53 protein-coding genes and 1 tRNA gene (2 of these 54 running past the window's edge) are annotated in these 57,040 nt (G+C 53.0%); 24 read left to right on the top strand and 30 right to left on the bottom strand.

The window, feature by feature from the left end; all coding sequences use genetic code 11:
- The 3 genes from Abor_RS04235 to Abor_RS04225 all read left to right on the top strand — a co-directional run.
- Positions 1-672, top strand: partial view of a carbohydrate porin gene (locus tag Abor_RS04235; RefSeq protein WP_371861230.1) — the 3' end only. Its footprint begins 939 nt before the window's first position; only the last 672 of its 1,611 coding nucleotides appear in the window; its start codon lies beyond the left edge, outside the window; it ends in the stop codon at positions 670-672.
- Between the two features lie 13 nt (positions 673-685).
- Complete coding sequence (locus Abor_RS04230; RefSeq protein ID WP_048840588.1) at positions 686-1,015, top strand: DMT family transporter; 330 nt, start codon at positions 686-688, stop codon at positions 1,013-1,015.
- A 260-nt stretch (positions 1,016-1,275) separates the two neighbouring features.
- A complete protein-coding gene (locus tag Abor_RS04225) occupies positions 1,276-2,118 on the top strand; it encodes an acid phosphatase (protein WP_244877864.1) in 843 nt (280 codons plus the stop codon).
- A 79-nt stretch (positions 2,119-2,197) separates the two neighbouring features.
- On the opposite strand, the gene Abor_RS04220 is transcribed toward Abor_RS04225, so the two are convergent.
- Positions 2,198-3,292 carry a branched-chain amino acid aminotransferase gene (locus Abor_RS04220; RefSeq protein ID WP_048840587.1) on the bottom strand — a complete coding sequence of 365 codons (1,095 nt, stop codon included), beginning with the start codon at positions 3,290-3,292 and terminating at the stop codon, positions 2,198-2,200.
- A gap of 317 nt (positions 3,293-3,609) precedes the next feature.
- On the opposite strand from Abor_RS04220, the gene Abor_RS04215 reads away from it, so the two are divergent.
- On the top strand, positions 3,610-5,118 hold the full coding sequence (locus Abor_RS04215) for a protein adenylyltransferase SelO (RefSeq protein ID WP_048840586.1): 1,509 nt from the start codon (positions 3,610-3,612) through the stop codon (positions 5,116-5,118).
- Between the two features lie 91 nt (positions 5,119-5,209).
- Here Abor_RS04215 and Abor_RS04210 read toward each other — a convergent pair whose 3' ends face one another.
- Complete coding sequence (locus Abor_RS04210) at positions 5,210-6,025, bottom strand: ABC transporter ATP-binding protein (protein ID WP_048840682.1); 816 nt, start codon at positions 6,023-6,025, stop codon at positions 5,210-5,212.
- 9 nt (positions 6,026-6,034) lie between these two features.
- Positions 6,035-7,144: a FecCD family ABC transporter permease gene (locus Abor_RS04205; RefSeq protein ID WP_048840585.1), complete on the bottom strand. Its 1,110-nt coding sequence runs from the start codon at positions 7,142-7,144 to the stop codon at positions 6,035-6,037.
- Positions 7,145-7,476: 332 nt separating this feature from the next.
- Here Abor_RS04205 and Abor_RS04200 point away from each other — a divergent pair, with 332 nt between their 5' ends.
- Positions 7,477-8,421, top strand: coding sequence for an RluA family pseudouridine synthase (locus Abor_RS04200; protein ID WP_232015215.1), 945 nt, complete (start codon positions 7,477-7,479; stop codon positions 8,419-8,421).
- Positions 8,422-8,481: 60 nt separating this feature from the next.
- Here Abor_RS04200 and Abor_RS04195 read toward each other — a convergent pair whose 3' ends face one another.
- The 6 genes from Abor_RS04195 to Abor_RS13285 form a co-directional block, all read right to left on the bottom strand.
- Complete coding sequence (locus Abor_RS04195) at positions 8,482-9,765, bottom strand: DEAD/DEAH box helicase (protein ID WP_048840584.1); 1,284 nt, start codon at positions 9,763-9,765, stop codon at positions 8,482-8,484.
- Positions 9,766-10,020: 255 nt separating this feature from the next.
- Positions 10,021-12,426 (bottom strand): glucose/quinate/shikimate family membrane-bound PQQ-dependent dehydrogenase, encoded by a 2,406-nt coding sequence (locus Abor_RS04190; RefSeq protein WP_048840582.1) that lies wholly within the window; start codon positions 12,424-12,426, stop codon positions 10,021-10,023.
- Between the two features lie 1,145 nt (positions 12,427-13,571).
- A complete protein-coding gene (locus Abor_RS04185; RefSeq protein WP_052946351.1) occupies positions 13,572-14,318 on the bottom strand; it encodes an HNH endonuclease signature motif containing protein in 747 nt (248 codons plus the stop codon).
- Between the two features lie 39 nt (positions 14,319-14,357).
- On the bottom strand, positions 14,358-14,537 hold the full coding sequence (locus Abor_RS04180; RefSeq protein ID WP_048840580.1) for a hypothetical protein: 180 nt from the start codon (positions 14,535-14,537) through the stop codon (positions 14,358-14,360).
- Between the two features lie 222 nt (positions 14,538-14,759).
- Positions 14,760-15,977 carry a hypothetical protein gene (locus tag Abor_RS04175; protein ID WP_048840579.1) on the bottom strand — a complete coding sequence of 406 codons (1,218 nt, stop codon included), beginning with the start codon at positions 15,975-15,977 and terminating at the stop codon, positions 14,760-14,762.
- A gap of 202 nt (positions 15,978-16,179) precedes the next feature.
- On the bottom strand, positions 16,180-16,374 hold the full coding sequence (locus Abor_RS13285) for a KTSC domain-containing protein (RefSeq protein WP_371861229.1): 195 nt from the start codon (positions 16,372-16,374) through the stop codon (positions 16,180-16,182).
- A gap of 634 nt (positions 16,375-17,008) precedes the next feature.
- Between Abor_RS13285 and Abor_RS04165 the strand changes: the two genes are divergently transcribed.
- Positions 17,009-17,674 (top strand): recombinase family protein, encoded by a 666-nt coding sequence (locus tag Abor_RS04165; protein ID WP_048840578.1) that lies wholly within the window; start codon positions 17,009-17,011, stop codon positions 17,672-17,674.
- Positions 17,675-17,735: 61 nt separating this feature from the next.
- Here Abor_RS04165 and Abor_RS04160 read toward each other — a convergent pair whose 3' ends face one another.
- From Abor_RS04160 to Abor_RS04150, 3 genes are all read right to left on the bottom strand, one after another.
- Positions 17,736-19,346 (bottom strand): tyrosine-type recombinase/integrase, encoded by a 1,611-nt coding sequence (locus Abor_RS04160; protein ID WP_084594360.1) that lies wholly within the window; start codon positions 19,344-19,346, stop codon positions 17,736-17,738.
- Between the two features lie 115 nt (positions 19,347-19,461).
- Positions 19,462-19,537: transfer RNA gene (locus tag Abor_RS04155), tRNA-His, on the bottom strand.
- A 73-nt stretch (positions 19,538-19,610) separates the two neighbouring features.
- Entirely contained in the window at positions 19,611-20,783 is a 1,173-nt protein-coding gene (locus tag Abor_RS04150; protein WP_048840576.1) for an aminotransferase, read from the bottom strand.
- 237 nt (positions 20,784-21,020) lie between these two features.
- On the opposite strand from Abor_RS04150, the gene Abor_RS04145 reads away from it, so the two are divergent.
- Together Abor_RS04145 and glnA are read left to right on the top strand one after the other, a co-directional pair.
- Positions 21,021-21,359, top strand: coding sequence for a P-II family nitrogen regulator (locus Abor_RS04145; RefSeq protein ID WP_043551886.1), 339 nt, complete (start codon positions 21,021-21,023; stop codon positions 21,357-21,359).
- Between the two features lie 119 nt (positions 21,360-21,478).
- Positions 21,479-22,924, top strand: coding sequence for a type I glutamate--ammonia ligase (gene glnA / locus Abor_RS04140; RefSeq protein ID WP_048840575.1), 1,446 nt, complete (start codon positions 21,479-21,481; stop codon positions 22,922-22,924).
- A gap of 71 nt (positions 22,925-22,995) precedes the next feature.
- On the opposite strand, the gene Abor_RS04135 is transcribed toward glnA, so the two are convergent.
- Positions 22,996-24,219 (bottom strand): aldose epimerase family protein, encoded by a 1,224-nt coding sequence (locus tag Abor_RS04135; RefSeq protein ID WP_244877863.1) that lies wholly within the window; start codon positions 24,217-24,219, stop codon positions 22,996-22,998.
- A 308-nt stretch (positions 24,220-24,527) separates the two neighbouring features.
- On the opposite strand from Abor_RS04135, the gene Abor_RS04130 reads away from it, so the two are divergent.
- The 3 genes from Abor_RS04130 (at position 24,528) to Abor_RS04120 (ending at position 27,837) form a co-directional block, all read left to right on the top strand.
- Positions 24,528-25,883, top strand: coding sequence for an amino acid permease (locus tag Abor_RS04130; protein WP_126621159.1), 1,356 nt, complete (start codon positions 24,528-24,530; stop codon positions 25,881-25,883).
- Between the two features lie 384 nt (positions 25,884-26,267).
- On the top strand, positions 26,268-27,158 hold the full coding sequence (rpoH, locus tag Abor_RS04125; RefSeq protein ID WP_048840573.1) for an RNA polymerase sigma factor RpoH: 891 nt from the start codon (positions 26,268-26,270) through the stop codon (positions 27,156-27,158).
- 88 nt (positions 27,159-27,246) lie between these two features.
- A complete protein-coding gene (locus tag Abor_RS04120) occupies positions 27,247-27,837 on the top strand; it encodes a GNAT family N-acetyltransferase (RefSeq protein WP_048840572.1) in 591 nt (196 codons plus the stop codon).
- 365 nt (positions 27,838-28,202) lie between these two features.
- Here the strand turns inward: Abor_RS04120 and Abor_RS04115 are convergent, their stop codons facing one another.
- From Abor_RS04115 to Abor_RS04090, 6 genes are all read right to left on the bottom strand, one after another.
- A complete protein-coding gene (locus Abor_RS04115; RefSeq protein WP_126621158.1) occupies positions 28,203-29,336 on the bottom strand; it encodes an MFS transporter in 1,134 nt (377 codons plus the stop codon).
- Positions 29,333-31,156 carry a single-stranded-DNA-specific exonuclease RecJ gene (gene recJ / locus Abor_RS04110; RefSeq protein ID WP_048840571.1) on the bottom strand — a complete coding sequence of 608 codons (1,824 nt, stop codon included), beginning with the start codon at positions 31,154-31,156 and terminating at the stop codon, positions 29,333-29,335. Before recJ ends, Abor_RS04115 begins: the two co-directional genes overlap by 4 nt.
- A 30-nt stretch (positions 31,157-31,186) precedes the next feature.
- Entirely contained in the window at positions 31,187-32,185 is a 999-nt protein-coding gene (gene glpX / locus Abor_RS04105; RefSeq protein WP_048840570.1) for a class II fructose-bisphosphatase, read from the bottom strand.
- 50 nt (positions 32,186-32,235) lie between these two features.
- Positions 32,236-33,549 (bottom strand): homoserine dehydrogenase, encoded by a 1,314-nt coding sequence (locus tag Abor_RS04100; protein ID WP_048840569.1) that lies wholly within the window; start codon positions 33,547-33,549, stop codon positions 32,236-32,238.
- Between the two features lie 2 nt (positions 33,550-33,551).
- A complete protein-coding gene (locus tag Abor_RS04095) occupies positions 33,552-34,781 on the bottom strand; it encodes an LL-diaminopimelate aminotransferase (RefSeq protein ID WP_048840568.1) in 1,230 nt (409 codons plus the stop codon).
- A gap of 179 nt (positions 34,782-34,960) precedes the next feature.
- The gene (locus tag Abor_RS04090; protein ID WP_244877862.1) at positions 34,961-36,001 is read right to left on the bottom strand and encodes an OmpA family protein; all 1,041 of its coding nucleotides are present in this window, start codon (positions 35,999-36,001) and stop codon (positions 34,961-34,963) included.
- Positions 36,002-36,151: 150 nt separating this feature from the next.
- On the opposite strand from Abor_RS04090, the gene Abor_RS04085 reads away from it, so the two are divergent.
- Entirely contained in the window at positions 36,152-36,835 is a 684-nt protein-coding gene (locus tag Abor_RS04085; RefSeq protein ID WP_179193290.1) for an ATP-dependent Clp protease proteolytic subunit, read from the top strand.
- A 133-nt stretch (positions 36,836-36,968) separates the two neighbouring features.
- Positions 36,969-37,976 (top strand): hypothetical protein, encoded by a 1,008-nt coding sequence (locus tag Abor_RS04080; RefSeq protein WP_048840566.1) that lies wholly within the window; start codon positions 36,969-36,971, stop codon positions 37,974-37,976.
- A gap of 161 nt (positions 37,977-38,137) precedes the next feature.
- Here the strand turns inward: Abor_RS04080 and Abor_RS04075 are convergent, their stop codons facing one another.
- From Abor_RS04075 to Abor_RS04045, 7 genes are all read right to left on the bottom strand, one after another.
- Positions 38,138-38,902 (bottom strand): DUF2987 domain-containing protein, encoded by a 765-nt coding sequence (locus Abor_RS04075; protein WP_048840565.1) that lies wholly within the window; start codon positions 38,900-38,902, stop codon positions 38,138-38,140.
- 86 nt (positions 38,903-38,988) lie between these two features.
- Positions 38,989-40,089: a pyrroloquinoline quinone biosynthesis protein PqqE gene (pqqE, locus tag Abor_RS04070; RefSeq protein WP_048840564.1), complete on the bottom strand. Its 1,101-nt coding sequence runs from the start codon at positions 40,087-40,089 to the stop codon at positions 38,989-38,991.
- Positions 40,086-40,385, bottom strand: coding sequence for a pyrroloquinoline quinone biosynthesis peptide chaperone PqqD (pqqD, locus tag Abor_RS04065; protein ID WP_048840563.1), 300 nt, complete (start codon positions 40,383-40,385; stop codon positions 40,086-40,088). The genes pqqE and pqqD overlap by 4 nt, the downstream gene beginning before the upstream one ends.
- Positions 40,382-41,122 carry a pyrroloquinoline-quinone synthase PqqC gene (pqqC, locus tag Abor_RS04060; RefSeq protein WP_048840562.1) on the bottom strand — a complete coding sequence of 247 codons (741 nt, stop codon included), beginning with the start codon at positions 41,120-41,122 and terminating at the stop codon, positions 40,382-40,384. The genes pqqD and pqqC overlap by 4 nt, the downstream gene beginning before the upstream one ends.
- The gene (gene pqqB / locus Abor_RS04055) at positions 41,119-42,030 is read right to left on the bottom strand and encodes a pyrroloquinoline quinone biosynthesis protein PqqB (RefSeq protein ID WP_048840561.1); all 912 of its coding nucleotides are present in this window, start codon (positions 42,028-42,030) and stop codon (positions 41,119-41,121) included. The genes pqqC and pqqB overlap by 4 nt, the downstream gene beginning before the upstream one ends.
- 76 nt (positions 42,031-42,106) lie before the next feature.
- Positions 42,107-42,187: a pyrroloquinoline quinone precursor peptide PqqA gene (pqqA, locus tag Abor_RS04050; RefSeq protein WP_048838458.1), complete on the bottom strand. Its 81-nt coding sequence runs from the start codon at positions 42,185-42,187 to the stop codon at positions 42,107-42,109.
- Between the two features lie 222 nt (positions 42,188-42,409).
- A complete protein-coding gene (locus Abor_RS04045) occupies positions 42,410-42,931 on the bottom strand; it encodes a Spy/CpxP family protein refolding chaperone (protein WP_048840675.1) in 522 nt (173 codons plus the stop codon).
- A 251-nt stretch (positions 42,932-43,182) separates the two neighbouring features.
- Between Abor_RS04045 and Abor_RS04040 the strand changes: the two genes are divergently transcribed.
- Positions 43,183-43,482, top strand: a complete 300-nt coding sequence (locus Abor_RS04040) for a hypothetical protein (protein WP_048840560.1) — start codon at positions 43,183-43,185, stop codon at positions 43,480-43,482.
- 110 nt (positions 43,483-43,592) lie between these two features.
- Here Abor_RS04040 and Abor_RS04035 read toward each other — a convergent pair whose 3' ends face one another.
- On the bottom strand, positions 43,593-44,018 hold the full coding sequence (locus Abor_RS04035) for an NUDIX domain-containing protein (protein WP_048840559.1): 426 nt from the start codon (positions 44,016-44,018) through the stop codon (positions 43,593-43,595).
- A gap of 436 nt (positions 44,019-44,454) precedes the next feature.
- Between Abor_RS04035 and Abor_RS04030 the strand changes: the two genes are divergently transcribed.
- From Abor_RS04030 to Abor_RS03990, 9 genes are all read left to right on the top strand, one after another.
- Positions 44,455-44,625, top strand: a complete 171-nt coding sequence (locus Abor_RS04030) for a hypothetical protein (protein ID WP_158319716.1) — start codon at positions 44,455-44,457, stop codon at positions 44,623-44,625.
- Positions 44,626-44,768: 143 nt separating this feature from the next.
- Positions 44,769-45,638 carry an NmrA family NAD(P)-binding protein gene (locus Abor_RS04025; RefSeq protein WP_048840558.1) on the top strand — a complete coding sequence of 290 codons (870 nt, stop codon included), beginning with the start codon at positions 44,769-44,771 and terminating at the stop codon, positions 45,636-45,638.
- 120 nt (positions 45,639-45,758) lie between these two features.
- The gene (locus Abor_RS04020; protein ID WP_048840557.1) at positions 45,759-47,378 is read left to right on the top strand and encodes an ABC-F family ATP-binding cassette domain-containing protein; all 1,620 of its coding nucleotides are present in this window, start codon (positions 45,759-45,761) and stop codon (positions 47,376-47,378) included.
- A 32-nt stretch (positions 47,379-47,410) separates the two neighbouring features.
- On the top strand, positions 47,411-47,662 hold the full coding sequence (locus Abor_RS04015) for a hypothetical protein (protein WP_048840674.1): 252 nt from the start codon (positions 47,411-47,413) through the stop codon (positions 47,660-47,662).
- Positions 47,663-47,695: 33 nt separating this feature from the next.
- Entirely contained in the window at positions 47,696-48,355 is a 660-nt protein-coding gene (locus tag Abor_RS04010) for a helix-turn-helix transcriptional regulator (protein WP_084594376.1), read from the top strand.
- A gap of 112 nt (positions 48,356-48,467) precedes the next feature.
- A complete protein-coding gene (lepA, locus tag Abor_RS04005; RefSeq protein ID WP_048840555.1) occupies positions 48,468-50,273 on the top strand; it encodes a translation elongation factor 4 in 1,806 nt (601 codons plus the stop codon).
- A gap of 144 nt (positions 50,274-50,417) precedes the next feature.
- The gene (gene metX, locus Abor_RS04000) at positions 50,418-51,593 is read left to right on the top strand and encodes a homoserine O-acetyltransferase MetX (protein WP_048840554.1); all 1,176 of its coding nucleotides are present in this window, start codon (positions 50,418-50,420) and stop codon (positions 51,591-51,593) included.
- Entirely contained in the window at positions 51,593-52,216 is a 624-nt protein-coding gene (gene metW / locus Abor_RS03995) for a methionine biosynthesis protein MetW (protein ID WP_048840553.1), read from the top strand. Before metX ends, metW begins: the two co-directional genes overlap by 1 nt.
- A gap of 498 nt (positions 52,217-52,714) precedes the next feature.
- Positions 52,715-54,037 carry a DEAD/DEAH box helicase gene (locus Abor_RS03990; protein ID WP_048840552.1) on the top strand — a complete coding sequence of 441 codons (1,323 nt, stop codon included), beginning with the start codon at positions 52,715-52,717 and terminating at the stop codon, positions 54,035-54,037.
- A gap of 60 nt (positions 54,038-54,097) precedes the next feature.
- Here the strand turns inward: Abor_RS03990 and Abor_RS03985 are convergent, their stop codons facing one another.
- From Abor_RS03985 to Abor_RS03975, 3 genes are all read right to left on the bottom strand, one after another.
- On the bottom strand, positions 54,098-54,940 hold the full coding sequence (locus Abor_RS03985) for an endonuclease/exonuclease/phosphatase family protein (RefSeq protein WP_232015158.1): 843 nt from the start codon (positions 54,938-54,940) through the stop codon (positions 54,098-54,100).
- Between the two features lie 85 nt (positions 54,941-55,025).
- Positions 55,026-55,718 (bottom strand): carbonic anhydrase, encoded by a 693-nt coding sequence (locus Abor_RS03980; protein WP_048840550.1) that lies wholly within the window; start codon positions 55,716-55,718, stop codon positions 55,026-55,028.
- Positions 55,719-55,976: 258 nt separating this feature from the next.
- Positions 55,977-56,600: a LabA-like NYN domain-containing protein gene (locus tag Abor_RS03975; protein WP_048840549.1), complete on the bottom strand. Its 624-nt coding sequence runs from the start codon at positions 56,598-56,600 to the stop codon at positions 55,977-55,979.
- A gap of 158 nt (positions 56,601-56,758) precedes the next feature.
- Here Abor_RS03975 and folK point away from each other — a divergent pair, with 158 nt between their 5' ends.
- A protein-coding gene (gene folK / locus Abor_RS03970; protein WP_084594375.1) for a 2-amino-4-hydroxy-6-hydroxymethyldihydropteridine diphosphokinase crosses the window boundary here: on the top strand, positions 56,759-57,040 show its 5' portion. It continues 207 nt past the right edge of the window; 282 of the gene's 489 nt are visible here — the first part of the coding sequence; the start codon lies at positions 56,759-56,761; its stop codon lies beyond the right edge, outside the window.

Here is a 57,040-nt window from a genome sequence, read left to right as displayed (position 1 = left end):
TTTAATATGGGCACAGGGGCTTTGCTTATGGGTGAAATACAATACGCCCTGAATGCAGAAGGCCATGATGCGCCAGAGGGCAGGAGTGCCAAAGCACATGGCCTGCCCGGTGTGTATAAGCTGGGTGGGTATTATGACACGGCCCGCTTTCCAGACTGGCGCTATACCAGCACAGGGCAAGTGTTGGGTGCTGCCTATGCACAGGGGCAAAACGTACAGCCCCGCATGGTGCGGGGTAATTGGCTGCTTTATGGCATTATAGACCAAATGGTGTGGCGGCCTTACCGAAAATCTCCAACATCGTTGGGTGTTTTTGCGCGGGCTACCGGTAATGAGGGCGACCGTAACTTAATAAGCTACGGTGTAGATGCCGGGGTAAACCTGAAAGCCCCTTTCCCCAACCGCGAGAACGACACGCTGGGTTTAGGCTGGGGGCTTGGGCGTGGTAGCTATGGTGCACGTATGTATTACCGCACGCAGGGTTTGCGGCCACCGGGTACGGAAAACCACCTAGAAGTTACGTACCAAGCAGAGGTAAAGCCGTGGTTTGTTTTGCAGCCAGATTTTCAGTATATTTTTAACCCATCTGGCGGGTTGGAAAATAGTAACTGGCCGGGCCATAAAGTGGCTGATGAGCTGATATTTGGCCTACACTCACGCCTGTCTTTTTAAGGAAAGCCCTGTTTTGGATAAAACCTACCTGTGCCTGGCCGGAGCCATAGTGAGCGAGGTGTTTGCTACGTCGTGCCTTAAAGCCAGTAACGGGTTTAGCCGCCTATGGCCTACAGTGCTGAGTGTGATTGGGTATTGCTGCGCGTTTTATTTGTTGTCTCTAACCATGAAAACAATTCCAACAGGTATTGTGTATGCCATTTGGTCGGGTGTTGGCATTGTTCTTATTTCTCTCATTGGTTTTTTTGTGTTTAAGCAATCTCTGGATTGGGCGGCTATAATAGGAATAGCACTTATTATGGCGGGTGTTTTGGTGATTAATTTGTTTTCGCGTACGCACTAAAGGAGGAGTTATTTATGTGTTTTATTAGAGTTTTTTTATAGTTAAAGAAATTTTTATAAATAAAGGTCATGTGACAGTTTTATGAAAAGGCCTTTTCTGAGGTATTTTCATGCTTAAGTTTTTGAGTGCTGTATGCGTAAACACTTGCGTGGCCCATAACCGCTGCAGCCAGTAGGGTCATTGGGTGGTATGTTGTGCGTTTGCTAGGCTAACTGGCACAGCAATAAAAGATTACAGAGTAAAGGGTGAAAAAGAGCAGCATGCACGCTAAACGATTGATGCTTTTGTGTGTTGTAGCCGGTGCGGCTTTAAGCGGCGGCTTGTATGCTGCGCGTGCACAAAACCAGACAGTATTAGAGCCAACACAGGTGCGTCATACTGCGCCCTACCATGTTGCTGATACGGCACCTGATGCTACGGCTTATTTGCCCCCACCCCCTGTTGCCGGTACCGCCCGCCAACAAGAAGATGATACCGTATTTGCCCAGACCCGTGCCCTACAAGGCAGTGCGCGCTGGGCTTTAGCGCAAGCCGATGCTGTTGAGCATATTCCGGCTATGCTTAAAGGGTTTTCTTGCGCGGCAGGTTTTGTGCTGGATGCAGACAAAGCCCCCCATCTTGTAGCGCTACTGCATAAAGTGCGCCAATCAGAAAAGGCAGATGTTAAGCTGGCCAAAGACCATTGGCAGCGCCCGCGCCCATTTGTGGGTACGCATGAAGCCGTTTGCACGGAAGGTGATAGGTGGCGGCTTTCAAGTTCTGGGGCGTATCCGTCTGGGCATACAACATGGGGGTGGAGTACAGCTTTGGTGCTGTCTGAGCTTTTGCCAGAACGGAGCACCGCTTTGCTCCAGCGGGGGCGTGTGTACGGCGAAAGCCGGATTATATGCGGTGTGCATTGGGTAAGCGATGTGCAGGAAGGCTACCTTGTTGGGGCGGCAGAAATTGCCACCATGCACGGTGATGCAGACTTCCGTGCTGATATGGAGGCAGCCCGAGCAGAATTGGCAATCCTAAAAGCCCACGGCACTCAACCCGATGCCCAAACCTGCGCGATAGAGGAAGATGCAGCGCACCATTCTCCTTTAACACCCAGCCCATAACAAAAACGCCCGGCGGTAAGGCCGGGCGTTGTAAGCTTGCAAAAGAGGTTACGCTCTTTTGCAGTGTAGGCACAGGCTATTAGCCAACTGTGTGTACCCAGTTGTGCGGGTCTGGCGCACGGCCAAACTGTATGTCGCACAGGGCTTTGCGCAGTTCTGCGGTAACCTTGCCGGTTTGGTTGCTAATCTGGTGCGTGCCTTCTGCACTTTTTAGCGTACCAATGGGGGTAACAACGGCTGCTGTGCCACAGGCAAAGAGCTCGCGCAGGTGGCCAGAGGCTGCATCAGCATAGAGCTGTTCAATAGCATAGGGCTCTTCACGTACACTCAAGCCTTTGTCCCGTGCTAGTGTTAGCAGGGAGTCACGGGTAATGCCGGGCAGGATGGTGCCGCCAAGGGGGGGGGTAATGAGCGAGCCGTCATCCATAACGGCCATTACGTTCATGCCGCCCATTTCCTCAATCCATTTACGCTCGTTTGCGTCAAGAAAGAGCACTTGGTGGCAGCCATTGGCTTTGGCTTCCTGCTGGGCGGTAAGGCTTGCGGCGTAGTTGCCACCGCATTTGGCCTCACCCGTTCCACCGCGAGAAGCCCGCACGGTGCGCTCTTCAACCCAAACTGTTACCGGGCCTGCATCTTTGGAGAAATATTCGCCAGCAGCACACGCAATAACAATAAATTTGTATTCAGAAGATGGCTTAACGCCCAATGCGGTTTCGGTCGCAATCATGAAGGGGCGCAGATAGAGCGTGCCTACTTCTGGGTCAGGAATCCAGCCAGCATCAATTTTTACAAGCTGGTTAACCGCGTCCAAAAACAGTTCTTCTGGCACTTGTGCCATAGCCATACGCTCAGCCGATTTGCGGAAACGGCGGGCGTTTGCATCTGGGCGGAAAAACTGCGGCTGGCCGTTAGGAGCGCGGTAGGCCTTCATGCCCTCAAAAATTTCCTGCGCGTAGTGCAGTACAGAGGCAGCGGGGTCTAGCAGCAAGGGCTGGCGGGGCAGAATTTCGGCTGAGTGCCAGCCTTTGCCCTCTGTGTAGGTTACAACAGCCATATGATCCGAAAAGACGCGGCCAAAACCGGGGTTTTCCAACAGAGCTGCGCGCTCTGTGGCGGAAATGGCATCGGCCTTTGGGGTAATTTTAAAGGCAGTCTCTCTTTTCGTGCTCATAACGTGTGGCGTCTCCGCGGCCTTAGGGGCTGGACGAGTGTCCGGTTTATTTGGGGGCTATATGGTAGCAGGGTAACAATAGCCTTTTTAAGGGGCCGAACCCTAACATGATCATACAGGCAGGGCCAGAGCCACAACGATAAGCACAGCGTTGCACGGTTTTAGTGCCGTTTACTGCTGGGCTGCGTCAGTCTAGCCCCCTGTTTGGCAGCCTTCGTGCCTAGTATTGCCGTGCTTGCCACCCTATTTAGAAAAGGGAGTGTGGGCAGCCCGGCAGCACCGGACACGCTTTTGCTCAAGCTGGGATAAAAAGAAGAATGACACATTTTACGCTCACCCAAAGTTATGCCGCCTTGCCTGAGCGGTTTTACGCGCCCGCAAGCCTAACCCCTGTGAGCAGCCCAAGTTTGATTAAGCTCAATACCCCTTTGGCCCAAACCTTGGGGCTAGACCCAGTATGGCTTGCCAGTGCTGAGGGTATAAACATGCTGGCCGGGCACACCATGCCAGAGGGGGTAACGCCAATAGCTCTAGCCTATGCCGGGCACCAGTTTGGCCATTTTGTACCCCAATTAGGTGATGGCCGCGCCATGCTGTTGGGAGATGTAACAGACGCAAGCGGCCATGTGCGCGAAATTCAGCTTAAAGGGGCAGGGCGCACGGCTTTTTCTCGTAGGGGGGATGGCCGCGCAGCCCTTGGCCCGGTACTGCGTGAATATGTGATGAGCGAGGCCATGGCGGCTCTTGGCGTGCCAACAACGCGCGCCCTTGCCGCCGTACGCACGGGCGAGCGTGTTTACCGCGAAACACCCCTACCCGGTGCCGTGTTGGCGCGTGTGGCGGCAAGCCATATTCGGGTGGGTACGTTCCAGTTTTTTGCCGCGCGAGAAGACCATGCTGGCCTGCGGTTATTGGCTGACTACGCTATAGCACGGCATTACCCGCAGGCCGCGCAGAGTGCTATGCCGTATCTAGTATTTTTAGAAAGCGTTATTATCGCCCAAGCCCAGTTGGTGGCAAAATGGATGAACCTTGGCTTTATTCATGGTGTGATGAACACAGACAATATGGCTATATCGGGTGAAACGCTCGATTACGGCCCATGCGCTTTTATGGAACACTACGACCCTAGCACGGTTTTTAGCTTTATTGATGAGCGCGGCCGCTATGCTTATGCCAACCAACCCAGTATGGCCCTGTGGGACTTAACCCGCCTAGCCGAAGCCCTACTGCCTTTGCTGGCAGAAGAAGAGACTGTCGCCATTGAACTGGCCCAAAAGGCGTTAAACCAGTTTGAGGCGCAATTTCAAACCGCGTATTTGGCAGGTATGCGGGCCAAAATTGGGTTAACCCAACCCTTGGCTGAAGATGGTGCGTTGGTGCAGAAATTACTAACCGTCATGCACAAAAACAGGCTCGATTTTACACAAACCTTTAGAACCTTGAGCCAAACTGAAGTGATGCAGCCCACGCCAGAGCTTGCCGAGCATACCCTAGCCGTTGGTGCACAGTTACCTGCAAGCCATAGAGTGCTAAGCGCTTTAGCCGAATGGTTGCCAGCATGGCGGCATAGGCTTGCGCAAGAGGGGGCGGTTACACCCGCCGCGCGAGCAGCGGCAATGCAAGCGGTAAACCCCCTTTATATTCCCCGCAACCATTTGGTTGAAGACATGATTAGTAAAGCTATAAGACAAGAAGATGATAGCGCGTTTGAAACCTTGTTGGCAGTAACAACAAACCCATACCAAGAACAGACAGGCCGGGCGCAGTATGCACGCCCAGCGCAACCGCATGAGGTGGTAGAGCATACTTTTTGTGGTACGTAAGGGCGTTTTGGCCCTTAACGCTGTTTGTGTGGTCTAAAGCTTTTGGCCAGCGCATAATGTTGGTAAGGGTAATGTCTGTTTTGATAAACTTTTAGGATATACCGTCAACACTTACAAAGTATTTGCCGTCAGACCCTTGCTCTATATGAGCGTTTACTTTGTAAACGTCTCGTAGCAAAGCGGGGGTTAGCACGTCTGTTGGTGGGCCTGCTGCTTTTAGGTGGCCTTCGTGCACCACAACAACGTGGTCTGTCATGTTGAGGGCTATGTTGAGGTCATGCAAAACGAGTACGCTTACAAGTTGGTGCTGTGTGGTTTCGCGGCGTAGCAGCGCCATAACGGCGTATTGGTGGTGTAGGTCTAGGGCGCTTAAGGGCTCATCGAGCAAGAGCGCTTTAGGGTTGCGGCTTAGGGCTTGGGCTAGGCCCACCAACTGTCGTTGCCCGCCTGAAAGTGTGCTCATGTTACGCATGGCTAAATGCGCAATTTCGAATTTTTCTAGCCAGTTCATAGCGGCTTCCACGTCATCTTCCTGTAAACAAGAAGGGGGGAGTGCCCCTGTATGGCGGGCGGCTATAAGGGCTTCTAGCACTGGCAGTTGTGCTGGGGCTGGTAAAGCTTGTGGTAAATACAGGCAGTGTTGTGTGCGTTTAGCCAAGGGCATGCCAGACAGGGGGGGGCCCCCAAGGGTAACGCATGCTGCCCCCGTAATGGGGGCAAGTCCGGCTATGGCCCGCATGAGCGTAGATTTACCGCTGCCGTTAGGGCCAAGTAGTGCACTCATTTTGCCAGGCTGAAACGGGCCAGCAGTCACATCGTGCAAAATGGTGTTGTGCCCATAGCGCACGCTGACATGCGTGGCCAATAAGGCGTTGGGGTAGGAGGGGGTGGAACTGGGTGTGGCCATAACCATATTTTACACCCCGTCTTCTCGGCGGAGTACAATGGCTAAAAAAAAGGGAATGCCCACCAAAGAGGTGACAATACCTGTGGGCACAACAATACCCGGCACCAATACCCGTGCCGCTAGGGCTGAAAGGGAGAGAATAAGTGCCCCCGCCGCCATGCTGCCGGGTAGGTAAAAGCGGTGGTCTTCCCCCAGTAGGCGGCGGGCTATATGGGGGGCTACCAAGCCCACAAAGCCAATAATACCTACAAAAGATACGGCCAGTGCAGACAGCAAACTTATGCGTAGTAAGGCGGCCCGGCGTATGCGGGGCACATCAACCCCAAGGCTTGCGGCGCGCTCTTCGCCCATGCGTAGGGTGGTCAGGCTCCATGCCGCACGGTAAGAAAAAAGGCTTATAAGCGCACCAACACTGGCAAGTAGCCCAACTTTTGGCCATGTGGCCCGCGTTAAGCTGCCCAATGTCCAGAATACGAGGTCTTGCAGGGCGTCTTCACTGGCTAAAAACTGCATGAGTGACACAAGCGCTTGAAAACTAAAAACCAAAGCAATGCCAAAAAGCACAACTGTGCTGGTACTGGCTTGGCGTGTGCGGCTTACACCATCAAGCAATAAGGCTGATATAAGAGCAAAGAAAAAAGAGCTTGCTGTTATAAGTAAGTTTTCAGAAATTCCGGCAGCCTGTAGGCCAAGCACAATAATAAGTGATGCCCCAAAGGCAGAGGCTGCAGAAAGGCCAAGTGTAAACGGGCTGGCAAGCGGGTTTGCTAAAATGGTTTGCATTTCAGCCCCGGCAAGGCCAAGGGCTGCCCCAACACACACAGCCATAAGCGTGTAAGGCAGGCGTATTTGCCAAATAATAATGCTTTGTGTTGCTGGAGCCGTAGTCGGGTGGAGCAACACGTGCAGTATGGTTGTGGGTGAAAGCCCCGCAGGCCCAATGGCAAAGTCTGCCATGCAAGACGCAATAATAGCTAGCACCAGCAGGGCCAGCTTTTGGCAGCGTTTGCGCAATGTTGCCCGGTACGCTGCTTGAATGGCCTGCACGGTTAGGCGTGCATCGGGCCTAAAGCCAGAGGCAGCACCTTGGTGGGGGCCAGAAGCTGGCGGGTGGGGCATGGGCAAAGCACTCTTGGTTTAGGCGTGTAAAACGGCAGAGCCTGCGTGGCAGAACTGAGTATGCCTGCCTAGCACTTGCTATGCACGGTGGGAAATAGTTAGCGCGTGCTAAAAGCCTATTAAAGGCACGCAACAGCGTAGGTGCTGGCGTGCTATGCTTGACGGCTAAGGGGGGAGTAGGCTTTGTGCACAAAGGCAAAGCAGGGGCAGGCAGGCGTTAAGCCCAAGCCTATTTTTATAAACGTGGCAGGACAGAGCGTGTGACAGATTCTGGTTTTTCTCTTACCCCCAACCAAGCCAAGGCCACGCAAGGCACCACATTGTTTTTTGAGGTGCTGTCAGACCAAGGTGGCGAGCGGGTAGACCGCTTTGTTTCAGCCCATTCTGGTGGGCTGTCACGCTCACGCGTTAAAACCCTTATTGAAGAAGGCTGCCTGAGTTGCGGCCCCAAAACCGTAACAGAACCCGCCGAACTGGTGAAAGCGGGCCAGCATTATGTGTTGCACATACCGCCCGCCGCCCCGGCCGTGCCTGAAGGCGAGCACGTGCCCTTTGATGTGTTTTACGAAGATGATGATCTGATTGTGCTTAACAAGCCCGCAGGGTTGGTGGTGCACCCGGCACCGGGTAATGAAACAGGCACATTGGTAAACGGCCTTATTGCCCACTGTGGCAGTAGCCTAAAAGGTATTGGGGGGGAGCGCAGGCCCGGTATTGTGCACCGGCTGGATAAAGATACCTCTGGCTTAATGGTGGCGGCAAAAACAGAAAAAGCGCATTTGGCGCTTTCAGAAGACTTTGCGGCCCGGCGTATAGACCGTGCCTATTTGGCTTTTTGCTGGGGGTGCCCCAACCCAGCCGAGGGGGATTATGAGGGAGATATTGGCCGTGATAAGCGCGACCGTAAGCGCATGGCCATTGTAACGCATAATGGCAAATGGGCTTTAACCCATTACCGCACGCTTAAAGCATTTGCGATGGGGGCCGCTCTTGTAACCTGCAAGTTGGCAACGGGCCGTACCCACCAAATACGGGTTCATTTTTCAGCTCATGGCCACCCGTTAATAGGTGACCCTGTCTATTTGCGCCGTGTACCCGCAGCGGCAAAGGGTTTAACGCCAGATGCACGGGCTGCCGCCTTAGACTTTCCGCGGCAGGCTTTGCATGCAACCCGCTTGGGGTTTAAGCACCCCCGCACGGGCGAAACCCTGAGCTTTGAGGCTCCTATGCCCGAAGATATGCAACAACTTGGGCAAGCTTTGGCCGCGCAAGAGTAAAAAAGGTCTGGCACATAAAAATGCGCCAGACCTGTAATTTTTTCGAAAAAATAAGCTGTTTTAAGCTGTTGCTTTTGCAGCAGCGCGTGCTGCTTGTTTTTCTTCTTCAGTCCAGACTTTCCGTTCGCGTTTTTGCTGCGGTTTGACCTGCTTAACCGGCCCACCCCCTAAAACAGGGGCTGGCAGGGTTGAGTGCTGTGCCTCATCTGAGTGCCATTGGTGGTCTGTATCAATGCTCAGGGCGCGGCCAATTTCGCGCTCTACTGCGTGCAGCCATGCCCGTTGCTCGGCATCGCATAGGGTAATGGCAAAGCCGGTGCGCCCGGCACGGCCCGTGCGGCCAATACGGTGCACGTAGCTTTCAGGCTGGTGGGGCAGGTCGTGGTTAAAAACATGGGTTACGGTATCAACATCAATACCGCGTGCGGCAATGTCGGTTGCAACCAAAACCTGCACACTGCCAGCCCGGAACGCATCTAACGCCCGCTCACGCTGGCCTTGTGACTTATTGCCGTGTAAGGCCTCTGCCGTAATGCCTGCTTCGGTCAGGAAGGAGCAGACCTCGTTGGCAATGTTTTTTTGCAGCGTAAAGACAACAACCTGACCAATGCCCGGTGCCTTAAGTTGCGCCAGAAGGGCCTCTTTTTTATCAGCTGCGTTCAGGAACATAACCGACTGCTCAATACGCTCAACCGTGGTTGAGGGCGGGCTGATTTCAACTTTTGCAGGGTTACGCAGCAGGCTTTCAGCTAGTGCCGTAATAGATTTTGGCATGGTTGCTGAAAACAGCAGGGTGTGCCGGTCTTTGGGCAGCATAGCCACAATGCGCTCAATGGGTTTTGCAAAACCCATGTCCAGCATTTGGTCGGCTTCATCAAGCACCAGTGCTTCAAGCTGAGACAGGTCGCACAGGCCTTGAGAGATAAGGTCTAACAAGCGCCCCGGTGTGGCGACAATAAAATCCACCCCATTTGCGAGTGCGTTAATTTGGTGAAACTGGCTGACACCCCCAAAAATTGTGGTGACACTGAAAGACAGATGACGGCCAAATTTTTCAAGCCCATCTGCAATTTGCGATACCAGCTCACGTGTGGGGGCGAGTATGAGCACGCGCGCACCCCCTTTGGGGGCAGGGCGAGGCGTTGCGGCCATACGATGCAAGAGCGGCAGAGAGAACGCCGCACTTTTACCTGTGCCTGTTTGGGCCATGCCCAACAGGTCTTGCCCTTCAAGCAATAGCGGAATGGACTGGGCCTGAATGGGGGTAGGGGTTGTGTAACCTTCTTCTGCCAGTGCTTGCAAAATGGGAGCGGCTAAAGAGAGGTCTGCAAATGTTGTGGGCATGGTCAAGCGGCGCCTCCGGCGCTCAGTAAAGTTGCGCCTGGTGGGGCTTGGCTGTTTAGGAAAGCGGACTTTTACGTGTGATGCCCTAAGGCGTCAACGCGCAAAAGGGCGTGTGGGCATGGTGTCTTTTTTCTTTCATGCTCACACACTCTTTTACTTTGGCGTGTTTAACGGCCTTGTATTTTGTAAAGGCACGGCATGTGATCTCACAGTTTTGGTAAAAACCTGAAAACCACATGCCTTTTTGTGGCTGCTTTAGGGCTGTGTGCCGTCTGGTAAAGCATAGGCCACAATGTAGTCACCCAGTTTGGTGCCAAAAGATCCGTGGCCACCATCGGCTGTTACAATAAACTGGCGTCCGTTGGCTTCGTAGGTCATGGGGGTAGATTGGCCACCAGCGGGCAGGCGGTCTTGCCAAAGCTGTTTGCCGGTCGTGACATCATACGCACGAATATAATAATCGGCTGTTGAGGTCAGGAAAGCAACGCCACCCGCTGTGGTAAGTGGCCCACCAAGGGAGGGAATGCCAACTTTAAACGGCAAGGGCAGGGGGGAGCTGTCGCGCACGGTGCCGTTACGGTGCATCCATTTAATGGTGTTGGTTTTTAGGTCTATGCCTGCCACATACCCCCAACCCGGCTGTTTGCACGGCACACCGAGTGGAGACAGAAAGGCGTGCAGGTCTACCCCATAGGGTGTGCCGTATTGTGGCTGCACACCACTTTCTGACCCAGATGGCCCTGCATTTGGGTCTGGCTGTGCCGGGTTTTTAGGCCCACGTGGAATAAGCGTAGACACAAACGGAATGGCAATAGGGTTGGCAAAAGCCACTTGCCGCACAGGGTCTACCGCTAAACCACCCCATTCAAACATGCCCAAATTACCGGGGAACACCAACGTGCCTTGCTCAGAGGGTGGGGTAAACGGCCCTTCATAACGCAGTTTTTTGAACATGATACGGCACACCATCTGATCCAGCATGGTGCCGCCCCACATGTCTGCATCGGTCAGGTTCTTTTTAGGCCGGAAGGTAAGGGCAGAGTAAGGCTGCGTGGGTGAGACGTGGTCGCCCGGTGCAGCGCCCTGTGGCACGGGGGTTTCTGGTGCTGGTACAATCAAGTGGCCGTTGCGGCGGTCTAGCACAAAAATATTGCCGGTTTTGGCTGGGGCATACAGGGCAGGCACAATGGAGCCATCTTGTTGGCGAATATCCACAAGGCTTGGCTGGGCGGGAATGTCCATGTCCCACAAGTCGTGGTGCACGGTTTGGTAGAACCAGACTTTCTCGCCCGTATCGGCATTGAGTGCCAAAATGCCAGAGGCATAACGTTCTTGGTCGGCAGAGCGGTGACCGCCCCAGATGTCTGGGGTTGCAACGCCGGTTGGAATATAAATGAGGTTCAGTTTAGCGTCATAAGCAGACGTAATCCATGAATTGGGGGAGTTTGCCACGTAATGGTGGGTGGCAGAGGGGAGTTCGTTAGGGTTGGGGTTGCCTGCATCAAACGCCCAGACCAGATGGCCGGTATAGAGGTCGTACGCGCGGGTAACGCCTGATGGCTCGTGTGTTGAATAGTTGTCTGTTACCGCGCCAGAAATAATAACGACCTTGTGGGTCACAATTGGCGGAGAGGTAGGCTCGTAAAAACCAGCCTCGTGCATGGGCATGCCATCAGACAGGTCTAGGCTGCCATTGTTGCCAAAGCTGGGGCAGGTTGCACCCGTGTCTGCGTTCAGGGCAATCAGGCGGCCATCGTTTGTAGGGAGAAAAATGCGGTGCGCGCACTCAGTTGGTGCGGGTGTGCCATCGCTTGTTACGTCACCCTCGTGGGTTTCAGCGTAAGACACGCCGCGGCAGGTCATGTGCTGAAAGGTGGGGTTGTATGCAATTTTGGGGTCAAACTTCCATTTTTGTTTGCCCGTTGCGGCATCAAGCGCAAACACCATTTGGTGGGGCGAGCACAGATAGAGCGTGTCGCGCACTTTAATAGGTGTGACCTCATCGGTAATTTCACCGGGGTCGTTAGGGGTTTTTAGGTCATGTGTTTGAAAAACCCATGCCACTTTGAGCTTGCTTACGTTAGCTGGTGTCACTTGCGCGAGCGGGGAGTAGCGGTTGCCAAACTGCGTGCGGCCATAAGCTGGCCAGTCTGCGGCTGGGGCTTCTGCGCTATCTGCCGGGGTTAAGGCACCGCCTTGCTGGGTAACGGAGGGGAGTACGCCAGCAATATCTTGCGGGTCTTGGGTTAGGGCAAAGCCATAAACCCCAAGGCCCACTACAATGCCTGCGGCAAGTGGTATGCGGTTAAGTGTACTGGCCGGTAATAACGCGCGAGAGACAAACGGTAACAACAGCCACAGGCCAAGCGGCAAAATAACATCACCCCGCGGGGCGAGTGCCCAGAAGTCAAACCCGGCTTCCCATACCGACCAAGCCAGCGTGATAAAAACCAGTGCCGCGTACAGCCACAGGGCCTCGCGCCAGCGTTTAAGCAGCAGCACCGCGGTAACCAGCAGCACAACGCCACTAAACAGGTAAAAGTAAGAGCCCCCTAAAACGGCCAGCCATGCGCCGCCAAGGGTTAGAAAAAGCCCAAGAATAAGAAAGAGGATTACGGTAAGGGTCACAGGCAACCCAGAGCGGGGTGGTGATGTTGTCATGCAGAAGAACCATCAATATCTGAGGGAAAGTGCATAACAGATACGATATTTTATAAAGAAAATGAATGACTATCTCGAAAATCCGGTAAATTTGAAGGGATGGATTGTATAAAAAGGGTTATTTTTCAAATTTAAATGTAAAGAGAAGAAGAGAGGAGTTATGATGTAATCGTAAAATGCATAATTCCCACACATTACTCTATATGCTAAGGATTTAGAGAGCCTTATTGCCGTGTGTTGTCTGGAATAATGGGAAAGAGTGATCATTTTTAAATAAAAAAGAACACGATGCCGCTTTGCGAGCAATGAGGATGGTAGGGTGATGATGGAGAGTGCGCACACCTCATGCTACTACGCGTGAGAGACAAGAAAGCTGGCTTACTTAAATTAAGCGTTACCCCACCTTAATTCAGCGTTACCCCACTTGCTCGTGCTCTGCCTGATTATGCGCCCCCTTGGCACGCAGCTTGGGCATGACGCTAGATCTATGGCACACGACTAAAGCCAAAGAGCTTGGTTTTTGGTAACGTTTTAATTTTTAAGGGAAATATATGGCTGGGGCGAACGACGGGGCTCTACACCTAATCATATAAAACCGTTATAAATCAGATGCTTATATCAAAAACCTGTAGCGTTTTCGGTTGTATCGGCACGTCTGACCCGCATACCCTTCTTGCAAACCATCATGCAGAGTCGAGAACTGATAGGCAAGAGCCAAAACAAAAGGGCAGCATTCAAAGGAAACAGCATGATGCTAAATCCCTCAAAATGCCGCCCTAGAGTGGTCTGTGGTGCTAGGCTGGTGTGGTGCATTAAGGTAAACCTAGAAGGCCCTGTGTGGTCTCCTGCGAGTCTCTGAGGGCTATATGCCTCTAGATAGGCTTGTAATTAGTCTAAGCCCTTCTTCTGTTAAGCTGAAGGCTTCAAGGTTACGCTCTTCGTTTGCAAGTAGCTTGACGAAGCGAAAGCGGCCCTTTGACATATTACACAGCCGTGGGGTGTCCACGATTGGTAGATAAGAGCTTCTAGCTGCTTCTGGGGCGATGCTAAGGCGTACAAGGGCGCGTAGGTCTCCCACGTTCAGATACGAAGCATACTCGCTCGGTATGGCCTCCAATACAGAGGCGAGCTGTGCGATGGGTGTTTTACTGGTCATGATTGGGCTGCCCTTCAGTGGTGTAATATTTTTGTGCTTTGTGTTTAAGATCGGCGGGCAGGCGTTCTAGTTTTGGGGTGGGGTCGGCACGCCATGCGCTTGCAAGTTTGGCAATCTCTGCCTTGGCCTGAAAAAGCAGCTTTCTCTGTTTTTTAGATCGTTCCACCACACGCCCCAGCGGCCCCTCCTTTATAGCCTTACGGTGGCTGCTTACGCTGCTTTGTGACCTACCCGTCTTCTCCATTATTTGAGAGATGGTTAAGTTTTCTATTTCATATGAGACGGCTTCAAAAACCCGAGCATCACGGCTTGCGGAATCCATAGGGGGCTGCGCTTTCACTTTCTTAGCCCTCCGCATATTCTCTTTTTGCGTCACTGCTTCTAGGTGGTCTGGGTTTACGCACATTGTATTGCCACACAGGTGGTCAATAACTGGTTGGTTTTCAGGCGTAACGCCGTTCCTTAGCAGGTAGGAAACAACATGCGCCCTTGGTTGCTGGTCTATTGCTCTTATGGGGAACTTACCATACGGGGGTTTTAGGCCGTTCGTGGCACCCTTCCAGAGCCAGCATGGGCCAAGCTCAGGGCGATGCTCTGGAATAGGCCCATTAGTGTCTACCTTATCCATGAGCCGCCGCGTAGCAGTCTTATGGTTATCAGGTATGGCTAGGTAATGCTCTAGTACACGGCGTTTTTCCTGATTGGTTTTCTGGGGTTGTGGTTTTGTTTTGTTCATGAGTGGCTCCTGCCTTTTCTGTTTAGTCATGAAGGTTTGTTAGTGGTGCCCTGAGATTAGGCCGCGCTGTGTAAGTCTTTGCGCCGCGCTTCTGAGAAACTGAGCTTCATTGATGAAGTGTTGGGCCAGCTCTTCGAGATTGCTTGGCTCTATCCGGCCAAGGGCTGCCGCTGTAATTATGTCTGTGGTTTCTTCGGAGGGGTAAGCGGGCGGGGTCATACCGACACCTTCTATTGCAGTTGATGGGCAATAGACGGGTATTTAAACTAGAGTTTAGCCGCAATAGGCAAGCAAGAATGGCTCGTATCGAAAATAATAATATAGTAATTTTTACTAAATTGTGTAATAGAGCGAGAAACAATTAACCCACTAAATCACTAAATCACTAAATCAGATTCTATTCTGTGTATTTGTATTTTCTTTTTGGTGTTGGTCTCGCTCTTATAACAGGCCAACACCACCTGCTAGGCTACCCACAGTACCGATAGCACCTTGGATCATGGACATGGTACTAGGGGTCTGAACGACTGTGCTCGTGGAATGGCCGGTAGAGTTCCCGCCCCAAGTGGTTCCGCCAATGATATTGTAAAGGTTATCAAGCTGAGTCCACTGGTTTTGGTTTTGCGCTTGATAGCCCTCTACAGCAGCTTTATTGGCGTTATTCTGGTCGTCTTGGGCAATTTTACCTGCATTGTATGCTGCTGTGTTAGCAATATTCTGAAGTGTAACCCCCTGAGATGCTATATTACTTCCTGTACTCGCCGCTCCAACCTGATTGGAGCCGATATTACTCAGGATAGAGGCCCCATTCTGCTGCGTAGCATTGTTAGCATTAACCTGAGCGTTGCCTGCCTGCTGCGCTTCAACACCAGAGTTTGCCCCTGAGATGCCTGTGGCAGCTCCATTAAGTAGACCGCTCATATTGCTCTGGCGGGCCTGCTCTGCCGTAGAAAGACCCGTATTGTACGCATTCTGATACATGGTGGCTGCGTTGTTTTCATCTTGGGCATTCTGAAGCGCCTGAGACACAGCGCTTGCAGCACCAGCACGGGAGCTATTCAAGTTACCACCCACAACTGCCTGTGCATTCAGGTCTGTACCTGTTGTACGTTGGTACATCTGGTCAGCATAGGCGTTAGCTGCTTTGATTGCATTCTGAACACCTGAAGAATTCGCATATGCAGTTGCATCGGCTGTATTTTGAGCCGTAGCATCTGTGTTGGCTAAATTAGAGGCATTCTGAAGGTTGGTTAAGCCCTGATTACCGTAAGCCCCTGCATTACTCGCTACAGCATTAGAGGCTGTTGTAGACCCCTGATTAAAGCCACCATTGGCAAACTGTGCTGCTGTATTAGCTGCTGTTCCCATGTTTGTGGTGCCAGAGGTGCTATTGCTTAACAGACCTGTACCAGTATTCATAAGGGTATTGCCCATATTGCTCTGGTTTACGCTGTTTGTGCCCGCGTTAGATAAGGCCGCCTTCTCAGTGTCATTAAGGGTGGAATAGACATTCCAGTTAGGCTGATTAGGGTCTGAGCTTTGCTGGTTGTAGATGCCCTGCGCAGTGTTAAATGCACCCTTAAGTGGCCCCTCTTGCCAGTCTAGGGGCTTTGTCTGTGAGCTTGCGTCTGTAGTTGTCTTAGTCTTACTTTTTCCCATTAGTTCCTGTTCTTATCATTATTGGTATCAAACTGTTATGTTGTACCTTTGTAGATGTGCCTAATGTACTACGCTATGAGTTGAGCTTGGCACGGCTGTGCTCAGGCTAAACAGGCAGGGTGGAAACAATGTCTATTTAACCACAACACAGTCAGATTAAGGGGTAGGTGATTATGGTATCCCCTAATGGGCCACTAATTCCCTAGCTACGTGTGTAGTGACCACGTATCCGTGCATCATAGTAAGCACCGGGGGAAGTAGCCATTTCTAAGCCCTCCGCCACCTTGAGACTAACGCCAGAATAGGTGTAAGTCTGACCCCGCCTGAATGTGATTGTTAGCTCTAAGATTGATGCATCATATTCGGCTGAGCTTATTACGCTGCTACCGCTTATCATCAGTGGGCGGGTTACTATGGTATTAAAGAGCATGCATTTCCCCTAAGTGATTATTATTGATTGGTTGATGTAAACGTACACCTAGGCAAGGCTAGAAGTGGGTGAACGCTCTCCCTCTATACCCTTACCTTTAGGGGCGTTCCTCTAATGGGGCCGCTAATTCCCTATTTTCACCGTAACCCATTGAAAAACCTATAAAATTCATAGTTTCGTCTAAGACCCTAAAAAGGCCCCAAAAGGTAACCAAAAGGGGTCCCTTAATTCTGTGCATTTATAGAGTTTTCCCTGAGAATGTTTTCGTGGTCTGCCACTGAACAACAACAACGGCTTAAGCCCCCTTTCTTGAAGTCGATCGGTGACCATGAAACCGTGGGGCAAGGGTACCCGTTTTGAGTCCCGCAAGGTTGTGATAGGCGTGGTTGTCTGTGGTATCTTTTAGGGGCGCTTCTCTAATGAGGCCGCTAATTAGGGGTTTTCTGATAAATGCTTGATTAAATCAGGAGAAACACGATTTACAGCCCAACCCCTGTATTGATTCATGAACGGCATAGGACGGATTCAGAATTGAGTGTGGCTGGCCCTCCGTTTACTCTGTATCAAAACAGACAACGTTCATTGTCTGGAATGAAACACTATGACCAAAGCTGTTGCCTATATCCGAGTAAGCACAACCAAGCAGGGTAAAAGTGGCCTTGGAATGGAAGCACAGCTTGCAGCCATACACAGCTTTGCTCAGGCGGAGGGCTTTGACGTAGTAGAAGTGTTTACAGAGGTTGAGACAGGCAAGGGGAGTGATGCTCTCTTTAAGCGCCCCCAGCTCTCTGCCGCATTGGATAAGGCCAAGGTCATGCAATGCCCTGTGCTGGTAGCCAAGCTAGACCGCCTTAGCCGTGATGTGGCGTTCATAGCTGGGCTTATGGCTAACCGTGTTCCGTTTATCGTGGCTGAGTTAGGCAAAGATGCTGATCCCTTTATGTTGCACATATGGGCCGCTATGGCTGAGAAAGAACGCTGTGTAATTAGCGAACGCACCAAAGCTGCTCTTGCTGCGGCAAAGAAGCGTGGGGTTGTGTTGGGTGGGTATAAAGGTGGCCCCGCACCAGATAACCAGAAAGGCACTCTAGCACTGCAAGAGAAGGCGCAAGGGTTCAAGGAAAGGGTGGGGCCAACCATCGCCACTTTACACAGTCAAGGGTTGTCTCTACGGGCCATAGCAGGGCGTCTAGAGGCTATGGGGGTTAGGACTAGCCGAAGGAAGACTGAGTGGACTCCTGCGGCTGTAAAAAGGTGCCTTGGGTAAGATAGTTAGTATGTAAACTATCCGGGGCAGCGTTGGGTGTGCTGGTTTTGGCTAAGTGGAGTTAAATAGAGCATACAATACTCATGGAGTCGCGAACGTGCTCACTTACACCCTTACTGACCATTTCCATGATTGCATTGTCATATACAGACCAATCAAACCGCTTTGCTGCGTAGGTGTTATGCGCGAGCGAGACAGGCTTGTGCCCAATAAGATGCTCTAGCACTAATTCAGGGCAGTGCTGTGCTCCGTTAGCTTCTGCCGTAGCCATGAAGGTGGAAAAGCATCTACGGAAGCTGTGAAAGTCGATCTCGGGGTTTTCACCGAGCACAGAGCGTAGAAAGGTGGCGTAGCGTTTAGACAGGTAATGCCCCGGCTTATTGTCACGCCCTCCGGGTTTACACTCAGGGAATAGCGGTGCGTCTTGGGTATGTTCTGCGGGTAGTTCTGCAAGGCGCTGCGCAATAACCGCCTGAGCTATTGGGTGTAGCGGCACTTCTCTAGTAGAAGAGCGTGTTTTGCTTACTTCTTCAGTGACAGAGATACGCCAAAGCTGCTCAGGTTGTGTTGGTTTGATAACGCGATCTACCGTTAAGCTGGCTAGTTCGTTTTGCCTGCACCCTGTAAGCGGGGCTAAGCGTAGCATGTCATAGATAACCCGTGCCCAAGGCCATTTCTTAGGCTGTTTTAGGCGTTCTCTGGCTTGTGTGAGTAGGGCTATCAATTCGGCATCGGTATAGGGCCGTTTCTCCCCTCGTACTCTGGAAGCCTTGGCAATCTTCTTCTTAAGGCCCCGTGTTGCTCCCTCCCACGGATTAACCTCTGCATAACCAACGTCCTGTGCCCATTTCCAGAATGTATTCATGGTTGAAAGATGAAAGCCTACTACGCGGGGGCCAACATTGGGCAGTCTCTCTAACCACTCTCTGAATAGGCCCGCTGTCTTTCTGTCTATGCTTTCTATCGGTGTACTTCTGGCATAGCTCTCTGGGTCGTCTGTTTGCAAGCCGTGTGCTTCTGCTAGATAAGCCCCAAAACGGCGTAAAGTCCTGTGGTGTCTATCTATCAGCTCTTGGGTAACGTGCCCTTCTAGCTGGGGTAACCAGCGGTCAAGGAGAACGCTAAGGGGCGTTGCAGTGCCCGTAGCAATGCCTAACGCCTGCTCATAGGCTGCTTGTGCCTGTCTTAGCCCGTTTTGTTTGTCTGTGCTTTGTGTTTCGATATTCTGCGCGGTTGCCCAGAGTTCTTCCCTTACAACATCGGTACCAAAGTCTTGGTCTGAAATAGCCTCTGCGACAATACGGCCCGTGTGTGGGTCGTCATTCTCATAGTAAGGCGTGCGGTATGTATCCGCTTCTTCTAGTGCTTTACGGGCTTCTAGGGCTTGTTCTGTAAGCTGTTGCTGTAAGCTGCCCCAAGAAGGCTTCCAATCACCGTGCAACGGAGGGAGCTTGTGCTGGGCTAGTGCCGCATTCGTTTCTTCCCTGATTACCGTAAGGGCTGCGTCACGCCTAACAAGGGCTTCTCGATACTCTTTGGTGCTCAGAGACTTGGTAATGTCTTTGCGTGTCCCGTTACGGGCACCTGTCACCATACCAACATCATGCCAACGCTCTTTAGGTACGATAAAACGGACGTAGTAAACGTTGCCCCGTTTAGTCATGTTCTGCATGTCATGCTTACCCTTGGCGCTCTGCTTGGGTATGACGCTAGACCTATGACGCACGACTACAGCCCTATGACGCTTGGCTTTGGTAACGTATTGATTTTTAAAGGAAATATATGGCTGGGGCGAACGACGGGGATCGAACCCGCGACAACCGGTACCACAAACCGGCGCTCTACCAACTGAGCTACGTCCGCCACACAGCTAGGGGTCGTTTAGTAAACAGCGCTGTGTCCGTCAAGGGGTAGTTTGCATAGAGGTATAAAAAAGTCAGCGTTTGCTGGCCCATGCGGCAATGCGGGCAATGGCTTCGCGCAGAATGTGCTCCTGTTTGCAAAAGGCAAAGCGTAACAGGTGGCGGGGTGGGGTGCCGTTGCTGCTGTCATAAAAGGCAGAGGCGGGAATGGTGGCAACGCCTGCCTCAATAGTGAGTTGGTGGGCAAAAGCAACATCGTCTTTCCCGGCCGCGAGGGGCGCTATATCGGCCATAACAAAATAGCTGCCGTGGCAGGGTAGAACCTCTAGCCCCACACTGCGTAAACCTTCAGACAAAATATCGCGCTTATGGGCCATATCTGCTGCCAGTGTGGCAAAGTAGGTGGTGTCTTTGCGCAGGCCAAACGCTACGGCCCGTTGTAGGTTGGGGGCTGTGGCAAACACAAGGTTTTGGTGGGCTTTGGCAATAACGCCTGCAAGGGGGGCGGGGGCTGTAATATAGCCCACTTTCCAGCCGGTAAGCGAAAAGCTTTTGCCAGCACTGCCAATGCGTATGCACCGCTCACGCATGTCTGGCAGGGTCATGAGGGAAATATGCGGGGCACCAAAGGTTAGGTGTTCATACACTTCATCGCATACGGCGTAGGCATTGTAGTGGCGCAGCAAGCTGGCAATGAAAGTAAGCTCGTCTCGCGTAAATACCTTGCCGGTGGGGTTCATGGGGCTGTTAAGCACCATGGCCTTGGTGCGGGCAGAAAAAGCTTTGGCCAAAGCGTCTTGCGGGAGTGTCCAGTCTGGTTGTTGTAGGCGCACAAGGCGGGGTTCAGCGCCAAGCTGGCGGATAATTGGTAGATAAGTGTCATAAAGCGGCTCGATTAAAACCACTTCATCGCCCGGCTCAAGCAAAGCCATGAGAGAGGCGGCCAGAGCCTCGGTCGCGCCAGAGGTCACAATCACTTCAGAATCGGGGTTAATGTTTAACCCTTGAAAGCGGGCGTTAGACTCGGCAACGGCCTGCCGTAGTTCTGGCAGGCCAGTAAGGGGGGCATATTGGTTTTGCCCATCAAGCAGGGCATCGGCTGCTTTTTGCACCATGTCGTGTGGGCCTTCCGTATCGGGAAAGCCTTGGCCCAGATTAATGGCTTCATGCTGGCGGGCCAGAGCAGACATGACAGTAAAAATGGTGGTTGGCTGCGCTTCAAGCAGTGGGTTGAGTGGTTTTGTCATGTCAGTAATCCTTAAACGAGCAGCAGCTATGTTCGTGATAAAAAGGGCCAGATGCCTTTAATGCAAGGGGTGGGTCAGTGCTTTATCGATACTATTTCGTATCTGACCGATTGCCCACACGGCCAACCCGTGCAAGTTTACCCGGGTTCGGCTTGGGCACTCATGCTGCAAAAGCATGGCTGCACAAAAGACGGACCCCTCAAACAGGGTGCAGCAGTAATATATTGATGACGTGACATGAGAAAGATCGAGGCCATCATAAAGCCCTTTAAGCTGGACGAAGTGAAGGAAGCCCTTCACGAGCTTGGCTTGCAAGGGATTACCGTAATCGAGGCAAAAGGCTTCGGACGGCAGAAGGGGCACACGGAGCTGTATCGTGGCGCTGAGTATATTGTTGATTTTCTGCCCAAAATGAAAATTGAGGTTGTCTGTCCGGCCAATCTGGTTGAACGGGCGGTTGAGGCAATATCGGCAGCAGCCCGCACGGGACGAATCGGTGACGGTAAAATCTTTATTCTCCCGGTTGAGGATGTGGTGCGCATCCGGACGGGGGAAAGAGGGGAAGACGCGATCTGAGGGAGGGCGTGGGGCTGCTTAGCAGAAGAGCCCTACTGCTCTGCCGCACGGCGTGCATTTGATAATCCTAGCTGTGCCGGACGGTTCCGGTACGCAACAGGTTGTAGGTGATAGAGAGAATGGTTAAGAAAACAACATCTGCGGGTGATGCAAAAGCTGCGGCTGTCGCCAAGGTTTTTGACCTGATTCAGGAACATTCGGTTGAGCTGGTTGACCTGCGCTTTACCGACCCACGCGGCAAATGGCACCACACGGCCCAGTACGTAACCACCATTGAAGAAGACACCTTCACAGAAGGCTTCATGTTCGATGGTTCTTCCATTGCTGGCTGGAAAGCCATCAATGAAAGCGACATGGTGCTGCTGCCCGACCCTGAAACAGCCGTGATGGATCCGTTCTCTGCCCGCCCGCAGTTGATCCTGTTCTGCGACATTATCGAGCCTTCAACCGGCCAGCCTTACAACCGTGACCCACGCTCTACCGCTAAACTGGCTGAGCAGTACCTGAAGTCTTCTGGTCTGGGTGATACGGCTTTCTTTGGCCCAGAAGCTGAATTCTTTATCTTTGATAGCGTGCGTTTTGGTACCGGCCCTAACTTTGGCACCTACCAGCTCGACAGCATTGAAGGCCCTGGTGCGTCTTTGAAAGACTACCCAGAAGGCAATATGGGCCACCGCCCAGGCCCCAAAGGGGGCTACTTCCCTGTTGCGCCGATTGATAGCGAAGTTGACCTGCGCGCAGAAATGCTGGCGACCATGGGTGAAATGGGCCTGCCCATTGAAAAGCACCACCACGAAGTGGCGCAGTCTCAGCACGAGCTGGGCACCAAGTTTGATACGCTGGTACGCTCTGCCGACTTTATGCAGATTTACAAATACTGCGTGCACAACGTTGCCCACTCTTATGGCAAAACAGCCACCTTTATGCCTAAGCCAATTTATGGCGATAACGGCTCTGGCATGCATGTTCACCAGTCTATCTGGAAAGACGGCAAACCAACCTTTGCTGGCAACGGCTATGCAGACCTGTCTGACACGGCTCTGTACTACATTGGTGGTATTATTAAGCACGCTAAAGCGCTTAATGCTTTCACCAACCCTTCAACCAACTCTTACAAGCGTCTGATTCCGGGTTTTGAAGCCCCAGTGCTGCTGGCTTACTCTGCCCGCAACCGCTCTGCTTCTTGCCGTATTCCATACGCAACCAACCCAAAAGCCAAGCGCGTTGAAGTGCGCTTCCCCGACCCCACAGCAAACCCCTACCTGGCATTTGCTGCCATGCTGATGGCTGGTCTGGACGGCATCAAGAACAAGATCCACCCTGGCGATGCCATGGATAAAGATCTGTACGACCTGCCCCCAGAAGAACTGAAGCAGATCCCAACTGTTGCGGGTTCTCTACGTGAAGCGCTTGAAGCTTTGATGGCTGACCACGAGTTCCTGCTGGCTGGTGGCGTGTTCACCAAAGACCAGATCGAAAGCTACGTGAACGTGAAGTGGGAAGATGTGTACCGTTTTGAACACACACCACACCCAGTTGAATTTGAAATGTACTACTCCGTCTAATCTTTACCCTTTTCGGTAAAGACCAAGGCAGAAAGCGCGGCTCCCATTTGGGGGCCGCGTTTTTTTATGCCTTACGGCGTTTGGGTGGTGCTGTCTGTGCCAAAGGCAAAAACGGTGGTGTGATTGTAAACAACACCGGGCCGTAAGGTGGCGCTAGGAAAATTGGGGTGGTTTGGGGCATCGGGGTAGAATTGGGTTTCAAGTGCGACGGCATCTGTTTGGCGGTAAATACGGCCAGATGTGCCCGCATAGGCCCCGTTAAGGCCGTTGGCAGTATAAACCTGCAAGCCCGGCAGGGGGGTTAAAACTGTTAAAACCCGGCCCGATGCGGGGTCTGTCAGGGTGGCGGCGGGCCTTAGGGTTTTGCCGTCATAGCCGTTTATTGCCCAGTTTTGGTCATAACCATGTGCGGCCAGAAGCTGCGGGTTGGTATCGCGCAGGTGTTGGGCAATGCTATGGGCCGTACGGAAGTCAAATGGGGTGTTGCTTACATCTGCCAGCTTGCCGGTGGGAATGGAGGCTGCGTCGGTAGGGGTGAAGTGGTCTGCATTAATGTGTAGGTGGTGGTTTTCAACCGAGCCAGAGCCCTCGCCGTTTAAATTGAAATAAGTGTGGTTGGTAAGGTTGACCACAGTGGGTTTGTCTGTTGTGGCGCGGTATTGCAGGGTTAGGCGGTTTGTGTCGTCTAAAATATAGCGCACACTTACATGCAACGTGCCGGGAAAGCCTTCATCTCCATCTGGGCTGGTTAGGGTTAGCTCTGCACCGGTGGCATGGGGCAGGCCCATAAGGCGGCGTACATGCCAAAGCTTTTTATGAAAACCGTTTGCCCCGCCATGTAGGGTGTTGGGGGGTGTATTGCGGGTAGTCTGTACCCGCACACCGTCTAGCGTAAACGTGCCGTTGGCAATGCGGTTGGCGTAACGGCCAATAAGTGCGCCAAAACAGATATTGGCCTGCGCGTCTTTGACCACATAGCCTTCAAGGTCGGGAAAGCCCAAGGCAATGTTGCTAAACCTGCCGTGCCTGTCTGGCACGTCAATGGCGGTAATAATACCGCCGTATGAGATAAACTGCACACTCAGGCCCGCTTTATTGCGCAGTGTATAGCGCTCTATTTTTTGCCCGTTAGGGAGGCTACCGTAGGGTTCTGCACTAAAAAAGGTGGCGGCATGGCTTGTATGGGGCATGGTCATGCTGGGCAGTAACCCTCCGGCAAAAAATAAACAGGCAAAACGCATAAAAATAGCGGGGCGGCAGCGCCTTGGGGCTGGGTGAGGGGTAAGGTAGGACATGGACAAACGCCTGCAAAACGAGAATGACAAGAAGTAAGACCCCCCACAAACCCTGAGCGTTGCACGGTGGGGCGTATGCGAGGGGCGCGTAAAAAGGCCTGATAATGCATTGGTGGGGTGAGTATTCGCTATAATCTGATGTGTAGAAAGCGGCTTTTTGGCCCTTTGGCACAAGACAGCGCTAAAACACTGCTTTATGAACAGCGCACATTATGTGTCAGTTAGGTTAAAGTGGCTGGGTCTGTGGGGTGCCCGTAGCAGCCTGTATGGAATTTTAAGTGGCAAGTAGCACAATAAAGGCGGGTGGCATGGGGCAACAGGGCTCAACAGAGCAAGCAGGGCAGGCTTTGCCACCACAGCCGGGTAAGCAGCAAAACTCTGTTTTAAAAGCCCGCCATGTCAGCATGATTTCTCTGGGTGGTGTTATTGGTGCCGGGCTTTTTGTGGGGTCTGGTGGGGCTATTGCTACGGCGGGGCCAAGCGTGTTGCTGTCTTACCTGCTGGCTGGCGGCATTATGTTTTTGGTGAATGTTATGCTGCGCGATATTGCCCGCGCAGCACCGGGGCGGGGGTCTTTTATTGGCCAGATTAAGTATGCCTTGGGGCCATTGGCGGGTTTTGTTGCGGGCTGGGTCTATTGGCTGGTGTGGATAACCGCCTTGGGGGTAGAGGTTATTGCCGCAGCGACCCTTATTGCCCCCTTTGTGCCGTTGCCCTTTGCCGCAATAGAGTTGCTTATTTTAGGCAGTATTACCGCCATTAACCTGCTTTCTGTGCGGCATTATGGCGAGTTTGAATATTGGCTGGCCATGATAAAAATTGTGGCGATTATCAGCTTTATTGGGGTGGCTGTGTATTTGCTGGCTGGGCAGGCAATGCCGGTTGCAAACAATGTGTTTGGGCATGGCGGGCTGGCCCCTAATGGGTATTTTGCATTTTTGGCTGCCGTGCCCACAGCTCTGTTTTCCATGACCGGGAGTGAAGTTGCTACCATTGCCGCCCTAGAAACAGACGAGCCAGACCGCAATATTGCCCGTGTTACGCGCACCGTGGCCGTGCGGCTTTTGTTGTTTTACCTTACCTCTTTAACGCTTATTTTATGTGTTATGCCGTGGTCGGATCAGGTGCGTGGGGTCTCGCCTTTTTTGGCTGTTTTAGAGCGCTTTCATGTGCCATATGCCGCCAGCTTAATGACGATCGTTATTTTGTCGGCAACGCTTTCAACGCTTAATTCTGGCCTGTACGCAACCTCACGCATTATTCTGGAAATGGCGCACCGGGGCGATATGCCGCGCTTTTTTCAGGCTACCAGCACAGGCGGGCAGCTACCACGCCGGGCCGTTATAGCCAGCGCCTGCGCCACCTTGGCTATTTCTACGCTGGCGGTTATTTCGCCCACTCTTATTTTTGCGTTTCTGGTGTCCATCGTTGGGACATGCATTATGTTTTATAACAGCCTGATAGTGTGGAGCCGCTTGCGGCTGTGTAAAACCCAAGCATGGAAAGGGTGGTTAGCCCTTGTGCTTTTGGCAACGGCGCTGGTGGCAATGTTAAGCATGCCAGACAGCAGAAAAGAGCTTGGAGTGGGGGCCATTGCCTTAGCCTGTTTAAGCGCTATTGGCTGGTTAAAAATGCGCGCTACAGCAGCACGCGAAGGCGCATAAAGCCCTCTTGGCGCGGTATAGCGCTATTATATGATGCAAAGCGGCAAATGAGAGACTCGGCAATAAGGGAAAACAGACGCAAAATGGGGCAAAGTGCAGAAACCAAAGGGAACTTTGCTGCCCCCAAGAACGTTAAACGGGGGTAAACCCTGCTTTTCTTGACATAGCGCAATTTACGGCGCACCCTGCCCAAACCTAATTGGCGTGCTTTATGCATTGCTGAAAATGGACGCTTCTTTTCTCGACTGCCCAAATTGGGGGCCGACAAAGAGGGCGTTAAGTCCTACCACTTTTGGCTGGAGCTCGCCTCTTTTCATCATTGCGCCAAAACCCTGCCGTTTCAGGTGCAAGACAGGGAGTTTTCCAGTTCAGAGGAGTGCTACCATGGTGTCTTCTGTCATCAATGTTGGTTCTGAAAACAATCTGTCAAGGTATCTTCAGGACATCCGTAAATACCCCCTCCTTACCCCGGAGGAAGAACTGCGCCTTTCCCACCTATGGAAAGATAAAGGCGATGTGCAGGCAGCCCATACACTGGTGACCTCTCACCTGCGTTTGGTTGCTAAAATTGCCATGGGCTACCGTGGCTATGGCCTACCCATTAACGAACTGATTAGCGAAGGCAATGTGGGTATGATGCAGGCCGTGCGCCGCTTCGACCCCGATAAAGGCTTTCGTTTGGCAACTTATGCCATGTGGTGGATACGCGCCGCTATTCAGGAATATATTCTGCATAGCTGGTCTTTGGTTAAAATGGGCACCACGGCCGCCCAGAAAAAACTGTTCTTTAACCTGCGCCGTCTTAAAGGCCAGATGCAGGCTATTGAAGATGGTGATTTACAGCCTGAACAGGTGAACAAAATTGCCACCACTCTGGGCGTGCCAGAGCAAGACGTGGTGAACATGAACCGCCGTATGGCGGCCCCAGACCACAGCTTGAACGCGCCCATGCGCACAGACGAAAGCAGCGAGTGGCAAGACCGCTTGGTTGATGACCAACACAACCAAGAAGAGGTTTATGCTGAAAATGAGGAAATGTCTGGCCGCAAAGCCATGCTCTCTTCTGCTATGTCTATGCTTAACGAGCGTGAAAAGCATATTTTCACCGAGCGCCGCTTAAAAGACGAGCCTTCTACCCTTGAAGACCTTGCCCACGAATATGGCATTTCGCGCGAGCGCGTGCGCCAGATTGAAGTGCGCGCTTTTGAAAAAGTGCAGGCGGCTATGAAGAAGGAAGTTGAGGCACGCCGTGGGGCTATTCAAGCGGGCCAATAAAACGCTTGGTTAGCACTCTCAGGTAAAGCAGTTTTGCAAAAGGGAGGTTTCGGCCTCCCTTTTTTGTTGTGAGAAAGAAGAAAGACCAATGGTGTCCATACCCAACCAGCCCACGCTTTTAGAGGGGGCCAGCGTACGCCTAGAGCCTTTGCAGCATAGCCATTGCCGTGCCTTGCAAGATGCTGTGCAAGATGGCCAGCTTTGGCAGGTTTGGTGCACTATTGTCCCTAAGCCCGAGGGCATGGCGCAGGAAATAGAGCGCCGTTTAAAGTTGCAAGCCGCAGGTAGTATGCTGCCCTATGTTGTGCGCGTTGCAGACAACACGGTTGTGGGCATGACCACTTATATGAACATAGACCGCAGCGTGCCCCGTGTAGAAATTGGCTCAACATGGTATGCGGCAAGCGCACAGCGCACGGGGGTCAATACTGCCGCCAAAACGCTGCTTTTAACGCATGCGTTTGAGAGCATGGGCTGCCACTGTGTTGAGTTTAGAACGCATTTTTTAAACCAGAAAAGCCGTAAAGCGATTGAGCGTTTAGGTGCAAAGCTGGACGGTATTTTACGCAGCCATACCAGAATGCCCGATGGCTCACTACGGGATACCTGCGTGTATAGCATTGTAGCTGCTGAATGGCCCGCGGTAAAAATGCATTTGCTGCACGGGCTTAAACGCTAAAAGCGGAGAGGTTGTTTTAAACAGGGCCGTGGCACGGCCTTGTTGGGCATGTGTTATGCCACAGTAGTTTGTAGCCGCAGCGCGATGCGCAAGGGGGCCTAAAGCCCGCCGGATTGAAGGAGCAAAAAGGCAAGCTAAACTAGCCTAGACGGTAGTGGGAATGCCTCGCTCAAGGTCTTTAGAGGCCCTCACAATCTGGCGTTAAATAAACCTTGCGGAACATACCCATGGTGCTTGCCCCCAGCCTTATGCGGCTCTTGTGTGAAGCAGACAGCTACTGCTGCTTCACACAACAATGGGGCATTGTTGGCCGCACTGCGAATTGCTTTGCTCATTTTGGCGATCCAGAATGTCCAAAAGGGCGTTTAATGAGGAGTGCGTACGGCGCGGCGTGCGCATAGTGGTATAATGGCCAGTAGGGCGGCCAGCAGCCAAAATGCCCCTTTAAGCGTGAGCAAGCTTGCCGCAAAGCCAATGCCTGCGGGGCCAAGCAATACGCCTGCATAACCAATGGTAGTGAGGGTGGCTATGGCCAGCCCGGTTGGCATAAGCGTTTGCTTACCTGCCAGCCTGAATAAAATAGGGGCAATATTAGCAATACCCAGCCCAAGCAGGACAAAGCCGCTGAGGGCAAAGGCCGGTATGGGTACAAGCAGCAGGGTAATTATACCCAAAATAGCAAGGGCAGAGCCGCCCACCAACATGGGCAAGGCACCGAGTTTATGGGTTACTGTATCACCCAATAAACGGCCTACTGTCATGGCGCTAGAAAAGAGAATGTAGCCCATACCCGCTTGTGCAACGGGCAGCAGTTTGGCGGTTATAATAAAGAGCGCCCCCCAGTCTAGCATTGCACCCTCTGCCAAAAACGCAATGGCAGCCAAAAATGAGAGCAGCAGCACAATGCCGTGGGGTACGGCAAGAAATGGTTCGTTTTCTGCTTGCTTGGTTTTTACAAAACTTGGGAACGCCACGAGCAACAACACCCCCATAAGGGCGGAGCAGGCGAGCGTGCTATAAAAAGGCGTGATGTGTGCAGAAAGCAGGGCGGTCATGGCAATGGCGCCAGCAAAGCCCCCAATGCTGAAAAACCCATGAAACCCTGCCATTAAGGCGCGTTGTGTTAGGCGCTCTACCTCTGCGCCATGAATATTCATGGCGACATCTAGCACGCCAAGGCTTGCCCCAAAGCCAAGCAGGACTAAGGCCAAAGTAAGGGCCGCGTGGCTAAAGGCTAAGCCGGGTAGGGTTAAGATAAGCCCAAGGCTGCCAGCAACAATAAGTGGCTTGCTGCCAAATTTACTATTAAGCGCCCCCGTTAGCAGCATGGTCAGTACAGAGCCTGTGCCAAGGCATAAAAGCAGTGCGCCTATAGAGCCATCGTTAGCGTGTAGCCGCTCTTTGGCAAAAGGCACCAAGGGGGCCCAGCATGCCACAGCAAACCCACCAATAAAAAAGGCAAGGCGGGTTGCATGCGCTGCTGAGATGATGCCTTTCACGCGCGGGCGGCGTCTTGAATAAAGAAGGTTACGTCTGTGCGGCCATTCCAGCTTTCAGCGCGGAGGTAGCCAGCCAGATGCAAGGGCGGGCGGGTTGTGTCTTCTAGCATGGGGGCAAGGGGGCTGTTTTCTACCCGAAACACCAAGGCTTTTAAGCGCCCACCGTCTGCACCGCGTAAGAGCAGGCGCAAGGTGTTGCCGTCTCGGCCAATACGGTCTGATTTGACAACTTGTACGTTAGAAAGTGCCACTAAAGGTTCGGCATTGCCTGCGCCAAAGGGGGCCAGTGTGGCCATGCTTTGGGCAAGTTCAACCGTAGCGCCACTTACGGCAAGGGCCGCATCAATATCAAGGTCAACCGCGTTAGGCAGTTCAGCCGCACCCGCTAGGCGGGCATCTAAAAATGCGTGAAATTTTTCAACATTGCTAACGGGGAGAGAGAAGCCAGCGGCCATGGCATGCCCACCACCTGTGGTAAGCAAACCGGCTTGGCGTGCCGCAATAATAACGGTGCCAAGGTCTAGCCCCGGTACCGAGCGGCCGGAGCCTTTAACTGCGCCATCTTCTAACTCTGCACCAACAAGCGCCGGGCGGTTAAACTGCTCTTTAATACGCCCTGCCACAATACCAACCACGCCGGGGTGCCAGTTTTTGCCAGCCAGCAAAATAACGGCATGGCCAGCCTCGCGCTGTGCTGCGGCTTGTTGCATGGCAAGGTCAAGAATATCGGCCTCTACCCCTTGGCGTTTGCGGTTTACGGCATCGAGCCTTTCCGCCATCAGTTTGGCTTCGTGCGTGTCTTCACACCGGAGCAGGCGTAGGCCTAACGCTGCCTCGGCTATGCGGCCACCGGCGTTAATACGGGGGCCAAGTGCAAACCCGCAAGAAAATGCATCGGGTGCTTTGGTAACGCCCGCAATCTCAAGCAGGGCGGTTAGGCCCACCCGTTGGCGGCGGGCCATAACTTTAAGCCCTTGGGTTACAAAAGCACGGTTAAGCCCTTGTAAGGGCATGACGTCACACACGGTAGCTAACGCCACCAGGTCAAGCTGGCGTAAAAGGTCGGGGGCGGGGTGGTTTTCAAACCAGCCGGTAGCCCGTAGGTCGCGCACGGTGGCAGCGGCAGCTAAAAAAGCGAGGGCTGCTGCACAGACATGGTTAAGGCCAGAGGTACAGTCTGGCCGGTTGGGGTTAACCGTTGCCAAAATAGCTGGCAGTGCATCTTCAGACTTATGGTGGTCTAGCACCACAATGTCAGCTTTGCTGTGTAGCGGGTTTAAAATATCAGCCGAGGCCGTGCCGCAATCTACACAAATAATAAGGGAGGCACCTTGGGCAATAAGCCCTTCAAGCGCTGGTGCGTTAGGGCCGTAACCCTCGGTCATACGGTCGGGAATATGAGTATGAACAGCGCAGCCTGCTTCTTCAAAAAAGCTGGCTAAAATGCCAGAGGCACAGGCCCCATCGACATCGTAATCCCCAAAAATGCCCACTGTTTCGGCGTGTTGTATAGCGCGCGCCATGCGGGCGGCGGCTTTATCCATATCCTGCAAAACAGAGGGGTTGGGCATAAGGGCCCGTAATTTGGGGTCGAGAAAATCTGCTGCGCCATCTAGCGATAAACCACGCAGTGCCAAAAGGCGGCCTACAATTTCTGGCAGGCCTGCCCGTTGGGCAATAGCGGCACCTAAACGTTGAATGTCTGGGTTATCTGCCCCACTGCGCCATACCCACCGCCGGCCAGACAGGCTGGCCTGTACGCCAAGGGCAAGGTGGGGCTGTGTAGGCAGAGCAGGCTCTTGGGGCAGAATAACGTTCATGTCAGACAAAATGTTGGGTGCCAGCCCCGCTTATTGCGGGGTCCAGGTTTTGGTGTTGAAGTTATGGTGCCCTTCAATAAACCGGACAGTGCCAGATTTAGAGCGCATCACCAAAGAATGCGTAACAGCGTGGGTGGTGTAGCGGTGTATGCCACGCAGCAGGAAGCCAGATGTAACCCCCGTTGCAGAAAACAGTACAGACCCTGCGGCCATATCATGCAGGCCCAACTTACGGTCTGGGTCTTTGCCGGGGTTCATTTTAAGGGCGCGCTGGCGTTGTGCGTCATCTTCAAACAACAGGCGGCCTTGCATCTGGCCGTTAACGCAGCGCACGGCAGCAGCAGCCAGCACACCTTCTGGCGCACCGCCAGAACCTGCGTAAATATCCACCTGGCTGTTATCCATGCAGGCGGCAATAGCGGCGGCTACGTCACCATCGCTGAGCAGGCGCACGCGGGCACCGGCCTCACGGGTTTTGGCAATGAGTTCAGCGTGGCGGTCGCGTTCTAGGGTGCACAAAACAATGTCTGAAATAGACTTGTTTTTGGCTTTTGCCAGATTGCGCAGGTTGGCCTCAATGCTGCTTTCAAGGTCAACCACGCCGTCTGGTAGGTTGGGGCCAACCACAATTTTGTCCATATACACATCTGGCGCGTGCAGAAAATTGCCTTTTTCGGCCAGTGCAACAACGGTTAGGGCGTTGGGCATGTCTTTGGCACACAGGTTGGTGCCTTCAAGCGGGTCTACGGCAATATCCATTGCCGGGCCGCCAGCGCCTACTTTTTCACCAATATAAAGCATTGGTGCTTCGTCCATTTCGCCTTCACCAATCACCACTGTGCCGTCAATGGCCACGGTGTCAAAGGCAATGCGCATGGCTTCTACTGCCGCGCCGTCTGCATCGTTTTTCTGGCCGCGGCCTGTCCAGTGGGCAGAGGCCAGGGCTGCGGCTTCTGTCACGCGCACCAGTTCGAGCGCCAGATTGCGGTCTGAAACCACAAACTGTTTTGGCTCACGAGTATCAGACATCAAAAGAGATCCTCTCAATTCAGGCGTTGAACTGGCGCTGCTTGGCACGCTCAGTCCGTTTCAATCCGAATAACAACCGGTGTGTCTGCAACAACACTTAATGTGTCAATGCGGGCAACGGCGTCCTGCATGGCGGCTTCTGATGTCTGGTGGGTTACCAGAATCAGCGGAACATGCGGGGCGGTTTCGTTCCGGACAGGTGTGGGTTGGAGCATGCTGCGCAAAGAAACCCCGCAATCGCGTAGGACAGCGGTAATGTCAGCAATAACACCGGGCCGGTCTTCTACCCGCAGGCGCAGATAGAACGCCCCTTTTCCGGCAGAAAGAGGGCACGCACGCAAAACTTCTGTGGTGGCGCTCTGCACGCCCCACACTGGAATGGTGTTGCCACGGGCAATATCAATCAGGTCGGCGGTGACGGCGGTGGCGGTTGGGCCTTCGCCAGCGCCGCGGCCTTCTATCATTAGGCGGCCAGCAAAGGCGCCTTCGGCCACAACGGCGTTAAATACGCCATCAACCTGCGCAATGGGAGCATCTTCTGGTACAAGGCAGGGGGTTACGCGGGCTTCAAGCCCGGCATCACCCATACGGGCAAGCCCTAACAGCTTAATGCGGTAGCCAAGTTTGCGGGCAAAATCGAGGTCTGCTGCACCAATGTGGCGAATACCTTCAACATGCACGCTCTCAAATGCAACGGGGCGGCCAAAAGCCAAACCCGCCAAAATGGCCAGCTTGTGTGCTGCGTCCCAGCCGTCAATATCGGTTGAAGGGTCGGCTTCGGCGTAGCCCAGCTTTTGGGCATCGGCCAGCACAGTTGCAAAGTCCTTACCCGTTTCGCGCATAACGGTAAGAATGTAGTTGCAGGTGCCATTTAGAATACCGCCAATGCGCAGCAGGCGGTCTGCCGCCAGCCCTTCACGCACGGTTTTAATAGCCGGAATACCGCCAGCTACGGCTGCTTCGTACAACAATGGGGCAGTGTTGGCGGCACTGCTTTGGGCCAAAGCGGCACCGTGCAGGGCAATAAGGGCTTTGTTGGCGGTTACAACCGCTTTGCCTGCGGCAAGGGCGGCTTCAACCAATGCACGGGCGGGGCCTTCTGCCCCACCAATGAGTTCTACCACCACATCAACTTCTGGGTCTGCGGCTAGGTCAATGGCGTTGTCGTACCACCGTAGGCCTTCAAGGCTTACCCCACGGTCTTGGGTGCGGTTGCGCGCACTTACAGCTACAACCTGCAAAGCACGGCCAGCACGGGCGGTAATGAGGTCTTTGTTGGTTTCAAGCAGTTTGATAACGCCAGCACCAACAGTGCCAAGCCCAGCAATACCAAGACGAAGGGGAGAAGAAGTAGATGCGCTCACGACTAGACAGGCTCCGGCTTGCAAGACGGGGAGGAAGGGGCCGCAGGTTTAACACCATGGGCAGAAAGAAAACCGCGAATGGCGCGTGTGGCTTGGCGCAGGCGTTGGGTGTTTTCAACTAACCCAATACGCACAAAGCCTTCACCATGCTCACCAAAGCCAAGGCCGGGGGCTACGGCTACGCCTGCTTCTTTAAGCAGAAGTTTGGAGAACTCAACGCTACCCAACTCACGGAAGGGTTCTGGAATAGGGGCCCATGCAAACATAGACCCTTCAGGCGAGGGTACGTCCCACCCGGCGGCGTGCAGGCCACGGATCAGCACATCGCGCCGGTCTTTATAGAGCGCCCGAATATCTGCCACACAGTCTTGTGGGCCGTTAAGGGCGGCAACGGCGGCAACCTGAATGGGGGTAAAGGCCCCGTAATCAAGGTAGGACTTAATGCGGGTTAGGGCAGAAATAAGCCGCTCGTTACCCGCAGCAAAGCCCATGCGCCAGCCAGCCATGCAGTAGGTTTTGGACAGAGATGTAAACTCAACCGCAATATCTTTTGCGCCCGGCACGGCCAGAATGGACGGGGGTACCAGATCTCCAAAATAAATTTCGGCGTAGGCAAGGTCTGAGAGAATGAAAATTTCTTCCCGGCGGGCAAAGGCGACCAGTTCTTTATAAAAATCTAGGTCAGCCAAGTAAGCCGTGGGGTTAGAGGGGAAGTTGACAATAAGGGCCGTAGGCTTGGGTACAGAGTGGCGCACGGCACGCTCTAGTGCACGCAGCATGTTGTCATCTGGCGTTGCGGGAATAGAGCGTACAGACGCACCCGCAATAATAAAGCCAAACTGGTGAATGGGGTACGATGGGTTAGGCACCAAAATGGTGTCGCCGGGGCTGGTAATGGCAGAGGCCAGATTGGCCAACCCTTCTTTGGAGCCAAGGGTAGCAATGACCTCGCGCTCGGGGTCTAGCTTTACGTTAAAGCGGCGCTCGTAATAGCCAGCCAGTGCGCGGCGCAAGCCCGGAATACCCTTACTGACCGAATAGCCGTGCGCACGTGGGTTTTGCACGCTTTCAACCAGTTTTTCGACAATATGCGGCGGGGTGGGGCTGTCTGGGTTACCCATGCCAAGGTCAATAATATCCTCGCCCCGCGCTCGGGCCGCGGCTTTGGCCTGATTAACAGAGGCAAAGACATAGGGCGGCAGGCGGCGAATGCGATGGAATTCTTCGGTCATGGATACTTAAAAACCCTACATTAGGGAAAGAGTGAATACCCCGCAGGATGGCGGGGTGAGTGATACTACTGGCAGAAACGGATCAGGCAACTCCCTGTTGTCTGCTTTCTTATACTCTTGGGGTGAAAAGCAGGGGTGGGGGCCAGAAAAGGCCCCAATGCGTAGCCCCGACAACAGCGTTAAGGGGTGGTTGCGACCCGTGCCCCCGTACCAAAGGCATCCCCCCGAATATGAATGGCAGTGGCAGGTACGTTACGGCTCAACAGCGCCTTGGCCACACGTTGCGCGCGCAACAGCCCAAGTTGTACGGCATCGGCTTGGTCTTGCGTACTCAAAGACGGAGCGTTGCCAAAGCCGCGAATATAAAAGGGCCCTTTAGGGGCTTGGCTAATAATTTTGTTGAGTGTTGCGTCTTGCCCGCTGGAGAGCTGGTCTGACTGCGGTACAAAATGTAGTGCCGTGCCTTTGGGGTCAGACAGGTCATAGTCAGGTGTTGGCCCGCTGATAAGGTGGGCATCAGACGGAGTGCTAAAACCGGGGAAGGTTGGTGGCTCAGGCGGGCCTTCGGGAATTTGCGGTATGGCGCTTTCTGGCACGGGTGGTTTTTGAGCTTTTTCCCCAACTTCGGGCATAGCGAGTTCGGCACCCGTACCGGTTTGGGGGGTAGCCGCTTTGGGGGTGCTATTAGTGGTTGGGGTAGCCGTTGGTTTGGGGGCCACCGGGTTGGGTAGTGTAGGCGGTGGTGGGGCGTCGGCTGCGTCCATAACCGCACCAGCGGCGTTGTCTGGCAAGGTCGTGGCTTTACCCGCAGCAGTTGCAGCGTTGGGTGGGGGCGGAATAACAGGCGTTAAGCTGCCGTTGGCCGCCACGGTACGGTAGGTCAGGTTACGGTCGCGCACCAGCCGCTGTGTTAGCAGGGTACGGGCCTGCACAGAGGGCATTTCGGGGGCTTGGGTGGGGGCTAGGCCCACATGGGGGTAGGGGTCGTATTGACCGGGCGGTGGGGGGCGTTGTGCGGCAATAACCCCGCCGCGCATGCGCTGTGTCCATTCCAGCGTGTTATCAACAAAGTCTCTGTGTTGTTGGCACCCGGCAAGGCTAAGCAGGCTGCCAGCCATAAACACGCTTAGGCGCAGCATGCTGGAGGTGGGGCATAGCAGGGTGCGGCGGCGTGGCCGTTGCGGGGTAAGCTGGGGCTGCTCTGGGCACTCTGGCTGCATGGTGGGGTGGACGCTCCGCAGGCAAAAGAAAAATTTATGTGCCACCTTACCGTCTTACGCCCGTTGTGGCGAGGTCATCTGGTGCTGTGGCAGCACTGCTGCATTATTTGCCCCTTGGCACAAACGCGCAGGCAGCGCAGGATATAAGGCATGACACGAGACACATACCATGCGGAGACAGGCATGACGGGTATTTTCAAACACGATCCCATCAGACTGGATGACGAAGGGCCAGATGCCCCAGACGCTCCGGAAAAAGACGAGCCCAAAGCCCCCGGCGCACCCGCCGGAGAGCTGGAGCACAAGCTGTTTAAGCAGCGTAAAGTGCTGATTTTTGGCGGTATTAACGACAAGGTGGCGCGTGACGTAACAGGCCGCCTGCTGGCTTTGGCTGGCGAGTCTGATAAGCCGATTGATGTGTACGTAAACTCACCCGGTGGACATGTTGAGAGTGGTGACACTATTCATGACATGATTCGCTTTGTCGATTCGATGGCGCCGGTGAATATGATTGGCACAGGGTGGGTTGCCTCTGCTGGGGCTCTTATTTTTGCCGCAGGGCATAAAGACCGCCGCTTTTGCCTCCCCAACACTCGCTTTTTGTTGCACCAACCCATGGGCGGTGTACGCGGGCCTGCAACCGATATCGACATTGAAGCCCGCGAAATTATCAAGATGCGTGAGCGTCTGAACCGTCTTTTTGCCCGCGAAACCGGGCAGACATACGAAAAAATCGCAAAAGACACAGACCGCAATTACTGGATGTCTGCTCAGGAAGCGATTGATTACGGCTTAGTGACCAAGATCATTTCGCAGCTTTCAGACCTCCACTAAAGGGGGGAGCAGTTCTGCCCTTGGCCCATAACGGGTTAGGGCAGGGCGTTCTGTTTTACCGGGCATTTCTCCTGCCTTTCGCACAGTGTATGCGGAGGGAAGGGGATGCGCTCACAGCTAACGGGTTCCTGCTATGGGTTCTCTCTCTGATATTTATTCACGCTTGCCAGATAATGTTGATGATCTGCCGCAGGCCCCTAACGAGCAAGCCGTAGTTGAAGCCGACTACCGTGCGCGGCATTGGGTAAGCAGCCATAAAGGCCCCTTGGTGCCGGGGTCTGTTGAACATAAACGGGCTATGGCCCAGATGTTCAGAGATACGTTTAACCCCTACAAGCCCTCGGTTATTGCGTGGCCAAAGCTCGACCCTGAAACACTCAAGCGGGTTGTGTCTCTGCCAATTTGGGATATTGCGGTACAGACTGAAGGCAAAGCCCGCCTGCGCATGGCAGCCTACGCCCGCCTTGTGCAAGACCCGGATATTAAAGACGCCATTTCACGCAATGCGTGGGAAGAAAACCGCCATAAGGAAGTGCTGTCCAAGCTGGTAGCTGCCTATGATATTCCGATGGCACCAGAACCACCCTACATTGAACCCAAAGATGTAGAATGGGCCTATTTGGTTACCGGTTTTTCTGAGTGTGTTGACAGCTTTTTTGCGTTTGGTCTGTTTGAGTTGGCCAAGCGCTCAAACTTTTTCCCGGCAGAGCTGATCGAAACATTCGAGCCTGTTATGCAGGAAGAATGCCGCCATATTTTGCTGTTTTCTAACTGGCTGGCTTGGTACCGGGCAGATATGGCGTGGTATCGCCGCCCGTTCTTTGAACTCAAGGTATGGGCCGTGTGGGCTTTCCTTGGGTATGAGCGCCTGAGCCTTGCTAAAACGGTTGATGATAAAGGCGAAGTCCATACACAGGACAACAACTTTACCGTAACTGGGGCTAAAGATATTTCCAGCGTGCAGTTAGACCTGCCCGACTTTATGGATCTGTGCTTGGCTGAAGATGACCGGCGTTTTGCTGGCTATGATTCCCGCCTGCTGCGGCCTACAACCGCCCCTGCTATTGCCAAAGCTATTCGTAACACCTGCCGTGGCTGGCAGTTTGTCACTGGGCTGGTTAAAGCCAATACAGGCCGCTAACTAAGGCTTAAGAGCAGTCTCTTTTACGTAAGGTGTAAAAGAGACTGCTACTCCAAAAAATTTTTCAAACATATTTTGCGTTTGGTTGCTGTGCCTTTATTTTTATGGCTCCAGCATGCTATGCGTTACGGGTCATCAGGCTAACCTCTGGTGCTGTGTTCTCAGCTTTTACGTTTTAAGTCTGCATGCAAATTAACGGGCATGGTGAGCATAATGTGCGTAAAGGGCTGTGTGGAAGTAAACGTTGCTTCTGGCGCAAATTTTTTGGGCTCTAGCGCGTAAGTTTGTGGTGTATTTTGCGTATTTTCAAAAATTGTTTGTGGCTGGTCATTATTTGTAACAGTTAGCGTGCTATGGGCTGCGAGAGTGACCGTTACAATTTTGGCATGTGGCACCAACCAAGAAAAAACAGTACCGACAACGTCTTTTACGCAAAAATCGAGCTGTTTAAGCCATGTTTTAGCTTGTGCATTGCTAAAACTGTTAGCCTGCGCGGGTTTAACCGCAATCTGAAATGTAAAATGGATATGCTCGTTTGGAGCAAGCGTTGCCATAATGGGTGGGTTTTCCTGCCATAGCGCATCTGAAAGTGGAAAGCGCAAGGCATCACTCCCCGGTTGCGATAAGGGCAGGCTGCCTGCTTGGGTTTGTAGGTGCAGGTTGGCGTCTGGCAAGGGTTTGTTAGAGGGCTGCACACGCCCCATGACGTTAAGAGATAAGCCCGCCCGGTCTTGCTCTGGCAGTTGCGCAAAGCGGCGGTAAAAGCGGCCCACCTTTTGGTACAGTTGCACCTGCACTTGGCGGGGGGCATGCACATCTAGCGTTTCTGTTTGTGCGTAAGCGCAAGTGTAAAAAACTGGTAAGGACACGCACAGCACATTTAAAGCAACATGCAGGCTCAGGGTGGTGGTTAGGGGGTGTTTCATGCTGCCGTGCCTCTCTTTTCCGAAATGTAGCGCGTGCGGGAAAGCAGAGTGACTAGCCCCTTAAAAGAGAAGGGGCGTAATGTGCTTCAGGCAGTCTCCGCGTTACCATAACGCCGGTACCGAAACGCTGGTGGCACAGCGGGGCGGTTGGCTATGGCTTGTTGTATAACGCTGTGGCCCGGCGCGCGTTCACACACTGGGTCTGTTGCGCTGGCATTACCTGTTAGGGCAAGGGCCTGGCAGCGGCAGCCGCCCCAGTCTTGCTCTTTAAAAGCGCAAGACTGGCAGGGTTCCGGCATCCAGTCTGTGCCACGGTATAGCGTGAAAAGTGGTGAATTTTGCCAGATAGCGGCCAGTGTTTCCTCCTGTACGGACGGAAAATGCAGGCCGGGAATACTCTCTGCCGCGTGGCAGGGCAGCACCTTGCCAGAGGGAGATACGTTTAAAAACCGTTGGCCCCACCCGCCCATGCAGGGTTTGGGTTGGTCTGCGTAGTAGTCTGGGGTTACAAAATCTATGGCAATGCGGGTGCCAAAGCGTGCGCGGGCTTGGGCAACGGCCCGCTCTGTTTCTTCTAACTGTGTGCGTGAGGGCAGCAGGGCGTCTCGGTTAAGTAGGCCCCAGCCATAATATTGCGTGTGGGCAATTTCTACGCGGCGTGCGCCTAAAGTTTCGGCCATTTGCAGCATGGCGGGTACGCGCTCTGCATTTTGCCGGTGAATAACAAAGTTAAGGGTAAGTGGCAGCCCATCTTCTACAATGAGGCGGGCAGCCTCGAGCTTTTTGGCCTGAGCCCCTGCCATGCCGCCAATATAGTCAGCTTGCTCGGGTGTGGCGTCTTGAAAAGAGAGTTGCACATGGTCAAGCCCAGCATCGCTCAGGGCTTTAAGCGTTTTTGGGTTAAGCAAAATGCCAGAGGTTATAAGGTTAGTGTAAAGCCCCAGAGAGACCGCATGGGCTACCAGTTCTGGCAGGTCTGGGCGGGCCATAGGCTCACCGCCCGAAAAATGTACCTGTAACACTCCCATTTCTGCCGCTTGCTCTATCACCCGCCGCCAGTCTGCGGTGCTAAGCTCTGTTGTGCGGGCATCAAGCTGGAGGGGGTTGGAGCAATACGGGCATTGCAGGGGGCAGCGGTGTGTAAGTTCTGCCAATAGGCTCATCGGTGGTGGTGGGGTATTGCTCATACCACCGTTAAAACCTGTTTGTCGGCCAGTTCCTGCGTGAGGCGCAAAGTATCGCGCAGAATGACCTCACGCGGGGCGTTAAACTTTTGGTGCAGTTTATCTGTTATGGCACCTAAAGTGCGTTTGCCGTCTATAAGTTGCAAAACTTCTGCGGCGTTGGGGTCTGCAATAAAGGCGCGCTCTGGGGCTTGAATAAACCATTGCTCGCGCACGCGGTCATATTGCAGGCGGTTACCACGCGCAAAACGCAGTAGTGTTGTTTCGCTAAAAGGTGTGGTGGCTGTGGTGTCACTCATACCGCCACCTGTGGCCTAAAGGCACCGGGGGGAATATTGCCGGGGGCTACATAGGCGTAATCTAGCTCATCCAGCATAGACCATAGCACCCCACATTTAAATTTAAGCGCATTGAGCACGGCAGTTTGCTGCTCAACCGTGCGGGCGTGCTCTTTAACGTAAGCCAAGGCAAAAGCAGAATCTTGCGGGGCTTGGGTAAGGCGTGGTTTGAAGTAGGCCAGTGTTTCTTCTGTTACAAAGCTGTAGTTGCGCAGCATGCCAGAAACACGCTCGCTGATGATAGTGGGAGAGAATAGCTCGGTAAGCGAAGAGGCAATGGCTTCTAAAATGGAGCGTTCGCGCACAAAATGCACATAGGCTTCAACCGCAAAGCGGGTGCCGGGTAGAAGCCCTTCGAGCGATTCTACATAAGCGCGGTCTAGGCCCAAACCATCGGTGAGTTTTAGCCAGCGGGCCACCCCACCTGTGTTGGGTTCTGTGCCGTCATGGTCTATCAGGCGGCGGCGCCATTCGCGGCGCAGTTCAGCCGTAGGCAGGCGCGCCAGCAAAGTGGCATCTTTAGCGGGAATGCTGGCCTGATAATAATAGCGGTTAAGAGCCCATGCCTGCACTTGGCCTTTGGTTAATTTGCCATCGTGCAACGCACGGTGAAAAGGGTGCAGGTTGTGGTAACGCTCGGCCCCAATAGCGCGTAAAGCGGCTTCAAGCTCATCTGGGGTTAAAAGGCGGTTGGTCATAGCGTTACCCTCATGCCGTCAAAAGCAACCTCCCACCCTGCCTGCTCAACGGCTTGCCGCTCGGGCGAGTCTGAAATGAGGATAGGGTTGGAGTTATTGATGTGAATAAAAATTTTACGCCCAACATGCAGGGGTGCAAAGGTGGCTAGGGTGCCATCTGGTGTGTCTGCCACAGACATGTGGCCCATGCGCTTGCCGGTTTTAGCCCCTAGGCCTGCGCGCACCATTTCATCATCTGTCCAGAGTGTACCATCAAAAAAGACAAGATCTGCCCCGTTTATTTTTTGGGCGAGGGGATCTGTCATCATGGCGCAACCGGGAATAAACAGGGCATGGCGCTGGCCGTCTGAAATATCGAGGCCAATAAATTCGCCGTCCATTTTAATTTCGGCGGGGTTTGCCCCTTGCTCGGCATACAATGGCACTTTGCCGGGTACAGCAAACGGGGTGATGCTAAAACCGGCAGGCGTTAGGGCCAATGGCTGACCAAGCGCCATGCTGTAGCGGCTCACCAAGCTGCGGTCTAGGGCTTCAAATATTGGGTTTGCGTCAAGCTGGGCCAGTACGGGCTGGGCGGCGTAAAGGGCAAAAGCCTGTTTTTCGCGCAGGGTAAGCAGGCCGGTAATGGTGTCAATTTCACCACTGGTTAGCACCACACCGCTTATTGGGGTAGAGCGTAGGCCGGTTTTGGGGTGTAGGGCCGGAGTCTGGTTAATTTGGGTGCGTAAATCTGGCGAGGCATTGAGAATGTACCAATGCACGCCATCGCCGCTTACCGCTAAGGAGGCCTGCGTGCGTGCAGGGGCTTTAGGGTCTTGTGCACGGGCGCGGTTACACGCTGCGGCGTTAGAGTTCCATTGTGGGAAACCGCCGCCAGCGGCTGCGCCAAGGACAATAATATCAAGCATGTAACAGCTTCTAAACTAAAAATGCCGCCAGAGGGAACCCGCAAAGGGGGCCACTTCTGGCGGCACAAAGGGCCACTTATTTCTTTTGGCCGCAGACGTAGCTGTTAATTTCTGCGCCCAAAGGAATTTCGGTAACCTGTGGTGTTGTCCAAGCCATGATGTGCTCCTCCTTAACTCTTGTTGCGACGATGATACAGGAGGTCGGCCGGTTCAGGCTGTCTCCTGCTTCCGTGCCAGAGTTTGTTTAAATTGGGCAGGAGTGCAACCGGCGGTAGGGAATTATGAACGTTTTTTTGGCATACTTCACGGGAGTGTGAACTGTGGTAGGGCTAGGCAATAAAAAAGGCCACCCGGTTTGGGTGGCCTTTTCTGGCTTGTATTATTTCTCTGCTGCCGGAGGGGGCGGCGGTGGGTTGCCATCTGCACCCGGCGGTGGTGGTGGGGGCGGGCAGGGGCGTTCTTCCTCTGCTTTGTCTGCAATTTGCTTAAGCTGCTTTTTGGTCAGCACGTCATGAATTTGCACCTGCGTGTTAAGGCGTGCGGCCTCGCGCTGGCTGTGCAATGTGGTTATTTGCTGCTCAAGCGCAGTAAGCTGCGTGGTATCAACCGGGCCGGGGCTGGTTAGCAGGGTACGGATTTGCTGGTGAAAGCTCCGTTCTTGCTCCATGTCGGCTTTGGGGTCTGGGCGATTGGCATCAAGAATGGCCTGCACTTTTTTCTTTTGTGCAGAGGTAAGTTTAACACCATCAAGGGAAAGAATAGGCCCGTGGTGGTGGCACATGCCGTGCATGCCATGCGGCGGTGGAGCTGGTGGCTGTGGTGCATCTTCTGCACGTGCCAAAGAACCAGCAGCACTCAGCATGCCAAATGTCAGGGCGGTGGCCAGTAAAGCCTTTTTCATTTCAAATGCCTTTTTTGTCATTCAAAGAGAAAAACCCACAAAATGGGTTTCCCTGTGCAAGCAGAGTAGAGCGCACTATGTGGTGATAAAATGGCAGCTTTATGAGAGAATACGGCATGCGCACTGCTGGTTTGTTGGGCTGTAAAGCTGGGCTTGCAGTGTGGGTGTTTAATAAAATATAAAACTCTATAATGTTTGTTTATATATCACATTTTTATTTATATTGACTCAATAAATAAAATAATAACCAAATGAAATTAGAAAATATTCCTGCAAATTTATTTTGGAATATTGGGGTGTTGCGCAACCGTGGTTTATGCAATGCAGCGCAAAAGCCTATATTTTCTGGAGTTTATAAGAAAATGGGTATGTTTCTTTGCTTTACGCTTATTGGGCTGGATATCATCTTTGTTAGCCTAAAATACAATAGCCTGACATTTCCGGAGTTTTCTGCGGCGTTTATTTTCCCAATTGTGCTTATGAGTGTTTATGTGGCGTATGGTGCAAAGCAAGAAAACCGTGAGCGGCAACTAAGCGCAGAATGTGAATAAGCCCTTACATTCAACGCCTTGGCTCTACTTGTAGGGAGGGGGAGCTCAGCTTAGTTTTACGGCTCCGGCCTAAACCGTAAAGCTAATGCGTAGGCTTGGGTTTTGTAGCGTTAAGCCTGAACTACCATGTTTTGGGCATACAGTGCTTTTAGTGCAATGTGGGTGGCATAGGTTAGTTTTGCCGGTAGGGCGTTAAGGGGGCACCATTTAACGCCAGCTAAGGCGTTAGGCTCTTTTACGCTGGGTTTGCCTTCAAATTTTTCTGCCAAATAGACTGGGGCAACCCAGTGTGCGCTGTGGTCTGGTGCAATGTGGTCAACAAGGCAGAGCAGGCGGAGGTGTGTAATGTGCACGCCTGTTTCTTCCTTAATTTCGCGCACAACGGCTTGGGGCACGGTTTCAAACGGGTCTACTTTGCCACCGGGTAGCCCCCAATGGTCGCTTTCTGGGTCTCGTTTTCTATGCACGAGCAAGAGTGCATTGTTTTTAAGTAACACTGCACCGCACCCAACGCGCGGGAAAATCTCTCGAGTCATTGCCGGTTCCTTAGGGCTGAGTGGGCGATATGCGGGCATAGCATGATTGTGCTGCTGGCTTAATGCCGCATTAGAGCACGGCTATTGACCTGTGGGTGAGGGCTACGATGGGCCGTGTGAGCGGGAAGGCAAATGGCGGAAATGCTGCTCTTTCTATATGTTTCATGCAAAATTTAAATATATAGAAACTATAAATCAAAAAACTATATTTATTTATTCTGTTCAGTATAGATTGAAAATTTAAAGAAGACCAATTCGGTTCTCTTAGTGTTCGTCAAGAATAAATTGACTTTTTACATCAAAATAGTAGGGTGTCTGGCAAGAGAGTGTTGCCTAACAATGTGGGCCGCAGTTCTCACTCATTTAGGCGTATTCTTGCTCAGTTTTTTTGAAAAGTTCTGATGCAGGCATACTATTTGAAAAAAGGTCAGACCCAATGGGCGTTTATGCAAGTCTTGTCGTTTTTGGTGTAGATTTGATGCTGGTAGGCACAAAGCTGAGCGACCTGAGCTTTCCCGCATTTTGCCTTGCGTTTGTGGTGCCAGCCCTGCTTATGGGCGGTTACGTTGTGCAGGGTGTTAAGCAGGACAATATTGAACAGGCTTAAGTTAAACCTGTTACAAACAAGCCTTTAAAATATGCGCCTGTGTGGTTTGTAACCATGCAGGCGTTTTTTTATGGGGTGCTGTATAGTGCCTGCTCTGTTAGCCTTTTCCCTCTTGTTTTGCGGGTATGGAAAGGTTTGCTGGCATGTATGTGGTTTTGGGCGCTGGTGGGCATGTTGGGGCTGCTGTAGCCAATACGCTTTTGGCGTTAGGGCATAGCGTTACTGTGGTAACTAGAAGTGCGGCCAAAACAGCCGCGTGGCAGCACAAAAATGCGGCAGCAGCCGTGTTGGACATACACAACACGCAAGCCCTAAAAACTGTTTTTAAGCACGCTAAGCGGGCTTTTTTACTTAACCCACCTGCCGCAGTAGGCGGTAATACAGATGTGCTGGAGCGGCAAAGCGTACACGCCATTTTAAGCGCCTTGCGCGGTGTGGCGCTTGAAAAAATAGTCGTGCAGTCAACCTACGGGGCGCAAGCCGGTGCCCATTGTGCAGACCTTGGGGTTTTGTATGAATTTGAACAAGGTGCGCAACAGCTTGGCATACCCCTATGTTGCGTACGTGCGGCTTATTACATGAGCAATTGGTGTGCGGCCGTGCCGCAGGTGCTGGCAAATGGTGTGCTTTCAAGCGTGCTGCCTGCAACTGTGCCGGTTGCCATGGTGGCCCCGCACGATGTTGGGCAGTTTGCGGCACACTTGCTGGCTGCTCCGGTTGAGCAGGTTGGCACTTATTTTATTGAAGGGCCTAAGCGTTATACCCCGGCAGAAGTTGCGCACAATATGGAGCAGGTTTTAGGGCGCTCGGTGCAAGTGAACGAGGTGCCGCCAGAGGCATGGCTGAGTTACTACCGCTCTCATGGTTTTTCAGAACAGGCAGCGCACTCTTACGCACACATGACAGAGATTTTTGTGGCCAACCGTTACGCCCAGCCAGATGCACCGCATAAAGGGGCAACGTCATTAATGCACTATATGCGCGCTGCGTTGCCGCCTTTGGTGGCTGGGTAAAAAGGCGGGCTGGTTGAGCGTGTAACGCGCTCTTCTTGGCATGCTGCCCACCTTGGTGGTTTACCTTCTTGCTCGCTTCGGGAATAAGTGGCCGCACCATAAGCCAGAAAGACCCTACGTATGATCCGCCTTGATAATATTAGTAAGCATAACGGCCAGCGCGTCATTTTTATTGAAGCCTCAGCCGCGTTGCAAAAAGGCGAAAAAGTAGGGCTTGTGGGGCCAAATGGGGCCGGTAAGTCAACGCTTTTCCGTATGATGACCAAGCAGGAAGAGCCCGATGAAGGGCAGGTATTGGTAGACCGCGGCGTAAGCGTTGGGTTTTTTAGCCAAGATGTGGGTGAGATGTCTGGCCGCTCTGCTGTGGCAGAGGTCATGAACGGGGCGGGCGCAGTGTCTGAGGTGGCGGCAGAACTTGCCGTGCTTGAAGCCGCCATGGCCGACCCAGAACAGTATGACCAGCTTGAAAGCATTTTGGAGCGATTTGGTGAGGTGCAGGCCCGTTTTGAAGAGTTAGGCGGTTACGCGCTAGACGGCAAAGCACGTGAAGTGCTGCATGGGCTCGGCTTTAGCCAAGCCATGATGGATGGCGATGTTGGCAATTTGTCGGGTGGCTGGAAAATGCGTGTAGCCCTAGGGCGCATTTTGCTGATGCGCCCAGACGTTATGCTGCTTGACGAACCAAGCAACCATTTGGATCTGGAAAGCCTGATCTGGCTGGAGCAGTTTTTGTCTGGTTACGATGGTGCGCTGCTCATGACCTCGCACGACCGGGCGTTTATGAACCGTATTATTAATAAAGTTATTGAAATTGATGGCGGTACGCTGACCAGTTACTCAGGCGATTATGAGTTTTACGAGCAGCAACGCGCCATAAGCGAAAAACAGCAGCAGGCCCAGTTTGAGCGCCAGCAGGCCATGTTGGCTAAAGAGGTGAGCTTTATTGAGCGCTTTAAAGCCCGTGCGTCTCATGCCGCGCAGGTGCAAAGCCGCGTAAAAAAGCTGGATAAAATTGACCGTGTAGAGCCACCAAAGCGGCGGCAGGCCATGAGCTTTGAGTTCCCGCCTGCGCCGCGCTCGGGCGATGTGGTGGCCAGTTTGCAGGGGGTCGATAAAAGCTACGGCAGTAAGGTTATTTATAAAGGGCTAGACCTGCTTATTCGCCGTGGTGAGCGGTGCTGTATTATGGGTGTGAATGGGGCTGGTAAATCAACCCTGCTTAAGTTGATAGCGGGTACAACCCAGCCAGATGCGGGCACCGTTACAATAGGTAGTAACGTGAAAATGGGGTATTTTGCCCAGCACGCCATGGACGTGCTTGATGGCAGCTTAACTATTTTTGAAACGCTTGAGCGGGCTTTCCCGCTCGCTAACCAAGGGGCTTTGCGCTCTTTGGCTGGTGGCTTTGGTTTTTCGGGTGATGAGGTTGAAAAAAGCTGCCGCGTGCTTTCAGGTGGTGAAAAAGCCCGTCTGGTTATGGCGCTTATGCTGTTTGACCCGCCCAATTTTCTGGTGCTGGACGAACCCACCAACCATTTGGACATTGGCACTAAGGAAATGTTGATTAAAGCCTTGGCAAACTATGAAGGCACTATGCTGTTTGTCTCGCATGATCGGCATTTTCTGGCAGCCCTTTCTAACCGCGTGCTTGAACTCAGCGCAGATGGGCTGCACCAATATGGTGGTGGCTATACAGAATACGTTGCCCGCACCGGGCAGGAAGCACCGGGCCTGCATTAAACGCAGCCAAACGGGTGAAAAAAGAGGGTATTTTGAGCAAAGTCTGGAAAGAACCCTACCTAGAGACCTGCTGCCGCTCTGCCCTGCACAGGCTGTGCCTGTCTGGCGCTCTAGGGCGGCCGGAGGGCCTGCAAGACGACCCCTGCCTTAAACGCATGCAGGGTATGGGGTTTGTAACCCGCTCTGCCCAAGGCCGCTTTTACATAACAGAAGAGGGGCAGGCCCGGCATACGCAAGAGGTGCTTAAACGCAAAGCCCCCCTTAAGCCGGGCGTTGGTAGCTAAGTGGTTACAATCCAGCCAGAGACAGTGTGGCATATGCTCGACACATTGGCTTTTGAGCGGGGGCTAACGCCCTCGGCTCTGGCAAAAGCGGCTGGGTTAGATGCAACAACCTTTAACCCTTCACGCCGTGTGGGTGGTCATGGCGGGTACCGCTGGCCCGCTATGCCAAGTTTGCTGGCAGCCCTTTCTGTTTTGCATGTGCCGTGGTCTGTTTTTGCGCAACAAGTAGAAGGGGCAGAGGCGCAGGGCCTGCGCGGGAGTGCGCTCGGTGCGCCAGCGCCTACGCAGCACCGCCATGCAGTAAGGCAAGCGCCAGCCCTGCCTTTGTCTCGGCTTTCTGAAACCCGTTTGTATGATGAGCAAGGCTACCCAGTGGGCCTAAAGTGGGAGCACGCTATGCTGCCCAGTAGTTTACCAGCCGAGGCCTATAGCGTGCGGGTAGACAGCCCAACCTTAGAACCCACCCTGCGTGAGGGCAGCTCTCTTGTGCTCTTGCCAGACCACCCTTTGCGCCGCTCAGACAGGGTTTTGCTGGTGCGGCAGGGGCAGGCCCCTGTTGTGGGAATCTGGCAAGCCGGGTTGCCGCCGGTTATTACCCCGTTTTACGACCCCTCAGCCGAGTTGCAGAGCATTGTTGTGCCCGAAAATACATCTGGGTTATGGGTGCATCGTATTGTGATGATGACCCTTTAAGGGGTACATCAGGCAGCACACACCGTATTTGCGTAAAAATTTACACGAAAAGCGTAAAGAAGCCTTCTGTAAGCGGCTGACTTTTGCTTCCGTATCGCTTAAAGGGAGCAACATGACCGACACACCCCTTTCGCTCATCCGCAATTTCTCGATTATCGCCCATATTGACCATGGGAAATCGACACTGGCTGACCGCCTAATTCAGGCTTGCGGGGCTTTGACCGCCCGCGAGATGTCTAATCAGGTGCTCGATAACATGGATCTGGAGCGAGAGCGGGGTATTACCATCAAGGCCCAGACCGTGCGTCTGACCTACCCGGCCAAAGACGGCAACACCTATGTGTTGAACCTGATGGACACCCCCGGACATGTTGACTTTGCCTACGAGGTCAGTCGGTCTTTGGCGGCGTGTGAAGGGTCTTTGTTGGTTGTTGATGCCTCTCAAGGGGTAGAAGCCCAAACACTGGCTAACGTGTACCAGGCCATTGATGCCAACCACGAAATTGTGCCCGTGCTCAACAAAGTTGACCTACCCGCAGCAGAACCAGAGCGCGTTAAAGCCCAAATTGAAGAAGTGATTGGCATTCCGGCCGATGATGCGGTGGAAATTTCTGCCAAAACCGGCCTGAATATTGAAGGCGTGCTGGAAGCCATTGTAACCCGTTTGCCCCCACCGGTAGGTGATGCTGAAAAGCCCCTACAAGCCATGCTGGTTGATAGCTGGTACGACCCCTATCTGGGCGTGATCGTGCTGGTGCGAATCAAAGAAGGCCGGCTGAAGCGCGGCATGAAAATTCGCATGATGTCTAACGGCGCTGTGCATCTGGTTGACCAGGTGGGTGTGTTCTCCCCACGCATGACCAACGTTGAAAGCCTTGGCCCGGGTGAGATGGGGTATATTAACGCCGCCATTAAAACCGTGGCTGACTGTAACGTGGGTGACACCATTACAGACGACCGCCGCCCGGCAGAAACGGCACTGGCAGGCTTTAAGCCGTCTATTCCGGTTGTGTGGTGTGGTCTCTTCCCCATTGTGGCAGATGACTTTGAAAAACTGCGCGACAGCCTTGCCAAACTACGCCTGAACGATGCCTCGTTCCATTATGAGGCAGAAACCTCTGCCGCGTTGGGCTTTGGGTTCCGCTGTGGCTTTTTGGGCCTGTTGCACCTTGAAATTATTCAAGAACGCCTATCGCGTGAGTTCGACCTTGACCTGATTGCGACGGCACCATCGGTTGTCTACAAACTGACCCTGACCAACGGGGTTGAAGAAGAACTCCATAACCCGGCTGATATGCCTGACCTGTCCCAGATTGAGGCGATTTACGAACCGTGGATCAAAGCCACCATTATGGTGCCAGACGAGTATCTGGGCGCTGTGCTTACGTTGTGCACAGAGCGGCGCGGTGTGCAGGTTGACCTAACTTACGTGGGCAACCGGGCTATGGCCGTTTACCGCCTACCCTTGAACGAAGTGGTGTTTGACTTCTATGACCGTTTGAAGTCTCTCACACGCGGGTATGCCAGCTTTGACTACCAGATGGACGGCTACGAAGAGAGCGATCTTGTGCGTATCTCTATTCTGGTCAACCAAGAGTCGGTAGATGCGCTGTCTTTCATCGCGCATCGATCTGCGTCAGAAGCGCGTGGGCGCGCTATTTGCGCCCGCTTGAAAGACCTTATTCCGCGCCAGTTGTTTAAAATTGCTATTCAGGCCGCTATTGGCAGCAAAGTGATTGCGCGTGAAACCATTGGCGCACTCTCCAAAGACGTGACGGCCAAATGTTATGGTGGTGACATTTCACGTAAGCGCAAGCTGCTGGATAAGCAGAAAGAAGGTAAAAAGCGCATGCGGCAGTTTGGTAAGGTGGAAATTCCACAAAGTGCCTTCCTTGCTGCCCTCAAGATGGATGGCTAAAATAAAAGGGCAGGGGCGTGTTACATGCTCCTGCTTTGCCGTTGCGTGCCTGAGCGCAAACCAGCACCCACGCTAAAGCGTACTTGCTAAGTCCTGTTTGTGCGCTTATGTCGGGTTCATCTTGCCGGAGTTGTCGAGTAAGCCATGAACAGCACAGCCCCTCTCGATGTTGGAGAGCACCAGCACTGTACCTTCCCCGAGGGGTTAGACCTTGAGTGTGGGGTGCATCTTGCCGCACTTGATGTTGCGTATTGCAGCTACGGTACACTCTCTCCCACAAAAGATAATGCCATTGTGGTGTGCCACGCCTTTACAGGCGACCAGTATGTGGCCGAAGAGCACCCCCTAACGGGCAAACCCGGCTGGTGGTCGCGTATGGTGGGGCCGGGGCGCCCTATTGATACCAACCGCTTTTTTGTTATTTGCATGAATGTGCTAGGGGGCTGCATGGGCAGTACCGGCCCGCGCTCTTTGCGTACAGATGGCGTGGGTGATGGCACAGAACGGTGGGGCACTGACTTTCCGCCCGTTACCGTGCGCGACATGGTACGCGCGCAATACAAATTGGTGCGCCATTTTGGTATAGAACGGCTCTTTGCGGTGGTTGGCGGGTCTATGGGCGGCATGCAGGTGCTGGAGTGGGCTGTAACCTACCCCAACATGATGCTGGCAGCCATGCCTATAGCCACGGCACCATACCATTCGGCACAAAATATTGCGTTTAACGAGGTGGGCCGCCAGTCCATTTTTGCAGACCCAGACTGGCATGGTGGCCGGTACTGGCAGCATGATGTTGTGCCGGCTCGTGGCTTGGCTGTTGCGCGTATGATGGCCCATATTACTTACCTGTCTGAAGAAGCTCTAACCCGCAAATTTGGCCGCCGGGTGCGCAAAGACCCCTCTAACGCCCAAGCGCCAGAGGCCTCACTGTCTATGTTCAGTGATGTGTTTGAGGTGGAGTCGTACCTGCGTTACCAAGGCTCTGCCTTTGTGCGCCGGTTTGACGCCAACTCGTACCTGACCATTACCCGCGCCATGGACTGGTTTGACCTTGCTGCCGAGCATGATGGTGAACTGCCTAATGCTTTTAAAGGTACGCCGGTGCGGTTTTGTGTGGTGTCTTTTTCATCAGACTGGCTGTTTCCAACGTCTAGCTCTCGCTACCTTGTGCGCGCACTTAATCAGGCGGCGGCCAATGTGTCGTTTGTCGAAATTGAGACCGACAAAGGCCATGATGCGTTTTTGCTGGACGAACCAGATTTTGACCGCACTGTACGCGGCTTTTTGTGCGGCGTTGCCGACCATGCGGGGCTTGCCTAATGCGCCTTGACCAACGGCTGATAGCCGACATGATAGAACCCGGCACGCGTGTGCTTGATATTGGCAGCGGAGATGGTGCTTTGCTTGACCATCTCTTTCGCTTACGTGGCTGCGATGCGCGGGGCATTGAAATTGACATGCGTGAGGTCACACGCTCGGTTGCACATGGCTTGCCCGTAGTGCACGGCGATGCCGACCATGACCTTTCACACTACCCCGATGGTGCGTTTGACTATGTGGTGCTGCAACGCACCCTGCAAGCAGTAGAACGCCCGCGTGAGGTATTGCGCCAAATGTTGCGTATTGGCCGGCATGCCATTGTCTCTTTCCCTAATTTTGGGCACTGGCGGCTAAGATTGATGATGCTGTTTAGCGGCCGCATGCCCATGACCTCTGTTTGGCATACGCCGTGGTACGAAACCCCCAATATTCACCCCTGCACCATTCGGGACTTTTTGGCCCTGTGCCAAGAAGAAGGGTATTGCGTGCAGCAATGGATGGCAGTTGATGAAGATGGCGAGCGTGCGCCATGGCGCCGCTCTATCCGGTTAGCAAATTTATTTGGTGAGCAGGCATTGTTCTTGTTGGGCCGTAAAGAAGACTGTCAGCCAGCACGTAAATAAAACTTTTTATTAGGAGTGTATGAAGAGAAGAGGGGCAAATGTCGCTCTCAAAACCAAAAATGCTTTCATTAAACAAAAATTTCTTCTTAAAAATTTGTTAGTTACTCTGATAAATAAGACGTAACGCAACAAAATGTTTATTTTAGAAAAACATAAAAAAATGCTTTTAAAACATACATTTAAAATAAATCTTTCTACGTTTGCCATATGAGCAACCGGTATATGTCGGGTTATATTTGTGGTTTATTACAGGACTAATATGGTACGGAAGGCTTGCAGGACTAAAAAAGTCCTTTTATACGAACCACAGAGGGCAGGGTTTCATTGGGTTTCCAAAACTGGCGACGCTGCCAAGTAACGTTATTAAAACTCCATGCGCGCGTGTGCCTGCTTATGCCAGTGGTTTGCCGGGGTGCGTGCCTTGAAAATAAAAGTGCTTAACTGGAAAAAAGCAAACTTTGCTTTTGGTTCTGGTGGCGCAAAGAGGTTTTCGCCCTGATGACTACGTTTTCTGACCTGAAACTTGCTGAACCCCTTTTAAAGGCACTTGCCGAAGAAGGGTACGAAACCCCTACGCCTATTCAGGCGCAGTCTATCCCGCACCTTCTGCAAGGGCGTGATCTGCTGGGGTTGGCTCAGACCGGTACAGGTAAAACCGCAGCATTCTCTCTGCCTATTCTTGATTATTTGCTTAAAAACCCCAAAGCCGTTGGCCCTAAAAAAGCACGTGTTCTGGTGTTGGCCCCCACGCGTGAGCTGGTTTCGCAAATTAGCGACAGCTTTAAGGCTTACGCCCGCCATATGAAATGCTCGCAAGCTGTGGTGTTTGGTGGCGTTGGGCAAGGGCGCCAAGTTGAAGCCATGCGCCGTGGGGTAGATGTGCTGGTGGCTGCACCGGGCCGCTTGCTTGACCTGATCGGGCAAGGGCATATCGACCTATCAGCACTCGAAGTGCTGGTGCTGGACGAAGCAGACCGTATGCTTGATATGGGTTTTGTGCGCGATATTCGCCGTATTATGACCTATCTGCCAGAGCAACGGCAAACATTGCTGTTCTCTGCCACCATGCCACGCAGCATTGCAGACTTGGCCGGGTCTTTGCTGGATAACCCCGCACAGGTTGAGGTGACACCACCTTCAAGCACGGTGGATCGTATCCAGCAGGCTGTTATGTTTGTGAATGCCCCAGACAAACGCGATGCACTGCTCACGCTGGTTGAATCTCCCAAAGTTGCCCGTGCTGTTGTGTTTACGCTTATGAAGCACGAAGCCAATAAAGTGGCTGAGTTCTTGAATAAAAACAGCATTGTGGCTGAGGCTATTCACGGCAATAAGTCACAAGGTGCGCGTGAGCGCGCCATGAAAGGCTTTAGAGCCGGTAGCGTAAAAGTTCTGGTGGCAACAGACATTGCCGCCCGTGGTATTGACGTGGATGAAGTAAGCCACGTCTTTAACTACGACCTGCCCAACGTGCCAGAAAGCTATGTGCACCGTATTGGCCGTACTGCCCGTGCAGGGCGCGATGGTTGGGCCGTGTCTTTCTGCGACCCGGAACAACGCGCTTGGTTGCGGGATATTGAAAAGACCATTGGTAAGCCAATACCTGTTGTGCGTGACCACCCTTGGCATTCTGCTGATGCAGAAAACTCTACGCAGCGCCCTCCCGTTCTGGGGGGTGGCGGCCGTGGTCGTGGCGGCCCGCCGCGCGGTGGTCGCCCCGGTGGCGGTGGTGGTGGCCGTGGGCCGCAAGGTGGTGCACCGCGCCGTGGGAATGGCGGTGGGCGTGGCCACGGTGGCCGTGCTGCGGCAGGGCCACGCTAAAACCTATTTTTTGTTTGTTTAAAAATACTAAAACCGTCTCAGTTCTTCTGGGGCGGTTTTTTAGTATTCAGGCATGTTTACAAGAACAGAAACCGGGCAGTGGTCTGACAGAACGGCTTTTTCTGTTGGTTGGTAAACCATAACCCGTAAAGAGTATGGCGCAGCCCACGCGCTTGCTGTCCCGCCCAATATAATATGGTCTATAAAATAGCTGCCACCCGCACAGGGGCTTGCTGCCCCGGCGGTTGCGAGTGTGAGGGGGGTGTCGTGCACAAGAGTTTGAAAAAACGGGTCGTGTGGGGTCATGCGGCGGTTGAAGTCACCCATAATGGCAAAGGCTTCGTGCGCGTTTTGGCGTGCGGCAACCCAAGTATGTAAAGCCGCAAATTGCTGCACCAGTAGGGGGCAAGAGTGCCCTTTTTCAGTGGGGGCATTGTCCCAACACCCAGTTTTAAGATGCACAACAAGCAGCCTTAGGCTGGTTTTGCCTTTGTGTAGGGTAAGGTCTAGGCCGCTTCTAAGCGGGTGTGGTGTAAGTGCTGGGTTAAGAGCCAGTGCTGTAAAGTCTGGGTTTTGTGTTGCGTTTAAGCCAAGCCGTATGGCGGCCCCTGTGCGTTGTAAGACGCTGTCTTGCGTCATAAAAATTTGGTAGTTTGTGGGGGTAAAAACACGGGCGGCAATGGCTGGTGTTGCCACTTCCTGAAACCCAATAACATCTGCATTTAAATGCTGGGCATAGGTTGCAAGGGCTGCAAGGTCTTGGTTGGTGCGGCGCGGAATATCGGCCGGGGCCGTGGCGCTAAGGGGGCTTGCTGTATCTAGCAGCCACTCCATATTCCATGTTGCAAATTTTAAGGGCTGTGCGGTGGCTTGGGGTGTGCAGGCTAAAGTAAAGGCCAGCACACCCCCGCATGCCCCAGCGATGCGCAAGAAAGTAAGGCGGGGGCATGTGGAGCTGGCAGAACAGATGTGTTCTGCCAGAGTAGTTTTAGGCTTTTTCTGCTTCTGTCGCTTCCAGATTTGCAATGCTGTCTGCAATGGAAACGGTTGTGCGTGTCTGTTCATCCAGAATGCTGATCTCACCAGAGCCGATGTCATAGAACCAGCCTTGCAGGAACAACGTGCCGCGCGCTAGCCCTGCGGCAACAGCAGGGTGGGTGCGTAAGTGAGCAATCTGGAGCAGAACGTTTTGTTCTGACAGGCTGCGTACTGTTGCTGGCCCGGCATCTTCTGCGCTGAAGTCGCCCAATGCGGCGCGTGCTGCTTCTGCATTACGCAGCCATGAGGCAACGGTGGGCATTTTATCCAGCCCGGCTTTTTCTGGGGCCATAAGGGCTTTCATGGCGCCACAGTCTGAGTGGCCGCACACAATAATGGAAGACACACCAAGGCCCAGTACGGCGTATTCAATGGCAGAAGAGACACCGCCCAGCATTTCGCCGTAAGCAGGGACAATGTTGCCAATATTGCGCAAAATAAACAGGTCACCCGGTTCGGTCTGGGTAATCAGGTTGGGGTTAATACGGCTGTCTGCGCAGGCAATAAACAGCGCATCGGGGGATTGCCCGCCAGCAAGGCTGGCAAAGAGCCGCTCTTTGGCTGGGAACACCTCAGTATTGAAATGTTCAACGCCGCGAAGCAACGAGATAAGGCTGGATCGGGCTTCAGAACATGTGGGCATGAATTAACTCCAGATAATAAAACGGCCATCCGTTCCATGATGGACGCGATGACCATCATAGTAGAGTTGCTTTAAACGCATGACACCTCTTTTCTTTCCACATCTCTAAAAATTTTTTTAAAGTAAATTTTTTAGAAATTTATTTGGTTTATCAAAGAGGTAAAGAGGGAATACGCGACTTATATAACAAAAACGTGATGACCTTACTTAAAAGATCATCACGTTCCATACGCCAGATTTATACCAAAAGGTAGAACCTTAGAGGAGTGGATCTTCCTCTTCAGGCTCGCTCATCTGGTCTGCCGGATGCCGGATAGGGGCCGCAGCACGCACTGGGCGAGTCGGGGCTTCTGTCTGGCGGCGGGTAAAGTTGGCACCCAGTGTTGCCAGTTCAAGAAACTGGTCTGCTTGCCTGCGCAGATCATCACCAATCAGAGGTGGGTTAGAGCGCATGGAAGAGACAACAGATACACGTGTGCCTTGGCGCTGCACGGCTTCAACCACGCGGCGGAAGTCTGAATCGCCTGTAAAGAGAATCGCATGGTCGATGTGGGGTGCCATTTCCAGCATATCCACAGCAATTTCTATTTCCATGTTCCCTTTAACGCGGCGCTTACCGGTTGCGTCGGTAAATTCACGCGCGGGTTTGGTGACCAAGAAATAACCGTTATAGGAAAGCCAGTCTGTTAAAGGCTTAAGTGGAGAATAGTCTTCTGTATCCAGTATGGCAGCGTAATAATAAGCACGAATAATGTGGGTCTTGGATGTGAAAAAATCTAACAGTTTTTTATAGTCAACATCAAAGCCCAGACTTCTTGATGTAGAATAAAGGCTTGAGCCATCTATAAAAAGACATGTTCTTTCATCTTTTTTTAAGTTCATTTGTTTTGTACCCTTTAATATAGAACCAACAGAGCATGTGAAATTTTGTTAAAAATTATTTCATCTCATGGTGTCATAACATGTCAACGCATCAGTTATACTAGTGTTGCATGTAAAAAGATATATCCCAAAACATGAAAAACTGGAAGGGGACAGAAATGGTACTGATCGCGGTGGGGGCAAATTTACCCTTGGGCGAGCAGGCAGCACTTGCAACCTGCCAAGAGGTGGTTGCGGCACTGCGTGCGGTGGAAGGTATTGATGTTATTGCTGTTTCGCGCTGGTACGAAAGTGCGCCCATGCCGCCGTCTGGGCAGCCGCCATACGTTAATGGGGTTGTGCGCATTGCAACGGATCTGCCGCCTTACCAGTTGTTAAATATATTACAAAAACTTGAGGCAGATTACGGGCGGCAGCGTTCTGTGCCTAATGCCGCGCGT

The sequence above is a fragment of the Acetobacter orientalis genome (assembly GCF_000963965.1).
Lineage (GTDB): Bacteria > Pseudomonadota > Alphaproteobacteria > Acetobacterales > Acetobacteraceae > Acetobacter > Acetobacter orientalis.
This window is presented reverse-complemented; position numbering and strand designations above follow the sequence as displayed.

Excerpts from the sequence above, each read along its gene's own strand:
- Abor_RS04225 (WP_244877864.1), top strand. The coding sequence starts at position 1,276 with ATGCACGCTAAACGATTGATGCTTTTGTGTGTTGTAGCCGGTGCGGCT.
- Abor_RS04220 (WP_048840587.1), bottom strand. The coding sequence starts at position 3,292 with ATGAGCACGAAAAGAGAGACTGCCTTTAAAATTACCCCAAAGGCCGAT.
- Abor_RS04215 (WP_048840586.1), top strand. The coding sequence starts at position 3,610 with ATGACACATTTTACGCTCACCCAAAGTTATGCCGCCTTGCCTGAGCGG.
- Abor_RS04210 (WP_048840682.1), bottom strand. The coding sequence starts at position 6,025 with ATGGCCACACCCAGTTCCACCCCCTCCTACCCCAACGCCTTATTGGCC.
- Abor_RS04205 (WP_048840585.1), bottom strand. The coding sequence starts at position 7,144 with ATGCCCCACCCGCCAGCTTCTGGCCCCCACCAAGGTGCTGCCTCTGGC.
- Abor_RS04195 (WP_048840584.1), bottom strand. The coding sequence starts at position 9,765 with ATGCCCACAACATTTGCAGACCTCTCTTTAGCCGCTCCCATTTTGCAA.
- Abor_RS04190 (WP_048840582.1), bottom strand. The coding sequence starts at position 12,426 with ATGACAACATCACCACCCCGCTCTGGGTTGCCTGTGACCCTTACCGTA.
- Abor_RS04185 (WP_052946351.1), bottom strand. The coding sequence starts at position 14,318 with ATGAACAAAACAAAACCACAACCCCAGAAAACCAATCAGGAAAAACGC.
- Abor_RS04180 (WP_048840580.1), bottom strand. The coding sequence starts at position 14,537 with ATGACCCCGCCCGCTTACCCCTCCGAAGAAACCACAGACATAATTACA.
- Abor_RS04175 (WP_048840579.1), bottom strand. The coding sequence starts at position 15,977 with ATGGGAAAAAGTAAGACTAAGACAACTACAGACGCAAGCTCACAGACA.
- Abor_RS13285 (WP_371861229.1), bottom strand. The coding sequence starts at position 16,374 with ATGATAAGCGGTAGCAGCGTAATAAGCTCAGCCGAATATGATGCATCA.
- Abor_RS04165 (WP_048840578.1), top strand. The coding sequence starts at position 17,009 with ATGACCAAAGCTGTTGCCTATATCCGAGTAAGCACAACCAAGCAGGGT.
- Abor_RS04160 (WP_084594360.1), bottom strand. The coding sequence starts at position 19,346 with ATGCAGAACATGACTAAACGGGGCAACGTTTACTACGTCCGTTTTATC.
- Abor_RS04150 (WP_048840576.1), bottom strand. The coding sequence starts at position 20,783 with ATGACAAAACCACTCAACCCACTGCTTGAAGCGCAGCCAACCACCATT.
- Abor_RS04145 (WP_043551886.1), top strand. The coding sequence starts at position 21,021 with ATGAGAAAGATCGAGGCCATCATAAAGCCCTTTAAGCTGGACGAAGTG.
- glnA (WP_048840575.1), top strand. The coding sequence starts at position 21,479 with ATGGTTAAGAAAACAACATCTGCGGGTGATGCAAAAGCTGCGGCTGTC.
- Abor_RS04135 (WP_244877863.1), bottom strand. The coding sequence starts at position 24,219 with ATGTCCTACCTTACCCCTCACCCAGCCCCAAGGCGCTGCCGCCCCGCT.
- Abor_RS04130 (WP_126621159.1), top strand. The coding sequence starts at position 24,528 with ATGGGGCAACAGGGCTCAACAGAGCAAGCAGGGCAGGCTTTGCCACCA.
- rpoH (WP_048840573.1), top strand. The coding sequence starts at position 26,268 with ATGGTGTCTTCTGTCATCAATGTTGGTTCTGAAAACAATCTGTCAAGG.
- Abor_RS04120 (WP_048840572.1), top strand. The coding sequence starts at position 27,247 with ATGGTGTCCATACCCAACCAGCCCACGCTTTTAGAGGGGGCCAGCGTA.
- recJ (WP_048840571.1), bottom strand. The coding sequence starts at position 31,156 with ATGAACGTTATTCTGCCCCAAGAGCCTGCTCTGCCTACACAGCCCCAC.
- glpX (WP_048840570.1), bottom strand. The coding sequence starts at position 32,185 with ATGTCTGATACTCGTGAGCCAAAACAGTTTGTGGTTTCAGACCGCAAT.
- Abor_RS04095 (WP_048840568.1), bottom strand. The coding sequence starts at position 34,781 with ATGACCGAAGAATTCCATCGCATTCGCCGCCTGCCGCCCTATGTCTTT.
- Abor_RS04090 (WP_244877862.1), bottom strand. The coding sequence starts at position 36,001 with ATGCAGCCAGAGTGCCCAGAGCAGCCCCAGCTTACCCCGCAACGGCCA.
- Abor_RS04085 (WP_179193290.1), top strand. The coding sequence starts at position 36,152 with ATGACACGAGACACATACCATGCGGAGACAGGCATGACGGGTATTTTC.
- Abor_RS04080 (WP_048840566.1), top strand. The coding sequence starts at position 36,969 with ATGGGTTCTCTCTCTGATATTTATTCACGCTTGCCAGATAATGTTGAT.
- Abor_RS04075 (WP_048840565.1), bottom strand. The coding sequence starts at position 38,902 with ATGAAACACCCCCTAACCACCACCCTGAGCCTGCATGTTGCTTTAAAT.
- pqqE (WP_048840564.1), bottom strand. The coding sequence starts at position 40,089 with ATGAGCAATACCCCACCACCACCGATGAGCCTATTGGCAGAACTTACA.
- pqqD (WP_048840563.1), bottom strand. The coding sequence starts at position 40,385 with ATGAGTGACACCACAGCCACCACACCTTTTAGCGAAACAACACTACTG.
- pqqC (WP_048840562.1), bottom strand. The coding sequence starts at position 41,122 with ATGACCAACCGCCTTTTAACCCCAGATGAGCTTGAAGCCGCTTTACGC.
- pqqB (WP_048840561.1), bottom strand. The coding sequence starts at position 42,030 with ATGCTTGATATTATTGTCCTTGGCGCAGCCGCTGGCGGCGGTTTCCCA.
- pqqA (WP_048838458.1), bottom strand. The coding sequence starts at position 42,187 with ATGGCTTGGACAACACCACAGGTTACCGAAATTCCTTTGGGCGCAGAA.
- Abor_RS04045 (WP_048840675.1), bottom strand. The coding sequence starts at position 42,931 with ATGAAAAAGGCTTTACTGGCCACCGCCCTGACATTTGGCATGCTGAGT.
- Abor_RS04040 (WP_048840560.1), top strand. The coding sequence starts at position 43,183 with ATGAAATTAGAAAATATTCCTGCAAATTTATTTTGGAATATTGGGGTG.
- Abor_RS04035 (WP_048840559.1), bottom strand. The coding sequence starts at position 44,018 with ATGACTCGAGAGATTTTCCCGCGCGTTGGGTGCGGTGCAGTGTTACTT.
- Abor_RS04030 (WP_158319716.1), top strand. The coding sequence starts at position 44,455 with ATGGGCGTTTATGCAAGTCTTGTCGTTTTTGGTGTAGATTTGATGCTG.
- Abor_RS04025 (WP_048840558.1), top strand. The coding sequence starts at position 44,769 with ATGTATGTGGTTTTGGGCGCTGGTGGGCATGTTGGGGCTGCTGTAGCC.
- Abor_RS04020 (WP_048840557.1), top strand. The coding sequence starts at position 45,759 with ATGATCCGCCTTGATAATATTAGTAAGCATAACGGCCAGCGCGTCATT.
- Abor_RS04010 (WP_084594376.1), top strand. The coding sequence starts at position 47,696 with ATGCTCGACACATTGGCTTTTGAGCGGGGGCTAACGCCCTCGGCTCTG.
- lepA (WP_048840555.1), top strand. The coding sequence starts at position 48,468 with ATGACCGACACACCCCTTTCGCTCATCCGCAATTTCTCGATTATCGCC.
- metX (WP_048840554.1), top strand. The coding sequence starts at position 50,418 with ATGAACAGCACAGCCCCTCTCGATGTTGGAGAGCACCAGCACTGTACC.
- metW (WP_048840553.1), top strand. The coding sequence starts at position 51,593 with ATGCGCCTTGACCAACGGCTGATAGCCGACATGATAGAACCCGGCACG.
- Abor_RS03990 (WP_048840552.1), top strand. The coding sequence starts at position 52,715 with ATGACTACGTTTTCTGACCTGAAACTTGCTGAACCCCTTTTAAAGGCA.
- Abor_RS03980 (WP_048840550.1), bottom strand. The coding sequence starts at position 55,718 with ATGCCCACATGTTCTGAAGCCCGATCCAGCCTTATCTCGTTGCTTCGC.
- Abor_RS03975 (WP_048840549.1), bottom strand. The coding sequence starts at position 56,600 with ATGAACTTAAAAAAAGATGAAAGAACATGTCTTTTTATAGATGGCTCA.